A 55,649-nucleotide genomic window follows, 5' to 3' on the forward strand; every position below is an offset into this window, starting at 1 on the left:
GGGGCCTGGGCCTGCTGCGGTCGGCCCCGGCCGTGGGCGCATTGCTGATGTCACTGTGGCTGGCGCGGTTCTCAGTAGACCGCAAGGTGGGCCGCGTGATGTTCACCGCCGTCGGCGTGTTCGGGGTGGCAACCATCGCCTTCGGCCTGTCGACTTCGTTCTGGTTTTCACTGGCGGTGCTGGTGGTACTGGGCGCGGCAGACATGATCAGCATGGTGATCCGTGCATCGTTCGTGCAGTTGGAAACGCCAGATGAAATGCGCGGGCGAGTGAGTGCGGTCAATGGCCTGTTTATCGGTGCGTCCAATCAATTGGGCGAATTCGAATCCGGGATTACCGCCCACTGGTTTGGCACCGTGCCTGCGGTGGTGATGGGCGGGGTTGGCACCCTGGTGGTGACCGGGGTGTGGATCAAGCTGTTCCCGACCCTGGCCAACCGGGATCGCATGCATGTGCCGGTGGAAGAAACCAAGCCATAGGCTTCACCGCCATACCCTGTGGGAGCCGGGCTTGCCCGCGATAGCGGTGTATCAGGCAACTTTCTGGTGGCTGATACACCGCTATCGCAGGCAAGCCAGCTCCCACACTGGAACTTCATTGGTCTGACGGTTTGGGCTATAGCACCTTATCCAAGGTAATCGGAAACTCCCGAACCCGCTTGCCGGTGGCATGGTAAACCGCATTCGCCACCGCCGCCGCTACCCCGACAATGCCGATTTCCCCCACGCCCTTGGACCCGAGCGCATTGACGATCTCGTCGTGCTCTTCGACAAACAGCACGTCAATCTCGCCAATATCGGCGTTCACCGGGATGTGGTACTCGGCCAGGCTGTGGTTCATGTAACGCCCCAGCTCATGGTCGACCTGGGTCTCTTCATGCAGGGCCATGCCAATGCCCCACACCACGCCGCCAAGGATCTGGCTGCGGGCCATCTTGGGGTTGACCACGCGCCCCGCGGCAATGGCGCTGACCACACGGCTGACCTTGATGGTGCCCAGGTCTTCATCAACCCGCACCTCGACAAACACCGCCGAATGGGTCGCGCAGGCATAGCCCTGGCGCTTCTTGTCCGGCTCGCTGTCAACCTGTGCTTGCAGCACCTCCTCACCGCTGTCCTTGACCAGTTGCGCCAACGAAACACTCACATCACCGGCATGCAGTTGGCCCTCTTCAAACCGCACGGCTTCGGCGTCCTTGAACACCGGGTAGGTCTGCCGGGCGACCTGGAGCAACTTGGCATTCAGCGCTTCACAGGCTTGCTGCACCGCCGTACCCACCGAGGACACGGTAAACGAGCCGCCCTGCAACGGCGCGGTGGGCAACGACGAATCGCCCAGCACAAAACGCACGTCGGCCATCGCCACGCCGCTGGCCTGGGAGGCGATCTGGGTCATCACCGTGTAGGTGCCAGTGCCAATGTCGGTGGTGGCGCTGCTGACGGTGAGCTTGCCCTGCGCGTCGAGGCGCGCCTTGGCGCTGGCTTTCATCTGCATGGCCTCCCACACGCCGCCGGCCATGCCCCAGCCGATCAGTTGGCGGCCGTCACGCATGCTGCGCGGTTCCGGGTTGCGCTGGTGCCAGCCGAAGCGTTCAGCGCCCTCGCTGTAGCACTCGCGCAGGGCCTTGCTCGACCAGGGTTTGTCTTCGTTCTGGTTACGTTCGGCGTAGTTGATCAGGCGCAATTGCACCGGGTCGATGGCCAGGGCACACGCCAGTTCGTCCATGGCGCACTCCAGGCCGAGCACGCCTAGTGCGGCGCCGGGGGCACGCATGTCCAGCGGGGTAAACACATCCAACGGCGCCAACTTGTACGTCAGTTGCACGTTGTCGCAGTGGTAGAGCATGCCGCTCCACTCCACCACGTGCTCGCTGAAATCCTCAAAGCGCGACGTCTGGCCAATCGCGGTATGCCCCAACGCCAGCAAGCGCCCATTGGCGGCGGCGCCCATCTGCAAACGCTGCAAGGTGCGCGGACGATAGCCGAAGGTGAACATCTGCTGGCGCGTCAGGGTGACCCGCACTGAACGCTTGAGCGCCATGGCCGCCATCACCGCGAGCGGCAACTGGTATTGCGGGCGCAGGCCCGAACCGAAGGCACCGCCGACGAAAGCAGCGAAGATGCGCACCTGGCGCTTGTCCAGGCCGAAGACTTTTTGCACATAGGCCTGGCAGTTCTGCGGGCCCTGGGTCTTGTCGTGGATATGCAGAGTGCCGTCGGACTGATACAGCACGGTGCTGGCGTGGGGTTCCATCGGGTTGTGATGCTCGATGGGCGTGCTGTAGTGCAGGTCCAGACTGATTGCGGCACCGGCCCATTCAGCCTCGAAGTTGCCTCGCGGTTTAGGTGGGGTCTGGGGCGACGGGTGCGCCGTCGCTTGCTGGGTGAGCAGGTCGGTTTCGAAGGTTTCGGGCACGTAGTCGATCTGCACCAGCGAGCCGGCATGCCGCGCCAGTTCGAGGTTATCGGCAATCACCAGGGCCAGGGGCTGGCCGCTGTAGAGCACGCGGTCGTTATACAACGGGCGAAAAGGCGAGCCATCGGCCGCATCGGCATCGGCGAACGCCTCGTCATAGCTGGCGATTTTCGGCCGGTTGAGGTGATGGATCACGTCCACTACACCGGGCAAGGCCAACGCCTTGGACGCATCGATGCGCACCACCCGGCCTTTGGCGATAGTGCTCGACACCACGCTGCCATGCAGCAGGCCGTCCTCGGGAAATTCACCGGCATAGCGCGCTTGGCCGGTGACCTTGAGCAGACCGTCGACGCGGTCCAGGGGTTTGCCGATGGCGCTCATGGCTGTTCTCCTGCGACGGCGGCGTCGCTCAGGGCACGAATGATTGCTCGCCGCGCCAGCTTGACCTTGAAGCCGTTGTGTTCCAACGGTTCGGCGTCTTGCAGCAGGGCGTCGGCGGCGGCGCTGAAGGTTTCGCGGCTGACCGTGCGGCCAATCAGCAAGGCTTCCACTGCGCGGTCACGCCAGGGTTTATGCGCCACACCGCCCAAGGCCAGGCGGGCGTCGATGATTTCATCGCCGTCCAGTTCCAAGGCGGCGGCCACCGAAACCAAGGCAAAGGCATAGGAGGCACGGTCACGGATTTTCAGGTAATGGCTGTGGCGGGCCAGGTGATCGGCGGGCAGCTCAATGGCCGTGATCAGCTCATCGTCGGCCAATTGGTTGTCACGTTGCGGCGCATCGCCTGGCAATCGATGGAAGTCGGCGAACTCGATCACCCGCGCACCGCCACGTCCCTCTACATGCACCCGCGCCGCAAGCGCCGCCAGGGCCACGCACATGTCCGATGGATGGGTGGCCACGCACTGTTCACTGGCGCCGAGGATCGCATGGATACGGTTCAAACCGTTGCGCGCCGGGCAGCCGCTGCCGGGCTGGCGCTTGTTGCACGGTACCGCGGCGTCGTAGAAGTAATAGCAACGGGTGCGCTGCAACAGGTTGCCGCCGGTACTGGCCATGTTGCGTAACTGCGGGGACGCCCCGGCGAGGATGGCCTGGGACAGCAACGGGTAACGCTGCTCAATGAGTGGGTGCCAGGCCAGGTCGGCGTTGCTCACCAGCGCACCGATACGCAGGCCACCCTCGGCGGTCTCTTGAATGTCATGCAGCGGCAAGCCGGTGATGTCGATCAGGTGCTCGGGATGGCTGATGTTTTCCTTCATCAGGTCCAGCAGGTTGGTACCACCGGCGATAAAGCGCGAGGCGGCGCTGCTCATCTGAACGGCCTGCTGCACATCGGTCGGCCTGCTGTAGTGGAAGGGATTCATGACTCACCTCCCTGGCGCCGGCAGGCCGGCAGCGCGTCTTCGATGGCATCGCGGATGTTGTTGTAGGCGCCGCAGCGGCACAGGTTGCCGCTCATCAATTCCTGGATCTGCGCACGGTCGTGGGCGCGGCCTTCATTGGCCAGGCCCACGGCAGAACAGATCTGGCCGGGGGTGCAATAGCCGCACTGGAAAGCGTCGTGCTGGATAAAGGCCTGTTGCATGGGATGCAGTTGGTCGCCGTCGGCCAGGCCTTCGATGGTGGTCAATTCGGCGCCGTCGCACATCACGGCCAGGGTAAGGCAGGCATTCACGCGTTTGCCGTCACGCAACACGGTGCAGGCGCCGCACTGGCCGTGGTCGCAGCCTTTTTTGCTGCCCACCAGGTCCAACTGTTCACGCAGCAAGTCCAGCAAGGTGGTCCAGGGCAACACGTTCAGTTGGCGATCCTGGCCGTTGAGTGTCAGGCGTATCGGGTGGGCGACGAACGGCTGGGCCGCCGCGCCATTGGGGGTCGCGCTCATAAACACCTCACGGGTTGGTGTACGTCCGCGGCGCTCAGAAAAATCGCCGTCTTAGGGGTACGACTTCCCGGGGTTTTGAGCGTTCAAGATGATTGATCAGCGGATATTGAGCTGGGCTTTCAGGGTGTTTTGCGGCGGGTTGATCGAGGTATTGGTGAATTCGAACCAGCCCTGGGCCTGGACGTTCAGGTCGAACACATAGATGTAGCCCATCAGGGTGCCCACGCCGTTGCACGCCTCACTGATGTTGCCGACCTGGCACACCGCTGTGCGTTGCCCATTCAACTCCGCGCCGTTGAAGCGGCCCATGGGGCTGTTGCCCAGGCCCACTTCCATCACCGAGACCTGGGTGGGCCCGCGGTGCTCGCACATCTGGGTGGTGTTGACCCGCTCCGGGATCGCTTCGCTGCAGTTGGCCGATTCCACCTTGAACACCCGCACCTCGCTCAAGGCCGGTGCAGCCGCGCCCCATGCCGGTGCCGCGCCCAGCCACAGGCTGATACTGGCGATCAGAGCTAGACTCCACGGGTTGGCTTTTTTCATGCTGTCGGTGACCGGCTGTTGAACGTCGGCGCAGTATGCCTCAAGCCCATGCGCCACACAGCCTCGGCTGCTGGTATGATGCGCCGCTTTTTCCGATCCTCTCTGAAACCACAAGCGTTTGGCGCAGTTTGTGCTTTGACTTAGAGGTCAACAAATCACGACGCACACTAGCGTCACAGGGAGCCGGCATGCTGGAAAAGCTGTTTCAACTCAAAGCCCACAACACCAATGTGCGCACCGAGATTCTCGCGGGGATCACCACCTTCCTGGCCATGGCCTACATCCTGTTCGTGAACCCGAGCATCCTCGGCGAGACCGGCATGGACAAGGGCGCGGTGTTTGTCGCCACCTGCCTGGCGGCCGCCATCGGTTCGACCGTGATGGGCCTGATCGCCAACTACCCGATTGCCCTGGCACCGGGCATGGGTCTCAACGCCTTCTTCACCTACACCGTGGTCCTGCACATGGGCCACACCTGGCAGGTGGCGCTGGGCGCGGTATTCATTTCGGCGGTGCTGTTTTTCCTGCTGTCGATCTTCCGCATTCGTGAATGGATCATCAACGCCATCCCGCTGCCGCTGCGCTCGGCGATTGCCGCCGGCATCGGCCTGTTCCTGGCGCTGATCGCCCTGCATAACGCCGGTATCGTGGTGAGCAACCCGGCCACCATGGTTGGCCTGGGCGACCTGAAACAACCGGCGCCGATCCTGGCCACCTTGGGTTTCGTGCTGATCGTCGCGCTGGAAGCCCTGGCCGTACGCGGCGCGGTGCTGATCGGCATCCTGGCGGTGACCGTCGCCTCCATCGTCCTGGGCTTCACGCCGTTCATCGGTGTGACCTCGGTACCGCCGTCCCTGGCGCCGACCTTCCTGCAGCTGGATATCAAGGGCGCGCTGGACATCGGCCTGGTCAGCGTGATCTTCGCCTTCCTGTTCGTTGACCTGTTCGACAACTCCGGCACCCTGATCGGCGTCGCCAAGCGCGCCGGCCTGATGGGCAAGGACGGCCATATGCCGAAAATGGGCCGTGCACTGATCGCCGACAGTACCGCTGCCATGGCCGGTTCCCTGCTGGGCACCTCGACCACCACCAGCTACATCGAATCGGCTGCAGGCGTGAGCGCCGGTGGCCGTACCGGCTTGACCGCCATCGTGGTAGCGATCCTGTTTTTGCTGGCGCTGTTCTTCTCGCCATTGGCCGCCAGCGTGCCGGCCTATGCCACCGCGCCAGCCTTGCTGTTTGTGGCGGTGCTGATGAGCCAAGGCCTGGCCGAAATCGACTGGGACGACATTACGGTGGCAGCGCCGGTGGTGATCACCGCCCTGGCGATGCCCTTCACTTACTCCATCGCCAACGGCATCGCCTTCGGTTTCATCGCCTGGACCGCCATCAAGCTGCTTTCGGGCCGCTACCGTGAGCTGAACCCGGCACTGGTGATCCTGTCGATCCTGTTCGTGATCAAGCTGGGCTGGTTCAACGCATGACTTTTGACGCCGCAAGCTACACCGCTCAACTGCAAGACAAGGTCACGCGCCTGCGTGACCTGCTGGCACCGTTCGACGCGCCTGAGCCGCAGGTCTTCGACTCGCCGCTGCAGCACTTCCGCCTGCGTGCGGAGTTCCGCCTGTGGCGCGAAGGCGGCGAGCGCCACTACGCGATGTTCTCCCAGGAGGACAAGCGCACGCCGATCCTCATCGAAGACTTCCCCATCGCCAGCCAGCGCATCAACCAGTTGATGCCGCAACTCAAGGCCGCCTGGCAAGCCAGCGCTGCCCTGAGCCACAAGCTGTTCCAGGTGGAGTTCCTCACCACCCTGGCCGGCGACGCGATGATCACCCTGTGCTATCACCGCCCGCTGGACGAACATTGGCACACCGCCGCGAACAAATTGGCCGCTGAGCTGAATGTGAGCATCATCGGCCGCTCCAAGGGCAAGCGCGATGTGATCGGCCACGACTACGTGGTGGAGAAACTCGACATCGGTGGGCGCACCTTCAGCTATCGCCAACCCGAAGGCGCGTTCACCCAGCCCAACGGCACGGTGAACCAGAAGATGCTCAACTGGGCCTACGAAGCGCTGGGCGATCGCCCGGACGATTTGTTGGAGCTGTACTGCGGCAACGGCAACTTCACCCTGCCGCTGGCGACCCGCGTGCGCAAGGTGCTGGCCACCGAGATCAGCAAGACCTCAGTGAATGCGGCCCTGAGCAACCTGGATGAAAATGGCGTGGATAACGTCAACCTGGTGCGCCTCTCTGCCGAAGAACTCACCCAAGCCCTGAACGAAGTGCGCCCGTTCCGCCGCCTGCACGGCATCGACCTGAAAAGCTACGAGTTCGGTAGCGTCTTCGTCGACCCGCCCCGCGCTGGCATGGACCCGGACACCTGCGAGCTGACCCGGCGCTTCGACAACATCCTGTACATCTCCTGCAACCCGGAGACGCTGGCGGCGAATATCGCGCAACTGCACGACACGCACCGGATCACCCAGTGTGCAATGTTTGACCAGTTCCCGTGGACGCACCATATGGAGTCGGGCGTGTTGCTGACCCGCCGATAAACCTGTGGGTTGTAGGAGCGAGCTTGCTCGCGAAAAACGTCAACGATAACGCGTGCTTCCTGGATGAACGCGGTGCCTGTGGGGTTTTCGCGAGCAAGCTCGCTCCTACTGTTTATTCAAGTGTCTGTTGTCTCTGGGGGCTGCGGTACTTCCTTGCGTGGCCGGCCCCCCTTCTTGCCATTGGCCCGGGCCGCTGCGGTCTTGGCCGCGCTGCTTTTGCGACCATTGCGCGATGCCACCAGGCTGGTTGCCAGGTCCATCAGCGGCTGGCTTGTAGCGATCAACCCAGTGATCGAAACATCCAGGTCCTGCGCTTCACAGCTAATCGCCTTGCCTCCGAAAGTCACTTCCAACTGCTGGAAATCCTTCTCTGAAAACCCTTCGAACTCCGGCAGGCCAGCCACCGGCAACACAACGCGGCTGCCATCGCTGAAGCCAATGGAGAGGCAATCGTTTTCATAACGTACGTTACTGGCGTTGGCGTACAGGCGTTTCAACCTGCGTCCTCGGGCGATTGCCTTGTCAACGTCGGCTTCAGTGAGAGGTACATAAGGTGTGACTTTGGCTTTTATGATTTTCATAAATTAATCCCCACGCAATCTGGCGCTCTTACCAGATTCAAAATAGTCCGTTGCGCTATGACATCGTGCCTGGCGCCGGCGATGACATAGACGCCGTGTCGAATGACCAATCCTGGAACCAACTCACCAGCGTCCCAATTCCAGGAATGATTCTCCAGGCAAACCGTCTGCAGTTTTTCCCACCAAATCCTGCGTGCCCGCGCCAAGTAGTGCCGCTGCATGATCGCCCCGCGTATCTCCTTCAGAAGTGCTGTGGGTGGCCGCCTCCGTTCAGGCTCTACATCCCACAACTCAACTTCCCCATCCAGGAAACTGAAACGAAACCGCGCATCCCATCCCTTGCCCCTGACATGCACATGGGGCGGGCAATGCTCATCCCTGATAAACACCGAAATGACATAGCCTTTGTAAGCACCTACTCTCATCGTAACCCATCCGTTAGGTTATTTTCCGTCAGGTAACAATTTCCCTCTGCACACCCGACAACCGGCTCCTATTCCCGAAGCTGATTCACAGATTAGTAACCACAAAAAAACCGGCGAATGCCGGGTTGTAACCAGTGATGCCAACGACTGGAACGACCCGGCCAATGCTCGAAAGTCCTCCTCGTTCAGCAACCTCCCGCAATACTTCAACCGAATGCACATCAGCCAGTGATCCAGCAATTGCATTGATTAAACGTTCGATCACCGAACAGATCCGCAGCCATCCATTGACCAAATTAACCAACCAGTACATTTTGACTCCACAACCAATAAGAACTGTGGAGAAGCCTCTATGCCGCCCATCGTGCTGGTGCTTAACGGCCCCAATCTCAACCTGCTCGGCACCCGCGAGCCTGCCACTTATGGCCATGAAACCCTGGCCGACATTGCCGCCCTGTGTGGTCGCAGCGCCGACAAGCTCGGGCTGAAGATCGAGTTTCGCCAGACCAACCACGAGGGCGAATTGCTCGACTGGATCCACGGCGCCCGCAACCGCTGCGCGGGTATTGTGATCAACCCGGCGGCCTGGACTCACACTTCGGTCGCGATCCGCGATGCCCTGGTGGCCAGTGAAGTGCCGGTGATCGAAGTGCATTTATCCAACGTGCATGCCCGTGAAGCCTTTCGTCATCACTCGTTTGTGTCACCGATCGCCCAGGCCGTGCTGGCCGGGTTTGGCAGCCATGGCTACCACCTGGCACTGGAACATTTCAGCCTGACGCTGAAGGGACGCACCTGATGAAACCACGCATTCTCGCCGGCCTGATCGGCGCCGGTATCCAGGCCTCACGCACCCCGGCACTGCATGAGCAGGAAGGCGACGCCCAGGGCTTGCGCTACCTGTATCGCCTGATCGACCTGGAGCCGCTGCACCTGGACCTCAACGCCCTGCCGGAATTACTACGGGCCGCCGAGCTGATGCACTTCACCGGGCTGAACATTACCTACCCGTGCAAGCAGGCGATCCTGCCTTTGCTCGATGAGCTCTCCGATGAAGCCAGGGGCATTGGTGCGGTCAACACCGTAGTGTTCAAGGGCGGCAAACGCATCGGTCATAACACCGACTGCCTGGGGTTCGCCGAAGGTTTTCGGCGCAACTTGCACAACGTACCGCGCCAACGCGTGGTGCAGATGGGCGCCGGTGGTGCGGGCGCGGCAGTGGCCCATGCACTGTTGGCAGAAGGCGTGAAGCACTTGAGCATCTTCGATGTCGACCGCACTCGCGCCCAGAACCTTGTGGATAGCCTTGCCCAGCAGTTCGGCGTCGGTCGCGCTCAGGTCGGCAGCCACTTGGAAAGCGCCATGGCCGAGGCCGATGGCCTGGTGAACACCACGCCGATGGGCATGGCCAAGCTGCCCGGCACGCCTGTGCCTGCGGCGTTGTTGCGGGCTGAATTGTGGGTGGCGGAAATTGTGTACTTCCCGCTGGAAACCCAACTGCTGCGCGACGCGCGCGCCTTGGGTTGCCGTACCCTGGATGGCGGCAATATGGCGGTGTTTCAGGCGGTGAAGGCGTTTGAGTTGTTCAGCGGCGAAGTGGCGGATGCAGACAGAATGCTGGCACACTTCCAGAGCATGAATATCTAGGGATGCAACCCCATCATGATCGTTCCCACGCTCTGCGTGGAAACGCCTCACGTGACGCTCCGCGTCACGACTTTGACAGCAGACGCAGAGCGTCCATGTCGGCATTCCCACGCAGTGCGTGGGAACGATCAGTTCTCAGGCTTGCAGGTAGCGCAACACCGACTCGCAAATCATTTCCCGATGGCGCTGCTTGATCGCCTCATCCGACAGCTCGATCTGGAAAATCTCGCTGAAGGTGTGCCGGTTGGACACCCGGTAGAAACTGAACGAGTTGATCAGCAAGTGCACATCCAGCGGCTCCAGCCCTTCGCGAAACAGCCCCAGCTCAGCCCCGCGGCGCAAGGTCTCCCCCAGCCCTTCCAGGATTTTGCTGTTCATCGCCTTGATGGTCTCGGTGCGCTTGACGTACTCGGCGTTGTGGATATTTTCGATGCTGACGATGCGCACGAAATCCACGTTCTGGTCGTGGTGATCGAAGGTGAACTCCACCAACCGGCGAATCGCCTCACGCGGCTCCAGGGCCGTGAGGTTCATGCGGGTTTCGGTGTTGCGGATATCGCCGTAGAGCTTCTCCAATACCTCGACGTATAACTGCTCCTTGCTGCCGAAGTAGTAATAGATCATGCGCTTGGAAGTGTGGATGCGCTCGGCGATGGCGTCTACGCGAGCGCCGGCCAGGCCCTGTTGAACAAACTCGACAATGGCTTCCTGGAGAATATTCTCCCGGGTCTTTTCCGGATTGTTCTTGCGACTCTTGCGCGGTGCGTCAGCTACCGCGGGGAGATCGGGACTCGAGGTCATGGTGCGCTCACGGCCATTGTTGTGCAGGCGCTGATTATGGGCCGCGGCGCTCCCCGAAGGAAGCACCTGCCTTGCGGTTATAGCCGAGCCTGGCGTACCGCCCCACTGCGCGACTTGGCCATCGCCGCCAGACGCACCGCCACGTTGGCAGCGCCGTAGCCGGCATAGCCATTCTTGCGCTGGATGATCTCGAAGAAAAACCGCCCCTCGAACGCCTCGGTGTACACATGAAACAACTCACCGCCCTGGGCGTCGCGATCGTACAGCACGTTGTAATACGCCAACTCACTGAGGAACTCATCGTCGAAATCGAAGCGTGCCGCCAGGTCGTCGTAATAGTTGAGCGGGATATCCAGCAACGGCACACCGGCCTCTTTGGCCCGGCGTACCTCGGCGAAAATATCCGCGCAATCGAAGGCAATGTGGTGCACGCCCGAACCGCGATAGCTGGAGAGCGCGTGGGAAATCGCCGTGTTGCGGTTTTCGGAGATATTCAGCGGCAGGCGAATCGAACTGCAACGGCTGCGCAATGCGCGGCTTTTCACCAGGCCGTAGGGGTCGGGCAGGACCACTTCGTCATCGGCTTCGAAATCCAGCAGGCTTTTGTAGAACAGCACCCAACTGTCGAGGCTGTCGGCCGGCAGCGCCATGGCCATATGGTCGATGCGCAGCAAGCCGCCACTGGCGGGTGCAGCCGTTTGCAGGTTGAAATCGGTGTCGTACAGCCCGCCTTCGCTGGGGTCGACCAGGTAAATCAGGCTGCCATCCGGTGCACGCACGGCGGCCAATTCCAGCTCGTTGGGGCCGACCAGGCCGCGATAAGGCTGGCCCTTGTAGGCCACCGCCCGCTCCAGGGCCTTGGCACTGTCCTTGACCCGAATTGCCGTGGCGCACAGCGACGGGCCGTGGGCCTCGAAAAAGTTGTGGGCGAAGGAATAGGGTTCGCAGTTGAGGATCAGGTTGATGTCACCCTGGCGCAACAGGCTCACATTCTTGGAGCGATGCTGGCCGGCCCTGGCGAAACCCAGGCGTTCCAACCAGTGGGTCAGTTTGGCGCCGAGGCTTTCGTCCACGGCAAATTCAAGAAACTCGATACCGTCGTATTCGCTGGCCGCCGGAGTTTCAAACAGGATATCCACGGGCGCAGCGGGGGCTTCTTCAGCCAGGCGCTGGCGGGTTTTTTCTTCCAGGTACAACAGTGACCGCAAGCCATCCGCCGCATTCGCGCGGGTCGGCGCAGCACGAAAACCGTCATTGAAAATTTCCAGGGACAACGGCCCGGTGTAGCCACTCTGGATGATCGGCGCGAGAAAGCCCGCCAGGTCAAATTCGCCCTGGCCTGGGAAGCAGCGGAAATGCCGGCTCCACTCCAGCACATCCATGGCCAGGATCGGCGCGTCGGCCATTTGCACAAAGAAAATCTTGTCGCCGGGGATCTGCGCGATGCCACTCGGGTCGCCCTTGAGCGACAAGGTGTGGAAGCTGTCGAGCAACACACCGAGGCTTGGGTGATCGACCTGGCGCACCAGGTTCCACACCTGCTGCCAGGTGTTCACATGCTTGCCCCAGGCCAACGCTTCATAGCCGATGCGCAGGCCGCGCTTGCCCGCGTGTTCGGCCAGCAGGCTCAGGTCATCGAGCAGAATGCGTTCGTCACCCACGCTGTCGGCCGAGGCATTGCTGCACACCAATACCAGATCGGTGCCCAGTTCCTGCATCAAATCGAATTTGCGTTCGGCACGCTCCAGGTTGCGTGCCAGGCGATCACGGCGGCAGCCTTCGAAGTCGCGAAACGGCTGGAACAGGGTGATGGCGATGCCGAGGTCGGCGCACATCTGCCGGACTTCCCGAGGGCTGCCGTCGTAATACAACAAGTCGTTCTCAAAGATCTCCACCCCATCAAACCCGGCGGCGGCAATGGCTTCGAGTTTTTCCGGCAGGGTGCCGCTCAAGGACACAGTGGCAATAGAACGTTGCATGGAAGACTCCCGGCAATTGTTGTTTGTGGCAAATTATTCGCCCCCAGCCTACAGGCAGCAATTAAAATGTACGAACCGGTTAGTTTTTGGTGCGATTATCGAACACTAAGCCTCTTTGGCGAATTGACGACTTTTTAACCACTGCGCACCATCGACCGGGCAATTCGTTCACGTAACAAAGACCCAGAACACATCATAAGAATTTCAAAAAACGGGTACAAACCTCATGCCTCTGCAAAATTCAGCCCTGGCCGCGCGCCCGGGCAACCCGCACGCCGGCATCGGCGACAAGATCCGCGGTGCCCTGGCCGTGGGTAAAACGCGCTGGGGCATGCTGGCCCTGGTGTTCTTCGCCACCACCTTGAACTACATCGACCGCGCCGCCCTGGGCGTGATGCAACCGATCCTCGCCAAGGAAATGAGCTGGACGGCGATGGACTACGCCAACATCAACTTCTGGTTCCAGGTCGGCTACGCCATCGGCTTTGTGCTGCAAGGCCGCTTGATCGACCGGGTCGGCGTCAAGCGCGTGTTCTTCTGCGCCGTGCTGCTGTGGAGCCTGGCCACCGGCGCCCATGGCCTGGCCACCTCGGCGGTGGGCTTTATGGTCTGCCGGTTTGTCCTCGGGCTGACCGAAGCCGCCAACTACCCGGCCTGCGTCAAGACCACACGCTTGTGGTTCCCGGCGGGTGAACGGGCAGTGGCCACCGGCATCTTCAACGCCGGCACCAACGTCGGCGCGATGATGACGCCCATGCTGCTGCCGTTGATCCTGCACGTGTGGGGCTGGCAGGCAGCGTTCCTGTGCATGTCGGCACTCGGCGGTATCTGGCTGGTGCTCTGGGGCTTGAAGTACTACAACCCGGAAGACCACCCCACCGTTAAACAATCCGAACTGGACTACGTGCAACAGGAAGTCGAGCCGGAACAACCCCGCGTGCCGTTCAGCCGCATCCTGCGCATGCGCGGCACCTGGGCCTTCGCCCTTGCCTACTCGCTCACTGCGCCGGTGTTCTGGTTCTACCTGTATTGGCTGCCGCCGTTCTTGAACCAGCAATACAACCTGGGCATCAACGTGACCCAGATGGGCATTCCGCTGATCATCATTTACCTCACCGCCGACTTTGGCAGCGTGGGCGGTGGGATCCTGTCGTCATTCCTGATCGGCCGTGGGATGAACTCGATCAAGGCGCGGCTGTTGTCGATGTTGCTGTTCGCCTGCTGCATCGTCGGCGTGATCATGGCGGCCGGCTCCAGCCAGCTGTGGGTCGCGGTGTTCGCCATCTCCCTGGCCATCGGCGCGCATCAGGCCTGGACCGCCAACATCTGGAGCCTGGTGATGGACTACACGCCCAAGCACATGATGAGCACGGTGTTCGGTTTCGGCGGCATGTGCGCGGCCATCGGCGGCATGTTCATGACCCAGATCGTCGGCCATATCCTCACGGTGACCAACAACAACTACACGGTGTTGTTCACCCTGATCCCGGCGATGTACTTCATCGCACTGGTGTGGATGTACTTCATGGCGCCGCGCAAGATCCCCACGGTAGACGTTTAACTAACGCCGCCGCTGCTGCCAGGCAGCGGCCAACCCGCTCATGCAGATCACCCCGATACCCACCACCGTGGTCATATCGGGGGTATGGCTGAACACCAGCCAGCCCAACAACCCCGCAAACACGATCTGGCAATAGCCAAACGGCGCCAGCAAGGCCGGCGCCGCGAAGCGGAACGCCTGGGTGAGCATCAGGTGCGCGGTCATCCCGCAGGTGCCCAGCGCCAGCATCATCACCGCGTGCCACAACGTCGGCACTTGCCAGAAGAACGGCACCATCGCACTCATCACCAAGGTGTTGCACAGGCCGGCGAAGAAGTTGCTGGTAGTCGGGCTGTCGTATTGGCTGAGGATGCGCGTGAGCAACTGGTAGAAGCAGAAGAACAGCGCCGAGCACAGCGGCAGCAGTACCGCCGGGGTAAACAGCTCGCCGCCGGGGTGGATAATGATCACCACGCCGATAAACCCGCAGATCACCGCCAGCCACTGGCCACGGGTCACGTGCTCACCGAGCAACGGCACCGACAGCGCCGTCACCAGGATCGGCGCAAGGAAGTTCACCGCTGTAGCTTCGGCCAACGGGATGTAATGCAGCGCTGTGGTGAAGAACAGGCTGGTGCCCAACAGGCATAACGCCCGCACCACCTGCATGCCCGGCCGCTTGCTGCGCAACACGCGCAAGCCCGATTGCGGCAGGAAGATCCCGGCCATCAGCAAGGTGTGCACCATGTACCGCGCCCACACCACCATCACGATCGGGTAAAACCCGGCCAGGTATTTGGACAAGGCGTCGTGGCTGGAGAACAGGAACGTCGCCAGCACAATCAGCAGGATGCCTTTGAACGGATGGTTGACGCCGGAGAGCGGGGTACTGACAGTCATTGAATTCTCTTGTGTGGCGAGCGGGACGCTGAGCGCTGAACCAAGTCGCGCTCAACCCGGTAATCTAGCAGCCGGGCCGGAGTCTGCCCCAAGAGCATAACCAAACACCGGGCGAACAGCGCACTAAATCGATGGATCCGAGTCCAACGCTGCACGCTCGCCCCGGCGTTGCACACTTTTTAACCAAGGCCTTGCCGCTATGAAAAAAATCCTCTTTGCCCTGTCTGCCCTCGCCCTGCTCGCCGCCTGCGATAAAACCCCGAAAGAAGCCCCCAAGCCCGCGCCCGCCTCCGTGCAAGCGACCCTGGTGCCCGAAACCCCGCCCACCGATAAATGGGTCGGCAAGTGGGTCGGCGTCGAAGGCTTGCACCTGACCATCGCCAAGGACGACAGCATTGGCCGCGGCCACTACCTTCTCACCATGCAATATGGCCTGGACGCCGATGACGCCGGCACCTTCAAAGGTGAGGCCGCTGAAGACGGCATCGCCTTCACCCGCCCCGACGGCCCGCAGTTGTTGCGCGCTGGCGATGGCGCTGCCACCGGCTTGAAGTGGCTGGCAGATAAAAAAGACTGCCTGATCGTCGCCACTGGCGAAGGCTATTGCCGTTAATACCGACCATAATCAATCACGGTTAGCACACAGAGGATTGCTCCCATGCTATGGAAAAAAGGCCGACGCAGCGACAACGTGGTAGATGCCCGTAACGACAGTGGCGGCGGCGGTGGCGGTATGCGCTTCGGCGGCGGCAAGGGCCTGAGCCTCACGGCCATCGTGCTGATCGTCGGCATTGGCTGGCTGACCGGCCAGGACCCGATGCAGATTCTTGGCCAATTGACCGGCCAGATGGAACAGGCGCCGTCGGTCAGCACCCAGCCGCGTCAAGCGCCGCCAGCCAACGATGAGCAAGCCGACTTTGTGCGCGCCGTGCTGGGCGATACCGAAGACACCTGGGGCCAGGTGTTCCAGGAAAATGGGCTGGCCTATAAGAACCCGAAACTGATCCTGTTCCGTGGCCGGGTGAACTCAGCCTGTGGTGGCGCCACCTCGGCCAGCGGCCCGTTTTACTGCCCGGCTGACCAGCAGGTGTACCTGGACCTGGATTTTTTCCGGGAAATGTCGCAACGCTTCCAGGCCGCCGGTGATTTCGCCCAGGCCTACGTGATCGCCCACGAAATCGGGCACCACGTACAAACGTTGCTGGGCATCTCGTCCAAGATCCAGGCAGCGCGCCAACAGGGTCGGCAGATGGAAGGCGACGGTGGCCTGCTGGTTCGCCAGGAACTGCAAGCCGATTGCTTTGCCGGCGTGTGGGCCAACCATGCGCAAAAACGCCTGAACTGGCTGGAACCCGGTGATATCGAAGAGGCCCTGAACGCAGCCAATGCCATCGGCGATGACCGCTTGCAGCAACAGGGCCAGGGGCGCGTGGTACCAGACTCGTTCACCCACGGCACCTCGGCCCAGCGCGTGCGCTGGTTCAAGACCGGCTTCGCCCAGGGCCAGATCACTCAATGCGATACCTTCGCGGCCAAGAGTCTCTAAATGATCAAACGATTGGGGTTGCTGCTGGGTGTGCTCGTGTCCTGTTGCACCTTCGCGGCTGAACACGGCGTCAAGGTGGTCAGCCCCGATCGCTTTCATCTGGAGGCCGGAGACCTCAGCCTGGGCCTGAGCCAGGATTGGGGCCAGCCGCTGCCCAAGGTCACGCGCGCATTGATCATCGTGCATGGCCGCCTGCGCAATGCGCAGACCTACCTGCAAAGCGGCATCGACGCCGCCGAGCATGCCGAGGTGGGCGGCAGTACGCTGGTGATCGCGCCGCAGTTTCTCAATCAAGCCGACGTGAAGCGCAACCACCTGGGCGACGAGGTAGTGCGTTGGAAGGGTAACGACTGGATGGCCGGCGAAGCGTCCACCGGCCCAGGGCAGATCAGCTCTTATGGCGCTCTGGACCAGATCATCAAGCACTTGGGCAACCGCAAACTGTTCCCGGCACTGAAAGAAATCGTGGTCGCCGGGCATTCCGGTGGCGGCCAAGTGGTGCAGCGCTTCGCCCTCACCGGCCACGACCACCCGTTGCTGAACACCGAGGGCATCCGCCTGCGGTATGTGGTGGCCAACCCGTCGTCCTATGCTTACTTCAGCCCGCAACGCCCGGTGACGTTCGACATTGCCAATTGCCCAGGCTTCAACGACTGGAAGTACGGCATGCAAAACCTGCCGAATTACGTGGGTGACCGAGGTGCCCAGCAACTGGAACAAGACTACGTCTCACGCGACATCACTTACCTGTTGGGCCAGCAGGACACCGACCCCAACCACCCGGCATTGGATAAAAGCTGCGAAGCCGAAACCCAGGGTGCGTATCGACTGCTTCGTGGCCACAACTACTTTGACTACCTCAAGCAGCGGAATCCGCAGTTGGGCCACCGGCAGGTAGAAGTGCCGGGGGTGGGGCATGACGGGGATAAGATGTTTACCTCGCCAGAGGGGGAAAAGGTACTGTTCGCCCAGTAGCACCTGAAGGAACCCCATCAAAATGTGGGAGCTGGCTTGCCTGCGATGACGGACTGTCAGTTGATAAAGTGTCAGCTGACCCAACGCTATCGCAGGCAAGCCAGCTCCCACATTTGCTCTCTGTCGCCCGGCTTAGATCATTCGGCGCAGCGCCGCACAATCCTCGGCATGCCAATCCGCCAATTCCGGCCAAGGGTTCTCCGGCAAGTTCACCAACACCGTCCTGGTGCCCGCTGCCCGGCCACAATCCAGGTCAAAGCGATAATCCCCGACCATCACCATTTCGCGGGGTGCTACGTCCCAAGCCGCCGCCAGTTTCAGCAACCCACCGGGATCCGGCTTGTGCGGCGCATCATCGCGCCCCAGCACGTCCTCAATGGCAAAGCAGTCCGCCAGGCCTATCGCCTCCAGGGTGATATGGGCCAGCTCCCGCGCATTACGGGTCAGGATCCCCAAGCGATAACCGCGCCCGGCCAATTCGCGTACCAGCTCAACGGCACCTTCGGCCGCAATGGAACCCAGCGCCAGCTCGCGCTCATGCTCCAGCAACCAGGCATGTTTGGCCTCCGCGACATCTGCCGGCAATGCCGCGAGGTGCGTGAGAATGTCGTCTTCAGGCGGGATCTGCAGCGCCACGCGGATAGCCGCAAAATCATGCACCGCCACCGTGAGGGTGCCGTCCATGTCGAACACCCAGTGCTTCACGTCGCAGAGGCTCATGCCCAATCCTTGCGATGGCGAATCAAACCTTCCTGGGTCACCGACGCCACCAGTTGCCCGGCGCGGTTGTACACGCTGCCCCGGGAGAAACCCCGGGAGTTGCCAGCCCACGGGCTGTCCATGGCGTACAGCAACCAGTCATCGGCACGCAGGTCGGCGTGGAACCACAGCGCGTGATCGAGGCTGGCGACCTGCATGTCTTTCTGCCACACGGTCTTGCCATGGGGCAGCAACGAGGTGGTCAACAGGCCGAAGTCCGAGGCGTAGGCCAACAGGTATTTATGCAACGCCGGCGTGTCCGCCAAGGCACCGTCGGCACGAAACCACACGTACTTGACCGGGTCGGACGGCTGCGGGTTGAACGGGTCTTTTTCGGTGACCGGGCGCACTTCGATGGGCTTTGGGCACAGCAGCTTGTCGCGCATGTGCTCGGGGATCAGGTGCGCACGTTGCTGGGTCAGCTCCAGCTCCGACGGCAGGTTTTCCGGGCCCACTACCACCGGCATGGTGGTCTGGTGCTCGAAGCCTTGTTCGTCGTACTGGAACGAGGTCGTGCAGGTGAAGATCGGATTACCCTTTTGAATCGCGGTGACACGACGCGTGCTGAAACTGCCACCGTCGCGCACGCGGTCCACCGAATACACCACCGGCAACGCGGCATCGCCAGGGCGCAGGAAATAACCGTGCAGGGAATGCACATGCCGCGCTTCTTCTACGGTCTGGCTGGCCGCCGACAGCGACTGGCCGAGCACTTGGCCGCCGAACAGTTGGCGAAAGCCCAGGTCCTGGCTGCGGCCGCGAAAGAGGTTTTCCTCGATCGGCTCCAGGGTCAGCAAGTCCACCAGATCTTCCAATACTTGGCTCATTGAAACTCTCCTCAAAGCAAAACGGTATCCACCTGTAGGAGCGAGCTTGCTCGCGAAGGTCGTTAACGATGACGCAGCGCTTCTGGTTTACCGCAGCGCTCTTGCGTTCTTCGCGAGCAAGCTCGCTCCTACGGGTTTCTGTTGAGCATGACCGCCTGCTTATCCGTGCAGCGTGTCCAACCATTGGGCGCGGGTGATGCGGTACAAAACATGCGGTCGCAGCGGGTCACCGGCTGCGACTTTCGGGTGTTCAAAATCTGCCTGCGGATCGTAATGCATACCGATGGCCTGCATGACTTTTTGTGAGGGCAGGTTGCTCTCGGTGGTGAAGGCCAGGATTTCGTCCAGTTGCAAGCGGTCAAAACCACAGCGCAACGCTGTCCAGGCGGCCTCACTGGCATAACCCAGCCCCCAATGTTCGCGGGCCAGGCGCCAGCCGATTTCCACCGCCGGGGTAAAGCCGGCTTCAAAGCTGACATTCGCAAGCCCGGTCAGGCCGATAAATTCGCCCGTGTCCTTGCGCTGCAATGCCCAAAAACCAAAGCCATATTCAGCAAAATGCCCGCGAATCCGGCCGATCAACGCGGCGCTTTCCAAGTGGCTCAATTGAGCCGGAAAGTAGCGCATCACCTGCGGGTCGGCGCACATGCGCGCAAAGTCCGGCAGGTCGCTGTCGCGCCATTGGCGAAGCACCAAGCGTGCACTTTCCAATTCCAGTATCGGCTCCATGGGGCCCCCCTGCCTTGCCATGTGCGTGAGTGTACAGCGCTGTTAAGATCCGTCGCAGGTTCCCGTCAGAAAATGCCATGTCCTTGCCATTGATCTACCACGAAGACTACAGCCCTGAGTTCCCGGCGGACCACCGGTTCCCCATGGACAAGTTTCGCCTGTTGCGTGACCACTTGGTGGACAGCGGCCTGACCGAAGACAGCCAATTGCTGCGCCCGCCGCTGTGCCCGGCAGACATTTTGGCCCTGGCCCATGAACCGGGGTATATCGAACGCTACATGAGCGGCGAACTGTCCCGCGAAGACCAACGCCGCCTCGGCCTGCCGTGGAGCGAAGCCCTGGCCCGGCGCACGGTGCGCGCGGTGGGCGGCTCGATCCTGGCCGCCGAACAAGCCCTGGAACATGGCCTGGCCTGCCATTTGGCGGGCGGCACCCACCATGCCCATTACGATTATCCGGCGGGTTTCTGCATTTTTAATGACCTGGCGGTGATCAGCCATTACCTGTTGGCCAACGGCCGGGTCAATCGCGTGCTGATCTTCGATTGCGACGTACACCAGGGTGACGGCACCGCACGCATCCTGCACGACACGCCGGACGCCATCACCGTGTCGCTGCACTGCGAAAAGAACTTCCCGGCACGCAAGGCCCAGAGCGACTGGGACATCCCGCTGCCCATGGGCATGGGCGATGCCGACTACCTCAAGGTGGTGGATGACGCGCTCAACTACCTGCTGCCGCTCTACCAGCCGGATCTGGTGCTGTACGACGCCGGCGTGGATGTGCACAAGGACGACGCCCTTGGTTACCTCAAGCTGACAGACAAAGGCGTCGCCGCCCGTGATGAAAGCGTGATGCGCCACTGCCTGGGCCGCGACATACCGGTGATGGGCGTGATCGGCGGCGGTTACAGCAAGGACCGCCCCGCCCTCGCCCGCCGCCACGGCATCCTGCACCACAGCGCGCAGCGGGTGTGGACGTCATCAGGCTGTCATTGAAGTGTGAGCGTTACCCACAATGCCTGTGGAACGGCCTGTGGATAACTTGAGCGTAAGCGGCTACAAGCGTTTGACCGCATGGCCTGTAGGAAAGTGTACGTTTTTTGATCAGGCAGCGGCGTCGTGGTCGGGTAGAATGCTCGGCCTATTCACATCACCGTAGCCCTGCCCATGCCTCAGACTTCTGCCCACCACGTCTCCATTATCGGCGGCGGCCCCGCCGGGCTGATGGCCGCCGAAGTCTTGAGCCAGGCTGGCGTGCGCGTGGACCTGTACGACGGCATGCCGTCGGTGGGGCGCAAGTTCCTGCTGGCAGGCGTGGGCGGCATGAACATCACCCACTCCGAGGCGTACCCGGCGTTCCTGTCGCGCTACGCCGAACGCGCCCCGCACATGGCGCCGCTGCTGCGCAGCTTTGGCGCCGAGGCGTTGTGCGAATGGATCCATGGCCTGGGTATCCAGACCTTTGTCGGCACCTCCGGTCGCGTATTTCCTACCGATATGAAAGCCGCGCCACTTTTGCGCGCTTGGCTCAAGCGTCTGCGGGAGCAAGGTGTGGTTATCCACACCCGGCATCGTTGGACGGGTTGGAATGACGAGGGCGATTTACTTATCCACAGCCCGGACGGCGAAAAAGTTGTCCACAGCGACGCCGTGCTGCTGGCCCTGGGCGGCGGCAGCTGGTCGCGATTGGGCTCCGACGGCGCATGGCTCAACCTGTTTGAAGGCAGAGGCCTGCCCTATGTGAGGCTACAACCGAGCAACTGCGGGTTTGAAGTGTCGGCATGGAGCGAGTTGATGGTCAGCAAATTCGCTGGCGCGCCGTTGAAAAACGTCGCCATTGGCCTGGGGGATGACAAGCCTCGGCTGGGCGAATGCGTGATCACTGCCACCGGTATCGAAGGCAGCTTGATTTACGCCTTATCGGCGCCGATTCGCGAAGCGATCAACCGCGACGCTGCGGCCACGGTGCATATCGATTTGCTGCCCAGCAAGCCGTTGGACAAGGTGCAGGCCGCATTGGCCAAGCCCCGTGGCTCGCGGTCGATGAGCAAGCATTTGCACAGTCAGCTGGGGTTGGATGGCTTGAAAGCGGCGTTGTTGCGCGAGCTGACGCCTGCTGAACACTTCACCGACCCGGCGCAATTGGCGGTGGATATCAAGGCGTTGCCGCTGACGTTGGTGAAAACGCGGCCGATGGATGAGGCGATCAGCACGGCGGGCGGTGTGCCGTTTGAAGCGCTGGATGAGCGGTTGATGCTCAAGCCATTGCCTGGGGTGTTTTGTGCGGGGGAAATGCTCGATTGGGAAGCGCCGACCGGTGGGTATTTGCTGACCGGGTGTTTTGCCAGTGGCCGGGCGGCTGGGATGGGGATGTTGGAATGGCTCCAACGCTGATCGTTCCCACGCTCTGCGTGGGGATGCCGCCAGGGACGCTCTGCGTCCCGCTTTAGGTTCGTGACGCAGAGCGTCACAGGATGCGTTCCCACGCGGAGCGTGGGAACGATCAAATGCTCAAGCCATTGCCTGGGGTGTTTTGTGCAGTGGAAAGGCTCGATTGGGAAGCGCCGACCGGTGGGTATTTGCTGACCGGGTGTTTTGCCAGTGGCCGGGCGGCTGGGCTGGGGATGTTGGAATGGCTCCAACGCTGATCGTTCCCACGCTCTGCGTGGGGATGCCGCCAGGGACGCTCTGCGTCCCGCTTTAGGTTCGTGACGCAGAGCGTCACAGGATGCGTTCCCACGCGCGTGGGAACGATCAATCACTTCTTCTTACGCGGCCCAGTATTAAACACCGGCACCTTGCGCACCGGCTTGATCGACGGCTCAGCCGGGGCTACTTCCCCACTGTCCACCCACTTGCCCAGGTTGCGCTTGCCGCCACCGCCGGACGCCTTCGGCTTCTTCGGCTTTTTCGGTTTCTTCACCACCTGCCCGCTGGCATCGGTGTCCGGCACGCGGTGCTCCGGCTCGAAATCCGGTTCCATTTTGCGGGTGAGAGTCTGGCGGGTCAGCATCTCGATGGCCGAGAGCATGTTCACCTCATCGGCACACACCAGGGAAATCGCCTCACCGGTGTTGCCCGCACGCCCGGTACGGCCGATACGGTGGATGTAGTCCTCGGCCACGATCGGCAGGTCGAAGTTGACCACCAGCGGCAGGTCTTCGATATCCAGGCCACGGGCCGCCACATCGGTGGCCACCAGGATCTGCACTTCGCTGGCCTTGAAGCGGTCCAGTGCGCGTTGGCGGGTGGCTTGTGGTTTGTCGCCATGGATGCCGTCGGCGTTGATCCCCAGGCCCTGCAACTTGTCCACCAGCGCATCCACGCCGTTGCGGGTCTTGGCGAACACCAGCACTTGCTTCCAACGGCCCTTGCGCATCAGGTGCACAAACAGCTCCGGCTTGCGCTTCTTGTCCACCGGCACCACCCACTGCTTGACGGTGTTGGCGGCAACGTTGCGCGGGCTGACTTCGATGCTCAGCGGGTCGTTGAGCATCTGCCCGGCGAGCAGGCGAATGTCATCGGAGAAGGTCGCGGAAAACAGCAGGGTCTGGCGCTTTTTCGGCAGCATGCGATAAATGTTGGCAAGCTCTTCGGAGAAGCCCAGGTCGAGCATGCGGTCGGCTTCATCCAGCACCAGAGTTTGCAGCTGGTTGAGCTTCAGCGCGTTCTGGCGGAACAGGTCGATCAGGCGGCCAGGGGTGGCGACCAGAATGTCGACGCCTTTGCGCAGCTTCATCATCTGCGGGTTGATGCTCACGCCGCCGTACACCGCGTAAGTGGTCAGCGGCAGGTGTTGGGCGTACTCGGCAACGCTGGCATGAACCTGCTCGGCCAGTTCACGGGTGGGGCACAGGATCAGCGCACGCGCCGAGTTGGCGGCGACTTTCGGCCCTTCCATGGTCAGCAGTTGCAGCAGCGGCAAGGCGAAACCTGCGGTCTTGCCGGTGCCGGTCTGGGCCGCGGCCATCAGGTCGCGACCGGCCAGCACTGCCGGAATGGCTTGCGCCTGCACCGGCGTCGGGGTCTGGTAGCCAAGCGTCTCAAGGGCGCGCAGCAAGGGTTCGATCAGGCCAAGGGTGGCGAAAGTCATGTAGTTACCGTAGGAAAAATTCAGCGCAAGGGCGTAATGCGCGGCAGTTTACCTTATTTCGGGTTTGGGCTTGCGCCATTGGGGGAGGCTGATCAGCAACACCGCGCTGATGATCACCAGCATTGCCAGGGCTTCTTCCAGGCCGATGCTCTCACCCACGAACACAATCCCCAGCAACACGGCGACGGCCGGGTTCACGTAGGCGTAGCTGGTCGCCGCCGCCGGGCGTACGTGCTTGAGCAGGTACATATAAGCGTTGAAGGCGATGATCGAGCCGAACACCGTGAGGTACGCCAGGGCCAGCCAGCCCTCCAACGGCGGCATGGCCTGCAGGTGCTCGCCAGACAATGCGCTGACGATCAGCAGCGCCACGCCAGCCACGAGCATTTCCGCGGCGCTGGCCATGGCGCCTTGGGGCAGCGGCAAATGGCGGCTCCACACCGAGCCGAAGGCCCAGGACGCCGCCGCCATCAACAGCAACACCGCGCCCAGTGGGCTCGACTGCAAGGTACTGCCCATGTTGAGCATGGCGATGCCGATGATCCCCAGCAGCACGCCTGCCCATTCCAACCGCGTATTACGCGCGCCCCAGAAAAAACCACACAGCAAGGTAAACAGCGGCACCGTCGCCACCGCCAGCGCCGCCACGCCGGACGACACGCCCATATGTTCCGCCACGCTGACGCCACCATTGCCCACGGTGAGCAACAAAATGCCGATCATCCCGGCCGCCTTCCACTGCGGCCAGGTCGGCGCCGGCACCCCGCGCCATCTGAGGAAGCCATACATCAAGACCCCCGCCGTGCAAAACCGAATCCCCGCCAGCAACAGCGGCGGCCAGTACTCCACGCCGATACGAATCACCAGATAGGTGGAACCCCAGATCACATACAACGCAAAAAAGGCGGCGATCAACGGTAAGGGAAAGCGACGTGGGCCAGGCATTGGGCGGCTCTATGGCAGGAAATGGGAGACTTATTCTAGAAACGAAGGTGGATAAACTTAAGTTACAAAACCTGTTTAAAACGCCAATACACTTCTCAAACCATGGTTATCAAGGCTATAAACCGTGCTTTCGAAAGCCACGCGCAACCGGAGCCTTATCATGGACAAATACGACCGCATGCTCCTCAGCGCCCTGCTTGAAGATGGCCGTGCTTCCTACGCGCAACTGGCGCGCACCGTGAACCTTTCCGCCCCCGCCGTGGCCGAACGCGTGGCCAAGCTTGAGGCCAGCGGCGTGATCACCGGCTACCAGGCCAAGGTGGATTTATCCAAAGTGGGCTTGCCGATTCAATGCGTGATTGAGTTGCGGCTGACCAACCATGGCAGCCAAAAGGTGTACGACGCCCTGGCGGAGATACCCGAACTCACCGAATGCCACCGGGTCACGGGCGACCCATGCGTGATCATGCAAGCGGCGGTGGGCTCGATGCCCGAGTTGGAGAGCCTGATTAACCGCGTAGCGAAGTTTGGCTTCAGCAAGACCTCGATTATTCTGTCCAGCGCGATAGAGCGGCGGGTGCCGTTGGGGCAGTTGGACACCAATGGCAAAAATGCTGGCTGAGCGATCGTTCCCACGCTCCGCGTGGGAACGATCAGCCCGGCTGTTCTGCCCGAGCGACGCGGTTAACTGTAGGAGCTTGATCTGCGCTCGATCAAATCAACTATCTGCTTGATGGTCGTGATGTGATCCCAATCCTCCTGCGTCGCTTGCAGCTTGAACTGCCACTTGATCTGCATGACAAAGCAGGTCAGGTCGTCATCAATGATGTCGAAGTCATGGATGAAATCGGTTTGCTCCGTCACTTCGCTTCGGTCGATAAAACCGATGATATCGACGAATAGCTGGATAACTTTTTCGCTGATGTCGGCTCTTGCCAGGCTACCTTCCATTTCTCGCCTCATAGGCACACTTACCAATACTGACCAGGTCAAAGACTGCAAGCCCGGCAGCGACGAAGGGCATGCCTCTCCCGATGATGCCAAATACCCGGACCGTGCCAAACGTTGCCTTTGCCATTCTGGCCATGGTGGGGTGCTTGATCAACGTACGAGGGAAAAAGCGCATTCCGATCAGGCTAGCCAGGTTCGTGGTTTTGCTGGAGCCGACGTGAACCCAAGCACCCACCGCAATTTTGCTTATGGGTATGCCCGCCGCGCCAGTGATCACTGTGGCTGCCGTGAGGCCGTAGTGTTGCTGTGTACATTTCCAGAGTTCATCAAACGTCGTATCGGGCGCAACGGGGTCAGCGTGAATCGGCTTGAGTAACTGGTAATGAGGGCCATGACTCCAACCTGGCGAACTCGGCAACACCATGACTGCCGGGCAGCTTGTCATCGTGTTGCCCACATGAAACGCCATGCTTGAACTGGAACCCAGATCAATGCCATTTGATTCAAGTTCCAACTTGCTTCGCATGATCGCTGTATGAAGGTCGCTTTCCTGCATGTTCTTTGTCCCTGTGCGTGAATGACACACAGAATGGTAGGTCGCAGTAAAACGCGATGGATGAGTAAAGAAGAAAACCAGAAAGGTCCTAACTCATAGCCGGATTTGACCTACCGACCATTCAGCGCTCAGGTGCCTTGTTTGCGTCGGATTCGGTAGCCAGTCTCGCCCTGTCATCGAATACTTGGTGACCGGACGTGCAAGTCCGACGCCCAGGCCCACGCATCGGGCGGAGTGATGAGATGCGTTGGGTGGAGATGGCGAAGGGGGTGGTGGGCCAGGCGTTGGAGTGCCCACAGCCTCGATAAACGACGCATAACCCAAGTGGGAGCCGGGCTTGCCCGCGATAGCGGAGGGTCAGGCAATAAATGGCTGGCTGATACACCGCTATCGCAGGCAAGCCAGCTCCCACATGGGAACTCCAGTGTTCTTGAGGCAGTAGCCGGATCAGAACCCGCGCTGTTTGCTGATCGTTCCCACGCTCTGCGTGGGAATGCCGCCCTGGACGCTCTGCGTCCACTCTTAAAGTCATGACGCGGAGCGTCTCCAGATGCATGCCCACGCGGAGCGTGGGGACGATCAAACGACGCATAACCCCTGTGGGAGCCGGGCTTGCCCGCGATAGCGGAGGGTCAGGCAATAAATGGCTGGCTGATACACCGCTATCGCAGGCAAGCCAGCTCCCACATGGGAACTCCAGTGTTCTTGAGGCAGTAGCCGGATCAGAACCCGCGCTGTTTGCTGATCGTTCCCACGCTCTGCGTGGGAATGCCGCCCTGGGCGCTCTGCGTCCACTCTTAAAGTCGTGACGCGGAGCGTCACCAGATGCATGCCCACGCGGAGCGTGGGGACGATCAAACGACGCATAACCCAAGTGGGAGCCGGGCTTGCCCGCGATAGCGGAGGGTCAGGCAATAAATGGCTGGCTGATACGCCACTATCGCAGGCAAGCCAGCGCCCACATGGGAACTCCAGTGTTCTTGAGGCAGTAGCCGGATCAGAACCCGCGCTGTTTGCTGATCGTGCTGATCGTTCCCACGCTCTGCGTGGGAATGCCGCCCTGGACGCTCTGCGTCCACTCTTAAAGTCGTGACGCGGAGCGTCTCCAGATGCATGCCCACGCGGAGCGTGGGGACGATCAGCGCCAGACCTTAAAACCCGCGATGTTTCTTCAGGTGCTCATTGATCTTCGCGGCCGGCACTTTTTGCAAGGTACACAGTAAGTCATGGGACAGCTCCCGCAAGCCATGAGTCTGGCGCAGTTCCTGGGCCAGGTGCGCTGTGAGGTTGGCGGCCATTTCCGCATCCGCCAGCGCCCGGTGAGCCTGGCCGGTGTGGGGCAGTTTGGCGTAGGTGTTGAGGGTGCCGAGCTTGTGGTTGGGCGCCGCCGGCATCAGGCGGCGGGCCAGCAGCAAGGAGCAGGCGAATTTCTGCAGGCGGGTGCGGCGGATCAGGCCCAGCTCAAAGTCCCAGAACTTCTGGTCGAACGCGGCGTTGTGCGCCATCAAGGGCGTGGTGCCGACGAACTCATTGACTTCGTTCATCACCCGTTCAGCCGGTGGCGCGCTGCGCAGCATGGCGTTGCTGATGCCGGTGAGCTGTTCGATAAACGCCGGTACGCGCACACCGGCGTTCATCAAGCTCTGGTAGCGGTCCACGATCTGCCCACGCTCGAGGATGACCACGCCAATCTCCGTGGCCCGGCAGTGGCTGCTGGGGGTGATGCCAGTGGTTTCAAAGTCGATAACCGCTATACGTTCCAAACCTGTTCCAACTCCGTTCTACGATCTATTTGAGCAACAACGCGCCTTCGATCGGCACGTAGTGGCTGGCGGCGCGTATCAATGAGTTGGCCGTCAGCCCCGGCACGCCGTAGGCCACGGCCCGCACGCCATGCTTGTGGATGATGCGTTCGAGCAACATGTCGAAATCACCGTCACCGGAGGCCAGCACGACTTCGTCGACATGGTCGGCGGCGTCCATGATGTCCAGCGTGATGCCCACGTCCCAGTCGCCCTTGGCGGAGCCGTCGCTGCGCTGGATATACGGCTTGAGTTTTACCGTGAAGCCCAGGTTGCGCAGGATCTGCTGGAACTGTTGCTGCTTGCTGTCGCCGCGGTCGATGGCATAGGCGTACGCCTCGACAATCTGCCCGCGCGCGCTGATGTCAGCCCACAGGGCGGCGTAGTTGAAGTGGCAACCATAGGCCTGGCGCACGGTGTAGTAGAGGTTTTGCACATCGGCGAACACTGCAATTTTTTTCACCGCACTTCCTCATGGACAGCCAGGCGCCAGCGCCCGGAAAGGGCGCCAGTATGCCAGCCAAGGGAGCGTTTCCGGAAAAAAATCAGACCGGAGCGCCGCAGCGCCCCGGGCCTGGTGTGTCAGACGAAGGAATCGTCGTCGCCAAAGGAAGAGGAATCGTCGGAATAATCGCTGTCGGCGAAGCTATCGGCGTTATTGCTGCCCCAGCTGTCATTGCCGGCAAACTTCTGGTCATCGTTGCCCCAGTTACCTGAATCACTGGCCGGTGCCGGTTGTTCGATGATCTCTTCCACCACCTGCGGTTGCTGGTTGTGATGGAACAGGCTGCTGATCCCTTCGGCCAGCAACACCCCACCGGCCACGCCGGCGGCGGTCTTCATGGCACCACCGAGGAAGCCACTGCCGGCTGGCGCGGCTGCCGGTGCTTGCGCCGGTTGATAGCTCTGCTGGGGCGCTGGCTGGTTGAACGATGGCCGCGCCGGTTCACGCCATCCGCCACCTGAGTTGCTCGGCGCAGGCTGTGGCTCACGGGAGCCGCCGCCAAAGATGCTCGACAGGAACCCACCACCGCTGGTCGGCGCAGGTTGCGTGGCCTTGGCCCGTTGCAGCTCGTCCTGCAATTGCTGAATCTGCTGGGCCTGTTGCTTGTTCTGCGCGTCAAGACTCTGCAGCGCATGTTCCTGTACCAGAATCGACTGGGTCATGTAGTAGCCGACGGCAGGTTGGCGAGCCATATGCTCCTTGATCCGCGCTTCGGCCTGGGCGTCGCGGGGGGCTGAGTCCGTTTCGGCTTGCTGCAACCGTGAAAACAGTCCATCGATCAGGGTTTGCTCTTCGCTGTTCATGGCGACCTCGTTAGATTGCCGATAAAAAATTCCGGTCCCGCCTGTGATCAGGCCGGGGGCTTTCCAGTTATGGGGATGTTACGAGTTGTTTCAATGGTCTTTACTCAAGGTTTACGTTTGCGCCCCTTGGACCTTGATCGGTTAAAGTGTGGCCCTCTGCTTCCAGGCCTGTGATGACCCTGATGAATCCGTTAGACGTTTTGCGCGACTCCTTCCGCTTTACCCAGCGCAACCTGGGCGCCATCGTCCAGCTGTGCCTGCCATTGGTGATCCTCGAAGCCTTGCTGCAACAGGTGCTGGACCACACGCTGGGCCCGGATGCGTTTCCCGGCTACAGCGTGGTCGTAGGTTTGTTGGTGTACCCGCTGTACACCGGCGCCCTGATCCTGTTTCTCGACGCCCGCACCCGGGGCGAGTCGCCGCGCACCAAGGACGTGTGGGCCATGGCCTTGAGCCTGTGGCCGCGTTTTGCCCTGCTGACAGCCATGAGCACCTTGCTGATTCTGTTGGGGCTATCGCTGTATTTCCTGCCGGGCTTGTGGCTGATGGTGGTGTTGGCGTTTGCCGAATACCTGCTGGTGCTGCGCGGCATGCCGGCGTTAGCGGCGATGAAGGAGAGCTTTCGCCTGACCCGTGGGCATTTCTGGCGCATCCTGGTGTGCCTGCTGTGCGTAATGACGCCGTTGTGGCTGCTCAAGGGCGCCAGCGTGGCGGCGTACCCTGAGCCCGCGCCGTTGCTGGGGTTGCTGATGGACAGCGCCCACAGCTTCCTGCAACTGTTCACCAGCGTGGTGCTGTTCCGTTTATTCATGCTGATCGGTGGCGACGCCGACGTGCGGTGATATGCTCCGTGGCTCTTCTGACACGCATATAAGCCGAGCCGATGACCCGTTTATTGCGCATAACCCTGTTGAGCCTGTTGATCATCGCCGGCCTGCTGGCCGCGCTGATCTACAGCCTGACCTGGCGCCCTGCCGACAAAGAGACCCTGCCCGTGAGCTGCGTGGCACCCCGCGCCCCGACACTGCTGCCGGGGCAGGCGCTCAAGGTCATGACCTGGAATGTGCAATACCTGGCCGGCAAGAACTACGTGTTCTGGTACGACACCCCGGACGGCAGCGGCCCCGACGATCGCCCCACCGTCGAAGACATGGCCTTTAGCCTCGACGAAGTGGCGCGGGTGATTCGCGACGAACAACCCGACATCCTGCTGTTGCAGGAAGTCGACGAAGGTGCCAAGCCTTCCCATTATCAGGACCAGCTTGCGCTGTTGCAGGAGCGTCTGGTCGACCTCTACCCGTGCAGCGCCCAGGCCTTCGACTGGAAAGCCGACTTTGTGCCCAGCCTGCATATCTTCGGCAGCGTCGGGCGCAAGCTCGCTACGCTCAGCCGCTACCAGATCGAACACGCCGAACGCCTGCAATTGCCAACCGCCGACGCCAACTTCGTCAGCCGTCAGTTCCAACCCAAGCCGGCCCTGCTGCTGACGTATCTGCCCTTGAGCGACGGAGGTCAACTGGCGGTGCTCAACACCCGCCTGGACGCCGGTGCGCCAGGGCGCAGTGCCGTGCGGGAGCAAGTGACGAGTACGGTAAAACTGCTGGATAAACTCGAAGGTCGCGGCACACCCTGGTTGATTGGCGGGGATTTCAACCTGCTGCCACTGGGCCAGTTCCTGCGCCTGGACGCAGAAAAGCGTGGCCAGTATTCGCCGGACAGTGAGTTGCATCTGCTGTGGGACAAGTACCCGATGATCCCCAGCAACAGCCAATCCAGTGGCATCGACCGCGAGAAATGGCTGACGCACTTCCCCAACGACCCAGGCCTTGATGGCCCGGATCGCACGCTGGATTACCTGTTCCACAGCTCGCGGATCAAACGCGTGGAAGCGAAGGTGCGCCAGGAAGATACGTTGCGTATTTCCAATCACCTGCCGGTGATCGCCCGATTCCTGTTGCCTGCCGCGCAATAACCCCTAGGGTTTCAGGAGCGGCTTAAGCCACTCAAGGCTGGCAACCGTGGTGCCGGATGGGCGGTATTCACAGCCGATCCATCCTCGGTAGCCACGCTGCTCCAGCGCCGCGAACAAGCCAGCAAAGTCCATGGTCCCAGTGCCCGGCTCATGACGCCCCGGGTTGTCGGCGATTTGTACATGGACGGTCCTGTCGTAAAACTGCGCCAGCACGCCGGCTGGGTCGCCGGTCAACAACTGGGCATGGTAAAGGTCCAGAATCAGCCCGACACTCGTAAAGGTTTCCAGCACCTGCTGGGCCTTGCTGAAGTCAGACAGGTAATAGCCAGGCATCGCCTGCGGGCTGATGACTTCAATCAACGTTCGCAAACCCTGATCTTCAAGGTACTTGATCGCGTATTCCAGATTATTGGTGTAGGCAAGCGCGCTCTCATCCTGAGGCGTGGTCACGCCCGACATGATGTGCACATCCGAGCAGTTCAGCGCCTTCGCATAGCGGGCCGCCTCGCGCAGCCCCTCGCGAAATTCCTGTTCCTTGCCCTGCAAGGCAGCGATGCCTTTGGTCACGCCCGCTGGCGCCGCGAACTGAATCAACGGCAGGTTGTATTGGGCCAGATGGTCAGCGAGCAGGCTGGCGTCGAATTCATAGGGTGACGGGAACTCCACTGCCCTGAAACCGGCAGCGGCGGCGGCTTCGATGCGTTGCAGAAAAGGCAACTCGTTGAATTGGAAACCGAGGTGAGCATTGAACTTGAGCATTGGGTACATATCCATCCTGGGAAAAAACGAAATCATCAGCCTTGGGTGTCGTTGGCGGCCGAATCCCTGATTCCAAGCCTTCAGGTAATGAGCCCAGCCTGCGTAAAGACTGGGATTGACTTGAACACTCAGGGCTTTCTGGGCTTGATCCTGGCCGTCGCTTCGGCCACCAACGGGTCATCCGGCCAATAATGCTTGGGGTATCGCCCCTTGAGATCCTTCTTCACCTCGGCATAGGTACTGCGCCAGAAGTTCGCCAGGTCCTGCGTGACCTGCACCGGCCGACGCGCCGGGGACAGCAAGTGCAACTTCACGGCCAGGCGCCCGCCGGCAATGCGCGGGGTGTCTGCCAACCCGAACAATTCCTGCAAGCGCACCGCCAGGATCGGCGGCTGCTCGCTGTAGTCCAGGCGTACCGATGAGCCCGACGGCACTTTCACATGCTGCGGCGCCAGCTCTTCCAGGCGTTGGGGCAAGGGCCAGGGCAGCAGGTTGTGCAGGTAGCTGGAGATATCCAGGTTGGCGAAATGGCTGAGGCGCGAGACCTTGCCCAGGTAAGGCATCAGCCAGTGTTCGAGGCTGGCGAGCAGGGCCTTGTCGCTGAGATCGGGCCACTCGCTGGTGTTGCCGGCATCCAGTTGGCGCAGCAGCATCACACGGGCTTGCCACTGACGCAGTTCCGGGGTCCAGGGCAGCAGTTCCAGTCCTTTGCGGCGCACCAGGTTGACCAGCGCCTGGCTGCGGGCGGATTCGTCGAGGCCGGTCAGGGGTTCGCGGCTGAGCACCAGTTCACCGACTTTGCGTTGGCGCTCGGCACGCAAGACGCCTTCGCGCTCGTCCCAGTCGAGTTGGTCGACGTTGCGCACTTGCTCGGTCAGCACCGTGTCGAACAGTGCCGGATCAAAATCCGCCGCCAGGTAGATGCGTTCTTCGCGCTGGCCCTGGCGGCTGCCCAGGTCGGCGATCACCAACCAGGGTTGTTTCATCAGGCTGTCGGCTTCGGCAAACAGCGCTGCGCGGCCATTGGCCAGGCGGTATTCAGCGCCACCGGGGCGACGTTGCTGGGCGACGCGGTCCGGGTAGGCCAGTGCCAGCAAGGCGCCGAGCCAGCGCGGGTGGTCGGGGTTGTCCACCGGCTGGGTCGCCTTGCCGCGCAAGTAGCCACGGTATTGCCGGGCCAGTTGCTTGGCGCGCTGCACGCCACCCTGGGTACCTCGCGCACGCTCCTCGCCGGACATCAGCGCCAGGCGGCTGTGCAAATCGGCACCGCCGCCGCGCAAGATGTCGCGTTCGCCCAACAAGGCTGCCACGTCGCAGGCGGTGGCGGCGAGCCCCAGGTCTTGGCCACGCAATAACAGGTGGGCAATACGCGGGTGGGCGGGCAACTCGGCCATCTTCTGGCCATGGGCGGTGAGGTTTTCGTCGTTCAATGCACCGAGGCGTTGCAACAGATCCTGGGCCTGGGCATACGCGGCTGTGGGTGGCGCATCCAGCCACACCAACTGGCTGGGCGTCACGCCCCAACGGGCCAGTTGCAAGGCCAGCCCCGCCAGGTCGGCGGCGAGGATTTCCGCGCTGCCATAAGCGGCCAGACCGTCGTGCTGGTCTTCGGACCACAACCGATAACACACCCCCGGTTCCAACCGTCCTGCCCGACCGGCGCGCTGGGTGGCGCTGGCGCGGGAGATGCGCTGGGTGTCGAGGCGGGTCATGCCGCTGCCGGGGTCGAAACGCGGCACCCGAGCCAACCCGGCGTCGATCACCACGCGTACGCCGTTGATGGTCAGGCTGGTCTCGGCGATGTTGGTAGCCAACACCACTTTGCGCTTGCCGGCCGGCGCCGGGTCGATGGCGGCGCGCTGGGCATTGAGGTCCAGCTCACCGTGCAACGGGCACAGCAGCACATCAGGGCGATCACCCAGGGCATCGGCCAGTTGCTGGTTGACCCGGCGAATCTCCGCCTGCCCCGGCAGAAATACCAGCACACTGCCGGCCTCGTCATGCAGGGCTTCGAGGATGGTTTGCACCACGCGCGGCTCGATAAACTCCCCGGCCTGGTAAGGGCGCCCCCAGCGCATCTGCACCGGGAACATGCGCCCCTCACTGCGCAGGATCGGCGCGTCATCCAGCAGACCGGCCAGGCGCTCGCCTTCGAGGGTGGCGGACATCAGCAGGATTTTCAGCGGCTGCTCGTCGCGAAACAGCTCGCGGCCGTTAAGGCTCAGGGCCAGCGCCAGGTCGGCGTCGAGGCTGCGCTCGTGGAATTCGTCGAAGATCAACAAGCCCACGCCGTCCAGCGCCGGATCGTCCTGCAGGCGGCGGGTGAGGATGCCTTCGGTGACGACCTCGATGCGCGTGTTAGGGCCGACTTTGCTGTCCAGGCGGATGCGGTAGCCCACGGTCTCACCGACCTTTTCACCCAGTTCACTGGCCAGCCGCTCGGCAGCAGCACGGGCAGCCAGGCGCCGGGGTTCGAGCATCAGGATGGTTTGCCCGGCGAGCCAGGGCTCATGCAACAAAGCCAAGGGCACGCGGGTGGTTTTACCGGCGCCGGGGGGCGCTTCCAGCACGGCTTCATGGCGATGAGCCAAGGCGTCACGCAAGGCGGGTAAAACATCATCGATCGGCAACGAATTCATACTGGCTCCAAAGCAGAGCGGCGAGTATAACGGCGAACTGCCGGATGCCGATGCGGGTCTCAAAAACAGCCACTCTTGGGACTGGGAATGCAGTCAAAGGTGGGAGCTGGCTTGCCTGCGATAGCGGTATGACAGTTGCCACTGTATTCCCCGAGCCGACGCTATCGCAGGCAAGCCAGCTCCCACATGGATTCATCGGCGCCTGGCCGATCTGGCTTATAGTCACCCTTAAATATGTTCAGGAGACTTTTTCATGCGTATCGCTTCCCGTGTCATCGGCGGTGTCCTCGCCGTCACCCTGCTGAGCCAACTCACCGCCTGTGGGTCGATTTTCTACCCCGACCGCCGTGGCCAGATCGACGGCAAGATCGACCCAACCATCGCGGTACTCGATGCCCTCGGCCTGCTGTTTTATGTGATCCCCGGCCTGATCGCCTTCGGTGTCGACTTCGCCACGGGCGCCATTTACTTCGAACCGGGCAAGACCGCCCAGGTCGCCCCCGAGAAACTGCACGAAGCCATCGGCGCCGACGGCACGGTCGATAACGCCAAGCTGCAAAGCATCATCCAGAAGGAAACCGGCCGCACCTTGCCGCTGGATGACCCGCGCCTGATCCAGTTCAAGGGCAGCGTGCAGCAACTGGCGGCCCTGGGCCTGCAGCCTGCCGCGTAAGGACAGCTCATGACCAGCAGCCCCGAACACGCAAGGCTCTTGCGCCTGGCCACCCGCGCCTCGGTGGGCGTGGCCTGTGTGTTGATTGTGACCAAGGCCATCGCCTGGTGGCTCAGCGGCTCGGTGAGCATGCTCGCCGGGCTGACCGACTCACTGCTCGACGGCGTCACTTCGCTGTTGAATTTGCTGGCAGTGCATTACGCCCTGCGCCCGGCCGATGACGATCACCGTTATGGGCATGGCAAGGCGGAGTCGCTGGCGGGGATGGCGCAGGCCTTGTTTATCGCCGGCAGTGCGGTGCTGATTGCGCTCCAGGCCTATGAACGGCTCAAGCACCCAGAGCCGGTTGGCGCACCGTGGTTGAGTATCGGCGTGATTATCTTGTCCCTGGCGCTGACCGTGGCCCTGCTGGTGCTGCAACACCGCGTGGTGCGCGAGACCGGCTCCAATGCGGTGCGCGCCGACTCGCTGCATTACCGCTCGGACTTGCTGCTCAATGGCAGCATCCTGATTGCGCTGGTGTTGGCAGGTTTTGGCTTTCATCAGGTCGACGCCTGGTTTGGCCTGGGGATCGCCGCCTACATTCTGTGGAGCGCGATCCAGATCGCCCGGGAAAGCTTTGCGGTGCTGATGGATGAAGAGTTACCGCCAGACGTCAGCCAGCACATGCTGGAACTGGCCCGGGGCGTACCCGGCGTGCTGGGTGCCCACGACTTGCGTACGCGGGTTTCCGGCAACCACTGGTTTGTGCAGTTGCACCTGGAGTTGCCGGGCGAGTTAACGCTGTCGGTGGCCCACGGCATCAGCGACCAGGCCGCCGATGCCATCCACCGGGAATATCCGAAGGCCGAAGTGCTGGTGCATGCGGATCCGGTGGATCAGCTACAAGCTTCAAGTGACAAGCTTGAAGCTTGAAGCTTGAAGCTTGCCGCTGCTACTGCTGCACCTGATACCCACGACTGCCCAGGCAGTTGCCCTGGGCCTGGCGGTAGGCTTGTACTACCGCAGGGTCCGGGGCGTAGGTAACGGTGCGCGGGTCGAAGCCACTTTGTTGCACCGCCCAGCTATAACAGTCGTAGCCGTCCTGCTGCACCTGGGCCGGGGACTGGCCATTGGCAGGATATGCCTCTACGTCATAGCCGTTGCCTTGCGGCGCTGGCTGGGGTGACGGCACCTGCGCCGGCGGCTGCACCACCACGTATTGCTGGGTGCTTTGCTCATAGGCGTAATAGGCGCCTGCGGCGAGGAACAACAGCGAGCCGCCTACCCACACTTCACGTGCGTAGTCCGGCAGGTAGTGCACGCGAATGCCATAGGGCGGCGTCACCACTACGTAGCGTGGGCCTTGGGGGCGATACCAGTAGCCGCCGGAGAAAAAGTAGTCCTGGCCACGGTAAGGCACGCGGTAATTGCGATCGGGGAAACGGTCGATGACATATCCAGGGCGATGCTGCGGGCCAGGGCCCCAGCCATTGCCATGCCCGTCGGGGCGGCCTGGCCAGCGGTTATCACCGGGGCGATCGTTACTCGGACGCGAACCGGGGCCGCCGGCCTCCCAATGCCGGTTATCGTCGGGGCGTCTGGGAATATCACGGTAATAACCCTGGCGCGGCTCCTGGGTCTGGCGCACGGTATCGGGCCGGCCCTGGATCGGCAGGTTATTGGAGGGTTGCGGTTGCGGTGCCGGTCGCCCCGGCTCATGACCTTGAGGCCGACCTTGCCATTGGCCGCCCTCGTGCTGGCCGCCACGATCACCCTGCGGGTTTTGTGGGCGTGGCTGATTGTGCTCAGGCCGTTGCCCCTGGCCCGGTGAGTTATCGCGTTCCTCGGCTATCGCCTGGGAGCCGACGCTGACCACCAGCAAACCAACACCTGCCATACGCCAGATGCGCTTCATGCTTTTCCTCACTGCGGATTGGGGCTTGATCATGAGACTGGAAAAGCCTCGCCCGGTTCTGAGACAGGTTATCAGTCACGAGAACTATTTTCTGAAGGCAAAACGCGCACAAAGAAAAAGGGGTGACCCGTCGGCCACCCCTTGAGAATTTCGTCCGTGCTCAACGCTTTTGACGTTGGCTCACCTCACGCCGTCTTGTGGACAGTGTGCAGCCTGGAGGCCGGCTCAACCCTGCTGGGGCGGCGGCCGCAACGGGCCTGATTGGGCGCGCTGCTGTGGACTGTTGTCCAGGCGGTGATTCTGTTGGTAATCATAGGCGTGCCGGGCGGGCAGAGGATTGCGAAGATTGCGTCAATAAACAGTGCTTGCGCAATTTTTAACCCTTCATGGATAATTCACCGCAATAGTTACGACAAAGGCCAACCCAATGAGCAAGCTTGACCGATACGACCTAAGTATTCTGGCGGAATTGCAGCGCGACGCGAGGATCTCCAACCAGGAGCTGGCCGAACGCATCGGCCTGTCGCCTTCGCCCTGCTCACGCCGGGTCAAGCAGTTGGAAGACGACGGCTACATCGCCCGCCAGGTCGCCCTGCTCGACCGCAAGATGCTCGGCCTGAGCCTTACGGCCTACGTGCTGATCGGCATGGACCGTCACACGCCGGAACGCTTCGAGAATTTCGAAGCCGCCATCCGCACCCTGCCGCAAGTGCTGGAGTGCAGTTTGGTGACCGGGATGGATGCGGACTACCAGTTGAAGGTGGTAGTGCCGGACATGGATCACTATCAGAAATTGCTTCTGGGGCATCTGACCCGGATTGAAGGGGTGACCAGCGTGCGGTCCAGCTTTGTGCTCAACCAGGTATTGAACAGCACCGAACTGCCCCTGACCCACCTGCGGACCTGAGAACAACGATGCTCAACTGTAGGAGCGAGCTTGCTCGCGAAAAACGTTAACGATAACCCGTGCCTCCTGAATGAACGCGGCGTCTGTGAGTTTTTCGCGAGCAAGCTCGCTCCTACAATGGCATCAGGCCCCCACAGTTTGACCGCGCAGGACTCAGGTCAATGTTGCGTCTGTGACGCTGCCGTATACTGCTCGCTTGTCTTGTCGGAAGAGCCCCATGAACAACATCGACCCCGCCCTGTTTGAAGAATGGATGATGACCGGCCTGGTCACTATCCTCATCATTTTCATGGGTTTCATCGTCTGGGACCTGGCGAAGAAATCCAAGGCCGGGCGCTTTGGTTCGTTCATCCTGTTTTTCGTGCTGGGCCTGGGCGTGGCGGCGTTCATCATCAAGAGCGTGGTGATCGGCCTGATTGAATCCGGCGCCTTATAAGCGCGCCGGCACTGCCTTCCACTGGCCTTGATCCAGGCCATCGATCGACCACTCACCAATACGCACGCGCACCAGGCGCAGCGTCGGCAAGCCCACTGCTGCGGTCATGCGCCGTACCTGACGGTTGCGCCCTTCACGAATCACCAACTCCAGCCAATACGTCGGCACGCTTTTGCGAAAGCGTACCGGCGGGTTGCGCGGCCATAATGCCGGCTCGTCCAGTTGCCGCGCCTCGGCCGGCAAGGTCATGCCGTCGTTGAGTTCCACGCCTTCACGCAGGCGTTGCAGCTGCTCTTCAGTCGGCTCGCCTTCCACCTGCACCCAGTAAGTTTTCGCCAGCTTGTGCTTGGGGTCAGCGATGCGCGCCTGGAGCTGACCGTCGTTGGTCAACAGCAGCAGGCCCTCGCTGTCACGGTCCAGGCGCCCTGCCGGGTAAATGCCGGGGATATCAATAAAATCCTTGAGGGTCGCGCGCCCGCCTTCATCGCTGAACTGGGTCAGCACATCGAAGGGTTTATTGAACAGGATCAACTTGGGCTCGGCCGGTGGCGCCTTGGCAACGCGGCGAGCGGCAGAGTGTGGTGGTTTCACGCCAGGGCGGCGCGAATCGGGACGGCTGGGACGGGACATGGCAAAGGAACATCTAACGGTCAGGACCGACAATGCTAGTGGCCTGACCGCTAAATGACCATCCCAACCGCTTAGCGGAACGGCGGCTCGTCGAAGCTGCGCAGTTTGCGCGAGTGCAGGGAGTTGAGTTCGGTGCGCAACAGGTCGACCGCCTCGATGCCGATCTTCAAGTGCTGGCTGACCGCGCGCTCATAGAACGCGTTGGCCGAACCCGGCAGCTTGATCTCGCTGTGCAAGGGTTTGTCCGATACGCACAACAAGGTGCCGTAAGGCACGCGCAAACGGTAACCCTGGGCGGCGATGGTGCCACTTTCCATGTCCACGGCCACGGCGCGGGACAGGTTGATCAGCGGCCGCTCCTGGGCCCAGCGCAGTTCCCAGTTCCGGTCGTCATAGGTCAGCACGGTACCGGTGCGCAGGCGTTTTTTCAGCTCTTCGCCTTTTTCGCCAGTGACCTTGGCCGCCGCCTGCTGAAGCGCCAACTGCACTTCGGCCAGGGCCGGAATAGGGATGTTCGGCGGTACCACGCGGTCGAGAATCCCGTCGCGGCGCATATAGGCGTGGGCCAGTACGTAGTCGCCGATGGTCTGGGATTGGCGCAGGCCGCCGCAGTGGCCGATCATCAGCCAGCAATGCGGGCGTAGTACGGCCAAGTGGTCGGTGATGTTCTTGGCGTTGGACGGGCCTACGCCGATGTTCACCAAGGTCACGCCGTGGCCGTCAGTGGCCTGCAGGTGATACGCCGGCATCTGGTAGCGGTGCCAGACCACGCCGGCGGCAATGGCCGAGGCTTCGCCGTGGTCCATGCTCTTGTCGATCACCACGTTGCCGGGCAGCACCATACGGATAAACCGCGGGTCGCTGCGCAGTTGCTCCAGGCCATGCAGGATGAACTGGTCCACGTAGCGGTGGTAGTTGGTCAGCAGGATCCACGGCTGCACATGGCGCCAGTCGCTGCCGGTGTAATGCACAAGGCGACGCAGGGAAAAGTCCACGCGGGCGGCATCGAACAGGGCCAGGGGCAGTGGGTCGGTGTTTTCCCAGTCGTACAGGCCATCGGCAATGCCGTCGGTGGCGGCGGACAGGTCGGTACTGGGGAATACACGAGCCAGGGTCGCGGCGGTGACGCCGGAGCCGGCCAGTTCATCACCCTGCTCCACCACATAGGGGTACGGGATGTTCTGCTGGCTGACGCCCACTTCCACGGTCACGGTGAAGTCGTGCATCAGCGGCACCAGTTGCTCCAGCAGGTACTTACGGAACGCGGCCGGGTGGGTCACGGTGACGCTATAGGTGCCGGGCAGCTGCACCTTGGCATACGCACGGGTGGTCTGTGGGACTTCGCCGTGGCAGTGGTAGGTCAGGCGCAGTTCCGGGTAGCGAAACAGTGCGCGTTGAGCGGCGTCGGGTTCGACGCGGTCCTTGAGGTATTGCTTGAGCGCTTGGTTGAGCGCGCCAGTCGCACGCTCATGCAGCGCCGCCAGCCGGTCCACGGCTTCTTCGGCGGTTTTAACGACAACAAAAGCTTCGGTCACGGTAAGCATCCTGTGTTCTGACTTGCAGGCCTTTATCTTGCCTGTATCCAGGCCTCACCGAAACACCGGAAGTGGAATGCTTTGATAGGTGGGAGCTGGCTTGCCTGCGATAGCGGTCTATCAGCCACATAATTGCTGGCTGGACCACCGCTATCGCAGGCAAGCCAGCTCCCACATTTGACTGTGTTTATTCAGAGGGATTGTGGGGTTGAGCGGGCGACAATAGCTTGCACATCCACCCCACGCGGCAAGGTGCCATATACCCGCCCCGACGACTCACCCAACCGACTGGCGATAAACCCGTCGCTCACCGCCGCATTACCCGCCTCCAACAGCAACTTGGCCTGCAACGCCAGGGCAATGTCCTCGGTCAGTTGCCGTGCCCGATACTGGATATCCTGGGTGTCCATGAACGCCGCCTTCAACTGCTCGATATGCCGCGCCAGCTGTTTGTCGCCATGGCCATCCCCCAGCTCCACAAACAACACCTCCAGCACACCCGGCTCTTTGGACAACGCACGCAGCACGTCCAGGCATTGCACATTGCCAGAGCCTTCCCACGTGGAGTTAACCGGTGCCTCACGGTAAAGACGCGGCAGGATGCTGTCTTCCACGTACCCGGCGCCGCCCATGCATTCGGCGGCTTCGTTGATCATCGCCGGCGCTCGCTTGCAGATCCAATACTTGCCCACCGCCGTGACCAGCCGGGCGAACTTGGCTTCATGTTCATCATCAAGCTGATCCAGGGCGCGCCCCATGCGCAGGCTCAAGGCCAGGGCCGCTTCGCTTTCCAGGGCCAGGTCGGCCAGCACGTTCTGCATCAGCGGCTGCTCGCTGAGCACGCGGCCACCCACTTGGCGATGGGCGCAGTGATGGCTGGCCTGGGTCAGCGCCTGGCGCATCAAGGCGCTGGAGCCGACCATGCAATCGAAGCGCGTCATGGCAACCATTTCGATAATGGTTGGAACGCCGCGGCCTTCTTCACCGACCATCCAGGCCAGGGCGCCGCGAAACTCCACTTCGCTGGACGCGTTGGAGCAGTTGCCGAGTTTGTTCTTCAAGCGCTGGATGTAGAACTCGTTGCGCGTGTCGTCCGGTCGGTGCCGGGGCAGCAGGAAACAGGTCAGGCCCTTGTCGGTCTGGGCCAGGGTCAGGAAGCCATCGCACATCGGTGCCGAGCAGAACCACTTATGCCCCACCAGTTCGTAGGCTTGGCCGGGGCCACCCGCGCCTACGGGGTAAGCGCGAGTGGTGTTGGCGCGTACGTCGGTGCCGCCCTGCTTCTCGGTCATGGCCATCCCGATAGTGGCGCCGGCCTTGTGGGCGATGCCGACATTGCGTGGGTCGTAGTGGGTATTGAGTACTTTAGGGAGCCAGAGGTCCGCCAGCTCTGGTTGCAGGCGCAGGGCCGGGACGCAGGCGAAGGTCATGGTCAGCGGGCAGCCGCTGCCGGCTTCGGCCTGGCTATGCAGGTAGGTCATCGCCGCACGCGCCACATGGGCGCCAGGCTGCGGGTGGGCCCACGGCAACGACGGCAGGCCATGCTCGACGGCGGTGCGCATCAACTCGTGATAAGCCGGGTGAAACTCCACCAGGTCGATACGATGACCATAACGATCATGGCTGCTGAACACCGGTTTGTTCTGGTTGGCCAGGAACCCGGCTGCCATCAACGGCCCGCCGGCCAGCGCACCGTAGGCATCAATGCGCGCTTGGGCCCAACCGGCGCCGAAGCGGCGTGACCATTCCTGCAAAGGCAAGTCGATGCGATACAGGTTAGTGCCGTCCAGGGACGGTGGCTGGTTGGTGACGTCGTGGGTTTCGGCAAACTGATGCAGGTTCATGACGGGCCTCCTGGAAAAAGGCCGCATCGATCTCAGGCTGCCTGTAGGAGCGAGCTTGCTCGCGAAGAACCTGAGAGCAACGCGCTAACCCAGGCGGGGCGCGTTATCGTTGACGTTCTTCGCGAGCAAGCTCGCTTCTACAAAAAACACGGATCGATTGAAGCCGGTTTTTTCAGTTAAGCATCGCCACCGCGCTTAAAAAAGTGGCATACGTGCCGAATGCTCGGCGCTTTCACCCTCATCCGCACACAGCACGCTGCGCTCAAGCGCCGCCTGCAAGGCGTCGAAACGCACCGGTTTGGCCAGTCGGTCCGTCATGCCAATACCATGGCAGCGCTCACGCTCCGGCCCATTGGGCGAAGCGCTCAGGGCGATCACCGGCAATTCACCGCAGCCGGGCAATGCGCGAATCTGGCAGCACAACGAAAAGCCACCCTCTGGCACATCCAGCAGCACGGCGTCGAAACTGTGCCCCTGCAATGCAGCGAGCGCCGCCGGGCCGCTGTCCACGGTTTTGACCCGGTAACCGAGCTTGAGCAACATGCCACGCACCGCCAACTGGCCCACGCTGTTGTCGTCCACCAACAGCACCGTGCATTCCTGAGGCGCACGCTGTGCAGGCAAAGCCTGCGCGGCCGGCGTCACCTGCTGCGGCACGGCGCTGACGTCCATTTCCAACTGGAAGCGGCTGCCTTTACGGGGCTCCGAATGATGGGTCAGGCGCCCGCCCAGCAGTTCGATCAACTGCCGGCAAATCGCCAGGCCAATGCCCAGGCCGCCGTATTCACGCGTCATCGAGCCGTCCAACTGAAAGAAACGCTGATACAACGTGGCCTCATCGAGAAAGGCAAAGCCGATACCGGTGTCGGTGACGATAAAGCTCAAGTGCAAGGCGCCATCCCCTTGCGGCACGCCCACCACACGCAAACGCACCGCGCCGACGTGGGTGAATTTGAACGCATTGTCGAGCAGGCAATCCAGGCACTGACGCAACTTTTGGGCATCGCCGATGAGCCGGTCTGGCAGCTCATCCGCGACGTCAATGGAGAACGCCAGCCCCTTGGCCTGGGCGCTGCCGGTGAACTGCTGGCGCAAGGTATCGAGCTCGCCGCGCAGGCTGAACACTTGCGGCTGGGCCACCAGGCGACCGGCCTGCAACTCGGTGAGGGTGAGGATGCCGTTGACCATGCGCATCATGTCCCGCGCCGAGCCGGCGGCGGTTTGCTGGTACTGCGTCAGGTCATCGTCCAAAGGCACGGTTTGCATCAGTTCCAAAGAGCCGATCACACCGTTCATCGGCGTGCGCAATTCGTGGGTCAGGGTGGCGAGAAATTCGTCTTTGAGGCGATTGCTGCGGGCCAGTTGCTGGTTGAGCGCTTCCAGCTTCTGGCTGGCATCGAGGAGAATCTGCGCCTGCTGTTCGCGCATGCCGTTGATACGGTCAGCCAGGGCCAGGGACAACAGCGCCACTTCAATGGCTGAGCCGAGCTGGCTGGCGTACATGGTCAGGAACACGTTAGGCAGATAACCCAGCACCATCAGGGTATTGATCACCCCGCCGAGCAGGAAGGCCGACCAGGCGATGATGAAATAACGCGCCATGCGCTGCCCGCAATACCAGGCCTTGATGGCCGCCACGAAGATGGTCACGGTAAACACCAGCGCCAGCGCAGTGGCCAGGCGCAGGGCCACGGCGTAACTGGTCAACAGCGCCAGTGCCATCACCAACCCGCCACAGGCCGCCAGCGCCAGCAGGATGCGGTTGAGCCAGCGACTGTGCTGCGCAGTGTGCAGGAAACTGCGCGCGAACAGGCTGCCGAACAAAGCCGCCGAGCCGATCAGGAAGGGAACCGCCGCATTCGCCCACCAGGGGTTGTTCGGCCAGAAGTACTCCACCGCAACGCCATTGACCGACAGCTGATACAAGCCGAACGAAGCGATATAGAAGATGTAATAGAGGTAGCTGGTGTCGCGTACGCTCAGGTAGATAAACAGGTTGTAGATCAGCATGCCCAGCAACACACCGTAGATGGCGCCGAGCACGTACAAACGCAACGGTTGCTCTTCCATATAGGCAGTGCCCGCCCACAACGTCAGCGGTGCCTGGATCGAGCCTTGGCTTTGCAAGCGCAGGTAGACGGTTTGTTGCTGGTCGGGCAAGAAGCTGAGCTTGAACAGGTAGTTGCTCTGGCTCACCTCACGGCTGGAAAACGGCAATGCGCTGCCGGTGCGGGCGGTGAGGCGGTAGTGGCCGGTGCCGTCGTTCTGGTAGAGGTCCAGGCGATTGAGCGGCGGGTAGGCCAGTTCCAGAAACCAGGTGCGTGGTGCGCGGGGATCTTTGGCGGTGTAGTGCAGGTTGACCTTCAGCCAGAACACCGAGCGTGAATAGCCGGCATTGAGCGTGTCTTTGTCGTGGGTCTTGAATTGGGCGGCATAGGCGGGGGAACTGACATCGGCGATGGTGAGGGCATCGGTTGGGTCTTCGAGCACTTGCATGACCCGGCCCAACGGGAGGCTGCGCGTGTCCTGGTTGAACTCGACAGCGCCGGCGAGCATCGGTAGCCCGCACAATATAAACATCAGCAAATAGCGCATAGAGCCCCAGCGTAGCCTGGTCCGGTTGTGTCAAAAGCCCCCCATTCCTTTTGAGAAGACGTACACCGGCGATACAGTAAGTTATTGGGATGCACTTTAGCATAGCCAGTAAAAGCCATTAGCCACTGCCGGAACTTTTTTTAGAACAGCTCTAGCGCAATGCTTTCAGACCGCTGCTTTGCAGCGTTCGGCCACGCAAAGCGACGCTGCAACAGCAAACTTCTGCCATCGCCAGGCAGCCACGCAAAAAGCGTTTGGTGGTAAGCTCGCGCACCATGAATATCTACAGTTCTCGCCCCGTTGTCCTCTGTCTCTCCGGCCACGACCCCAGTGGTGGCGCCGGCCTGCAGGCAGATATCGAAGCCCTGCTCGCCCAGGGTTGCCACGCGGCCCCGGCCGTCACCGCGCTGACCGTGCAGAACACCGTCAATGTCAGTGATTTCCGCGTGCTTGACCGTGAGTGGGTACTGGCCCAGACCAATGCCGTGCTCGGCGACTCTGAAGTCGCGGCGGTCAAGCTGGGCATGCTCGGCTCCACTGCGATGGTCGACACCGTGGTCGAACTGCTGCAGGCGCACCCGCATTTGCCGGTGGTCTGCGACCCGGTGCTGCGCGCCGGCGGCGGCGGTAGCCTGGGCAAGGACGAGGTCGGTTATGCGATGCGCGAGCGGCTGCTGCCCCTGTCATTGATCGCCACCCCCAACCTGCCAGAAGCGCGCATCCTCGCGGAACTGCCCGACGGCAGCGCCGACGACTGCGCCGAGAAGCTGCTGCCGTACATCAAGCACCTGCTCATCACCGGCGGCCATGGCGATGAGCACGAAGTGCACAATCGCCTGTACAGCCGCGACGGCACGCGCCAGACCTTTACCTGCCAGCGCTTGCCCGGCAGTTATCACGGCTCGGGTTGCACCTTGGCCAGTGCGCTGGCCGGGCGCATTGCCCAGGGTGAAGGCCTGGCCAGCGCCGTGCAATCGGCCCTCAACTACACGTGGCGTACCCTGCGTGATGCCGAACAACTCGGCCAGGGCCAGTTCGTGCCGCGCCGATTGCCGCTGGATTTCTGCTCGTAACTTATCGCTCGTCAGCAAGGGGTTTGCCCGATGAAACTACGCGGCCTTTACGCCATTACCGACAGCCAGCTGTTGGCCGGCAAATTCCTCGCCTACGTCGAGGCGGCGCTGGACGGTGGCGTCACCCTGTTGCAGTACCGCGACAAAAGCAGCGACGAGGCACGGCGCCTGCGTGAAGCCGAAAAGCTGTACGAACTGTGCTCACGCTACAAGACCCAATTGATCATCAACGACGATGCCGAACTGGCCGCGCGCCTGGGCGTCGGCGTGCACCTGGGCCAGACCGACGGCCCGCTGACCTCGGCCCGGGCATTGCTCGGCGCCAAGGCGATCATCGGCGCCACCTGTCACAGCCAGATCGAACTGGCCGAACAGGCCGCCAAAGAAGGCGCCAGCTACGTCGCCTTCGGCCGCTTCTTCAATTCCACGACCAAACCCGGCGCACCCGCCGCCACCGTTGACATGCTGGCCCAGGCCCGCAAGCGCCTGCACCTGCCGATCTGCGTGATCGGCGGCGTCACCCTGGAAAACGCCGAACCGCTGGTGGCCCACGGGGCCGACCTGCTCGCCGTGGTCCATGGCCTGTTCGGTGCCGACAGCACCCAGGAAGTCACTCGCCGCGCCCGTGCGTTCAACCATCTTCTTAAATCTTCAGTTTAGAGAGCCCGATCATGTCCCGTTCCGAAACCCTGTTTGCCAACGCCCAGAAACACATCCCCGGCGGTGTGAACTCCCCCGTGCGTGCGTTCAAGAGCGTGGGCGGCACGCCGTTGTTCTTCAAGCATGCCGAAGGCGCCTACGTCACCGATGAAGACGACAAGCGCTATGTCGACTATGTCGGCTCCTGGGGCCCGATGATCCTCGGCCACAGCCATCCGGACGTGCTGGACGCAGTGCGCCAGCAACTGCAGCACGGCTTGTCCTACGGCGCCCCGACCGCGATGGAAACCGAGATGGCCGACCTGGTCTGCTCGATCGTGCCGTCGATGGAAATGGTGCGCATGGTCAGCTCCGGCACAGAAGCCACCATGAGCGCGATCCGCCTGGCCCGTGGTTACACCGGCCGCGACAACATCATCAAGTTCGAAGGTTGCTACCACGGGCACTCCGACAGCCTGCTGGTAAAAGCCGGCTCCGGCGCGCTGACCCAAGGCGTACCCAATTCCGCTGGCGTACCTGCGGCGTTCGCCAAGCACACCCTGACCTTGCCGTTCAACGACCTCGCGGCCGTCGAGCAGATGCTCAGCGAAGTCGGCCAGGACGTTGCCTGCATCATCGTCGAGCCAGTCGCCGGCAACATGAACTGCGTTCCACCGGCCCCGGGTTTTCTTGAGGGCCTGCGCGAGCAGTGCGACAAGCATGGCGTGGTGCTGATTTTTGACGAAGTGATGACCGGTTTCCGGGTCGCCCTCGGTGGCGCCCAGGCTTACTACGGCGTCACGCCAGACCTGAGCACCTTCGGCAAGATCATCGGCGGCGGCATGCCGGTAGGCTGCTTCGGCGGCAAGCGCGAGATCATGCAACACATCGCCCCGCTCGGCCCGGTCTACCAGGCAGGCACCTTGTCGGGTAACCCGCTGGCAATGGCCGCCGGCCTGACCACCCTGCGCCTGATCAGCCGCCCGGGCTTCCACGCCGAGCTGACCGACTACACCACACGCCTGCTCGACGGCCTGCAACAGCGCGCCGATGCCGCCGGCATCCCGTTTGTGACCACCCAGGCCGGTGGCATGTTCGGCCTGTACTTCAGCGGCGCCGACGATATCGTCACCTTCGATGACGTGATGGGCAGCGATGCCGAGCTGTTCAAGCGCTTCTTCCACCTGATGCTCGAAGGCGGCGTGTACCTGGCACCGAGCGCCTTTGAAGCTGGCTTCACTTCGATCGCCCATGGCGAAGCCGAACTGAAATTGACCCTGGATGCTGCCGAGCGCGCGTTCGCGGCCCTGAAATAAGTGACGGCAACCTCTGACGTTGCCCCTGGCAGCGTCAGATTTGCTACTTTGCTTACAGAGAATTCCTGGTTTTTTCGAGAATTGCCCTGCAATCCGGCAGATAACTTGCCCAAGCAGCAGAAAAACGAGTAAAGACTTTGTAAGCAGAGGCCTGCTTATTTCATAATGCGCGCTTATTGGACTCCCTTGAGGGTCCGCGCGCCCCGTCAGAGGTAAGTCGATTCCCATGAAACGCACCGGCCGCACCCTGGTTCTGGGCTGCCTGTTGCTCCTTCAACCGCTACTGGCACATGCCCAGGCCGGCGGCAACTCGTTGTTAATCCCAGCGATGGGTCGTTGCACCCTCAATACCCAGCCAGAGAGCCAGGCCGAAGCCCTGAGCGCGTGCCAGAAACAGGCCGAGGAAGGGGATGCGCAAGCGCAATACGAGTTGGGCGAGTACTACCACGACAGCAAGAACCCGGCCGTTGACCTCAACAAAGCGTTGAGCTACTTCGAGAAAGCCTCGTTGCAGGGCCACGCCCAGGCGCAATACCAGTTGGGCAACATGTTCTTCAAAGGCGAAGGCGTGCCGGCCAACAACGTCCAGGCGTACATCGTGCTGAAAATGGCCGCGGTCAACGGCGCCGAAGACGCACTGGACACTGCCGACGAAGTCGCCGAGCACATGCAGCGCGATGAACTGGAAGTGGCCACCCAGGTGCTGGGGCAGATTTTCCGCAACTACCTGCAAGAACTGCAGAGTGCTGATGGGCGTTCGCCGTTCTCACCCCTTCCCTGATTTTTTGTAGACCTTACATCGCTATCGCAGGCAAGCCAGCTCCCACAGTTGACCGCATTCCAGCATTGAAACGCGGTCGAATGTGGGAGCTGGCTTGCCTGCGATACGCACCCCTCGGTCTAAAGCCCTACTTCTCAGGCATCGGCATCGGAAACGGCATCACATTGCTCATGCCCCGAGCCTCACTGATCTTCGGCGTCCCCAGGCGCTCGACTTCATCGATGCGCACAATCGAATGCATCGGCACAAAGCTGCGCACCACACCTTCGAACTGGGCCTTGAGCTTTTCTTCGCCCGGATCGACCACCAACTGGGTGCGCTCGCCAAAGACGAACTCTTCCACCTCCAGGAAGCCCCACAGATCACTTTGATAGATCTGCTTGGCGTACATTTCGAACACCTGGCCCTGGTTGAGGAAAATCACCTTATAGATTGGAGCTTCACGTTTGGTCATGGTGGGCGAACAACACATGGGGATATAAAAGAGGGCGCGAACTATAGCATGGCACCCGATGCACAGCGCTAGGAACCAATGGGCATGCCCCCTATAATGCGCGGTTCTTTACCACCAGTTGACGATTCCCATGGCCAAGAAGCTTTACATCGAAACCCACGGTTGCCAGATGAACGAGTACGACAGCTCGCGCATGGTCGACTTGCTGGGCGAACACCAGGCCCTGGAAGTCACTGCCCGCGCCGAAGATGCCGACGTGATCCTGCTCAATACCTGCTCGATCCGCGAGCGGGCCCAGGACCGTGTGTATTCGCAGCTGGGCCGCTGGCGCGAATTGAAACTGGCCAACCCGGACATGGTGATCGCCGTCGGCGGTTGCGTGGCCAGCCAGGAAGGCGCCGCGATCCGCGACCGCGCGCCCTATGTCGATGTGGTGTTTGGCCCGCAAACCCTGCACCGTCTGCCAGAGATGATCGACGCCGCACGCATCACCAAGCTGCCGCAAGTGGACGTATCGTTCCCCGAAATCGAGAAATTCGACCATTTGCCCGAGCCGCGCATCGATGGGCCGAGCGCCTATGTGTCAGTGATGGAAGGTTGCAGCAAGTACTGCACTTTCTGTGTAGTGCCCTACACCCGCGGTGAAGAAGTCAGCCGGCCGTTTGACGATGTGCTGTCGGAAATCATCCACCTGGCTGAAAACGGCGTGCGCGAAGTCACCCTGCTGGGCCAGAACGTCAACGGCTACCGTGGCCAGACCGATGACGGCCGCCTGGCCGACCTGGCGGAATTGATCCGCGTGGTCGCCGCCGTCGATGGCATCGAGCGCATCCGCTACACCACCTCGCACCCGCTGGAGTTCTCCGACAGCCTGATCCAGGCCCACGCCGAAGTACCAGAGCTGGTCAAGCACCTGCACTTGCCGGTGCAATCGGGTTCGGACCGCATTCTCTCGGCGATGAAGCGCAACCACACCGCACTGGAATACAAATCCAAACTGCGCAAGCTGCGCGCCGCCGTGCCAGGCATTTGCATCAGCTCGGACTTTATCGTCGGCTTCCCGGGCGAAACCGAGAAAGATTTCCAGCAGACCATGAAGCTGATTGAAGACGTGGGTTTCGACTTCTCCTACTCGTTCGTCTACAGCCAGCGCCCAGGCACCCCGGCTGCCGACCTGCTGGATGAAACCCCGGAGGCGTTGAAAAAAGAGCGTTTGAACGCGCTGCAACATCGCCTCAATCAGCAGGGCTTCGAAATCAGCCGACAAATGGTCGGTTCGATCCAGCGCATTCTGGTGACCGATTATTCGAAGAAAGACCCGGGTGAATTGCAGGGTCGTACCGAGAACAACCGAATCGTCAACTTCCGCTGCGACAATCCCACGCTGATCGGCCAGTTTGCCGATGTGCACATTGATGCGGCGCAGCCACACTCGTTGCGTGGCTCGTTGATCAACTGATCTCGCTGACCGGATGAAGATCAAAATGTGGAAGCTGGCTTGCCTGCGATAGCGATGTATCAGTGCCTTATGTGCCAACTGACCCACCGCTATCGCAGGCAAGCCAGCTCCCACAGGGGTTCTTCAGGGTTATCGAGAGTGGGGCCAGGCTATTTAAGTGCTTTCGCACACCAGCGCCTGGCGTTATTCTCTCTCTCACCTCATCAGCCAAAGGGCGGCTAAAAGCAACCTTGAACGCACCCATAGCAGAACCCCATCGTTTTATCCTCGAGCCGTTTGAGGCTCGCCGTTTCGCCAACCTGTGCGGACAGTTCGACGAGCACCTGCGCCTGATCGAACAACGCCTGAGCATCGAGATCCGCAACCGCGGCAATCAGTTCGAGCTTATTGGTGAACCCCAACACACCACGTCTGCAGAAAACCTGCTGCGCCTTCTCTACCGCGAAACCAAGGGTAGCGAGCTGTCGCCGGAGACCGTGCACCTGTACCTGCAGGAGTCGGCTGTGGAAGACCTGGCCAATAACCCGGTGGCCGAAGCCAGCGTGGCCTTGCGTACCAAAAAAGGCATGATTCGCCCACGCGGCTTGAATCAGCAGAAGTACGTCAAGGAAATCCTCGGCAACGACATCAACTTCGGCATCGGCCCGGCCGGTACCGGCAAGACCTACCTCGCGGTGGCCTGCGCCGTCGACGCCCTGGAACGCGAGCAAGTGCGGCGTATCCTGCTGGTGCGCCCAGCGGTCGAGGCCGGCGAAAAGCTCGGTTTCCTGCCCGGCGATCTGGCCCAGAAGATCGACCCGTACCTGCGCCCGCTCTACGATGCGCTGTACGAGATGCTCGGTTTTGAATACGTGGCCAAGCTGATCGAGCGCCAGGTGATCGAGATCGCCCCGCTGGCCTACATGCGTGGCCGTACGCTCAACAACAGCTTCATCATTCTCGACGAAAGCCAGAACACCACCGTCGAGCAAATGAAGATGTTCCTCACCCGTATCGGTTTCGGCTCCACTGCCGTGATCACGGGCGACATCACCCAGGTCGACCTGCCCAAGGGCACCAAGTCGGGCCTGGGCCAGGTGATCGAGGTGCTCAAGGACGTGCCGGGTATCAGCTTCACGCACTTCATGCCCAAGGACGTGGTGCGCCACCCGCTGGTGCAGCGCATTGTCGAAGCCTATGAGCGTTTCGAACACCGCGACGACGCGCCCGCCAAGGACGCTCGCCACGATGCTTGAGCTAGACCTGCAACTGGCCACCGACGCGCCCGCCCCCAGCGAAGCCCAGTTCCGCCAATGGTGTGAACTGGCTTTGCGCCAGCGCACCGCTGACTCGGAGCTGACCATTCGTCTGGTGGACGAGGCCGAAGGCCGTGAGCTGAACCACACCTGGCGCCAGAAAGACTACGCGACCAACGTGCTGTCCTTCCCCGCCGACGTGCCCGACGAATTGCTGGATATCCCGCTGTTGGGCGACCTGGTGATCTGCGTCGCGGTGGTCGAGCGAGAAGCGGCGGAACAAGGCAAGGAACTTGAGGCCCATTGGGCCCATCTAGTCATCCACGGCTGCTTGCATCTCTTGGGTTACGACCATATAGACGATGACGAAGCCGAGGAAATGGAAGCACTGGAACGAACGTTGCTTGCAGAACTGGGTCACCGCGACCCATATGCAGACGACGAAAGCTGATCAACACTCAACTGTCATATCAAAGGATTTAGAGTAATCGCTATGAGCGAAGACCGATCGAGCAACGGGCAGAAGTCATGGCTGGGTAAACTGACCCAGGCTTTTGCCCACGAGCCGAAAAACCGCCAGGAGCTCTTGGAGCTGCTGCGCGATGCACACCAGAACAAGTTGCTGGACAGCGAAGCGCTGGCCATCGTCGAGGGCGCCATCCAGGTGGCTGACCTGCAAGTACGTGACATCATGGTCCCGCGCTCGCAGATGATCAGCATCAAGGCGACCCAGACCCCACGGGAATTCCTCCCGGCCGTGATCGACTCGGCGCATTCGCGCTACCCGGTGATCGGTGAAAGCCATGACGACGTCATGGGTGTCCTGCTGGCCAAGGACCTGCTGCCGTTGATCCTCAAGGAGAATGGCGACAGCTTCAACATCAAGGACCTGCTGCGCCCGGCCACCTTCGTGCCCGAGTCCAAGCGCCTGAATGTGCTGCTGCGCGAGTTCCGCGCCAACCACAATCACATGGCCATTGTGATTGACGAATACGGCGGCGTGGCCGGCCTGGTCACCATCGAGGACGTGCTGGAGCAGATCGTCGGCGACATCGAAGACGAGCACGACGTCGAAGAAGACAGCTACATCAAGCCGCTGCCCAGCGGTGACTTCCTGATCAAGGCACTGACGCCCATCGAAAACTTCAACGAGTTCTTCGACAGCGAGTTTTCGGACGATGAGTTCGACACCGTCGGCGGCCTGGTGATGAGTGCGTTCGGGCACCTGCCCAAGCGTAATGAAACCACCGAGATCGGCGCCTATCGCTTCCGCATCCTCAATGCTGATAGCCGTCGTATCCATCTGATCCGTTTGACACCCATCGCCCGCTAAGGACTGACATGCGCCGTCTCACCTCACCCGGCTGGCCCGGTAACTTGCTGGCCGTGGTGGCCGGCGCCATCACAACCCTGGCGCTGGCGCCGTTCGATATCTGGCCGTTGGCGCTGGTAGCGGTCGGCCTGTTCTATATCGGCCTGCGGGAGCTGACACCCCGCCAGGCCCTGGGCCGTGGCTGGTGTTTCGGCTTCGGCCTGTTTGGTGCCGGCACCAGTTGGATCTACTACAGCATCCACCACTTCGGCGGCGCTTCGGTGCTGCTGGCGGGGTTCCTGATGCTGCTGTTCACCGCCGCCATCGCCTGGTTCTTTGCCCTGCCCGCCTGGCTATGGGCGCGCTGGTTGCGCCGTAACGAAGCACCACTGGCGGATGCATTGACGTTCGCCGCGTTGTGGGTCGGCCAGGAAGCCTTTCGTGGCTGGTTCCTTACCGGTTTCCCGTGGTTGTACTCCGGTTACAGTCAACTCGATGGGCCGTTGACCGGCCTCGCGCCATTGGGTGGGATGTGGCTGATTTCCTTCGCCCTCGCGCTCACTGCCGCATTGCTGTGCAACCTGCCGCGCCTGCTGGCCAGCAAGCGCAATGCCTTTATCGGCGCGGGCCTGTTATTGCTGGTTGCGCCCTGGGCGATTGGCCTGGCACTCAAGCATCACGCCTGGACATCGCCGTCTGGTGCGCCCCTGAGCGTGGCTGCGATTCAGGGCAACGTCGAGCAAAGCATGAAGTGGGACCCCGACCAGCTCAATGCACAGTTGGCGCTGTACCGCGACATGAGCCTGAGTTCCAAGCGCGTCGACCTGCTGGTCTGGCCGGAAACTGCCGTGCCGGTGCTCAAGGAGTCCGTGGAGGGCTACCTGGGCATGATGGGCAAGTTTGCCGCCGACCGGGACAGCGCGTTGATCACTGGGGTACCGATTCGCCAGGAAGTGCACCACCAGAAGCGCTACTTCAACGGCATCACCGTGGTCGGCGAAGGCGACGGCACCTACCTCAAGCAAAAACTGGTGCCGTTTGGCGAGTACGTGCCGCTGCAGGACATGCTGCGCGGGCTGATTGCCTTCTTCGACCTGCCCATGTCGGACTTCGCCCGCGGCCCTTCTGACCAGGCCATGCTGCAGGCCAAGGGTTATCAGATTGCGCCGTTCATTTGCTATGAAGTGGTGTACCCCGAATTTGCCGCCGGCCTGTCGGCCCAGAGCGACCTGCTGCTGACCATCAGCAACGACACCTGGTTCGGCCGCTCCATCGGCCCGCTGCAGCACCTGCAAATGGCGCAAATGCGTGCGTTGGAGGCTGGCCGCTGGATGATCCGCGCCACCAACAACGGCGTGACCGGGCTGATCAACCCGTTTGGGCAGATCACCGCGCAGATCCCGCAGTTCGAGCGTGGCATTCTCTATGGGGAAGTGGTGCCGATGCATAACCTCACGCCGTACCTGCAATGGCGTTCGTGGCCGTTGATCATTGTGTGTGTGCTGCTCTTTGGCTGGGCGCTGTTGGCGGCTCGGATGGCCAAAACGGTCTGACCTGTGGGAGCTGGCTTGCCTGCGATGGCGGTGTATCAGTGCCCTGAGTGCTCACTGACCCACCGCCATCGCAGGCAAGCCAGCTCCTACATTTGATCTCCTGTGTTGCACCTATCGGTAGAACAACCGATACCCCACCTGCCCCACCGCTTCATTGATCAACTG

The 55,649-nt window shown here is 61.6% G+C and carries 56 protein-coding genes and 1 pseudogene (2 of these 57 running past the window's edge); 28 read left to right on the forward strand and 29 right to left on the reverse strand.

Annotated features, from left to right (window positions below; translation table 11 throughout):
* On the forward strand, positions 1-479 hold the 3' end of the coding sequence (locus HBO10_RS20650) for an MFS transporter (RefSeq protein ID WP_034126944.1). The gene continues 760 nt to the left of window position 1, outside the view; only the last 479 of its 1,239 coding nucleotides appear in the window; the start codon falls outside the window, past its left edge; its stop codon occupies positions 477-479.
* 136 nt (positions 480-615) lie between these two features.
* On the opposite strand, the gene HBO10_RS20655 is transcribed toward HBO10_RS20650, so the two are convergent.
* The 4 genes from HBO10_RS20655 to HBO10_RS20670 all read right to left on the reverse strand — a co-directional run bounded on the left by HBO10_RS20655 (position 616) and on the right by HBO10_RS20670 (position 4,849).
* Positions 616-2,799, reverse strand: coding sequence for a xanthine dehydrogenase family protein molybdopterin-binding subunit (locus tag HBO10_RS20655; RefSeq protein WP_034126943.1), 2,184 nt, complete (start codon positions 2,797-2,799; stop codon positions 616-618).
* A complete protein-coding gene (locus HBO10_RS20660) occupies positions 2,796-3,785 on the reverse strand; it encodes a xanthine dehydrogenase family protein subunit M (RefSeq protein ID WP_020301733.1) in 990 nt (329 codons plus the stop codon). Before HBO10_RS20660 ends, HBO10_RS20655 begins: the two co-directional genes overlap by 4 nt.
* Entirely contained in the window at positions 3,782-4,306 is a 525-nt protein-coding gene (locus HBO10_RS20665; protein ID WP_034126942.1) for a (2Fe-2S)-binding protein, read from the reverse strand. The genes HBO10_RS20660 and HBO10_RS20665 overlap by 4 nt, the downstream gene beginning before the upstream one ends.
* Positions 4,307-4,402: 96 nt before the next feature.
* Positions 4,403-4,849 carry a DUF4879 domain-containing protein gene (locus tag HBO10_RS20670; protein WP_034127050.1) on the reverse strand — a complete coding sequence of 149 codons (447 nt, stop codon included), beginning with the start codon at positions 4,847-4,849 and terminating at the stop codon, positions 4,403-4,405.
* 188 nt (positions 4,850-5,037) lie between these two features.
* On the opposite strand from HBO10_RS20670, the gene HBO10_RS20675 reads away from it, so the two are divergent.
* Positions 5,038-6,333 carry an NCS2 family permease gene (locus tag HBO10_RS20675; RefSeq protein WP_003194342.1) on the forward strand — a complete coding sequence of 432 codons (1,296 nt, stop codon included), beginning with the start codon at positions 5,038-5,040 and terminating at the stop codon, positions 6,331-6,333.
* On the forward strand, positions 6,330-7,409 hold the full coding sequence (gene trmA / locus HBO10_RS20680; RefSeq protein WP_034126940.1) for a tRNA (uridine(54)-C5)-methyltransferase TrmA: 1,080 nt from the start codon (positions 6,330-6,332) through the stop codon (positions 7,407-7,409). The genes HBO10_RS20675 and trmA overlap by 4 nt, the downstream gene beginning before the upstream one ends.
* Positions 7,410-7,525: 116 nt before the next feature.
* On the opposite strand, the gene HBO10_RS20685 is transcribed toward trmA, so the two are convergent.
* The 3 genes from HBO10_RS20685 to HBO10_RS20695 all read right to left on the reverse strand — a co-directional run bounded on the left by HBO10_RS20685 (position 7,526) and on the right by HBO10_RS20695 (position 8,728).
* The gene (locus HBO10_RS20685) at positions 7,526-7,990 is read right to left on the reverse strand and encodes a DUF2442 domain-containing protein (RefSeq protein ID WP_034126939.1); all 465 of its coding nucleotides are present in this window, start codon (positions 7,988-7,990) and stop codon (positions 7,526-7,528) included.
* The gene (locus tag HBO10_RS20690) at positions 7,987-8,415 is read right to left on the reverse strand and encodes a DUF4160 domain-containing protein (protein ID WP_034126938.1); all 429 of its coding nucleotides are present in this window, start codon (positions 8,413-8,415) and stop codon (positions 7,987-7,989) included. Before HBO10_RS20690 ends, HBO10_RS20685 begins: the two co-directional genes overlap by 4 nt.
* 85 nt (positions 8,416-8,500) lie before the next feature.
* Positions 8,501-8,728: a hypothetical protein gene (locus HBO10_RS20695; protein WP_125919839.1), complete on the reverse strand. Its 228-nt coding sequence runs from the start codon at positions 8,726-8,728 to the stop codon at positions 8,501-8,503.
* 39 nt (positions 8,729-8,767) lie between these two features.
* Here HBO10_RS20695 and aroQ point away from each other — a divergent pair, with 39 nt between their 5' ends.
* Both aroQ and HBO10_RS20705 read left to right on the forward strand, forming a co-directional pair.
* On the forward strand, positions 8,768-9,214 hold the full coding sequence (aroQ, locus tag HBO10_RS20700) for a type II 3-dehydroquinate dehydratase (RefSeq protein ID WP_019818037.1): 447 nt from the start codon (positions 8,768-8,770) through the stop codon (positions 9,212-9,214).
* A complete protein-coding gene (locus HBO10_RS20705; protein ID WP_161793229.1) occupies positions 9,211-10,062 on the forward strand; it encodes a shikimate dehydrogenase in 852 nt (283 codons plus the stop codon). Before aroQ ends, HBO10_RS20705 begins: the two co-directional genes overlap by 4 nt.
* A 135-nt stretch (positions 10,063-10,197) precedes the next feature.
* Here the strand turns inward: HBO10_RS20705 and HBO10_RS20710 are convergent, their stop codons facing one another.
* Together HBO10_RS20710 and quiC are read right to left on the reverse strand one after the other, a co-directional pair.
* Entirely contained in the window at positions 10,198-10,863 is a 666-nt protein-coding gene (locus tag HBO10_RS20710; protein WP_014720036.1) for a TetR/AcrR family transcriptional regulator, read from the reverse strand.
* A 77-nt stretch (positions 10,864-10,940) separates the two neighbouring features.
* Positions 10,941-12,842, reverse strand: a complete 1,902-nt coding sequence (quiC, locus tag HBO10_RS20715; protein WP_034126936.1) for a 3-dehydroshikimate dehydratase QuiC — start codon at positions 12,840-12,842, stop codon at positions 10,941-10,943.
* Between the two features lie 226 nt (positions 12,843-13,068).
* Between quiC and HBO10_RS20720 the strand changes: the two genes are divergently transcribed.
* Entirely contained in the window at positions 13,069-14,403 is a 1,335-nt protein-coding gene (locus HBO10_RS20720; protein ID WP_014720038.1) for an MFS transporter, read from the forward strand.
* Here HBO10_RS20720 and HBO10_RS20725 read toward each other — a convergent pair whose 3' ends face one another.
* Complete coding sequence (locus tag HBO10_RS20725) at positions 14,404-15,282, reverse strand: DMT family transporter (protein WP_003194370.1); 879 nt, start codon at positions 15,280-15,282, stop codon at positions 14,404-14,406.
* A gap of 199 nt (positions 15,283-15,481) precedes the next feature.
* Between HBO10_RS20725 and HBO10_RS20730 the strand changes: the two genes are divergently transcribed.
* Genes HBO10_RS20730 through HBO10_RS20740 form a run of 3 tightly spaced genes read left to right on the forward strand, consistent with a single transcriptional unit; the run spans position 15,482 to position 17,803 of the window.
* Complete coding sequence (locus HBO10_RS20730; protein WP_034126935.1) at positions 15,482-15,895, forward strand: lipoprotein; 414 nt, start codon at positions 15,482-15,484, stop codon at positions 15,893-15,895.
* A 45-nt stretch (positions 15,896-15,940) separates the two neighbouring features.
* On the forward strand, positions 15,941-16,828 hold the full coding sequence (locus HBO10_RS20735; RefSeq protein WP_014720040.1) for a neutral zinc metallopeptidase: 888 nt from the start codon (positions 15,941-15,943) through the stop codon (positions 16,826-16,828).
* Positions 16,829-17,803, forward strand: coding sequence for a hypothetical protein (locus tag HBO10_RS20740; protein WP_034126934.1), 975 nt, complete (start codon positions 16,829-16,831; stop codon positions 17,801-17,803).
* Between the two features lie 132 nt (positions 17,804-17,935).
* On the opposite strand, the gene HBO10_RS20745 is transcribed toward HBO10_RS20740, so the two are convergent.
* The 3 genes from HBO10_RS20745 to HBO10_RS20755 all read right to left on the reverse strand — a co-directional run bounded on the left by HBO10_RS20745 (position 17,936) and on the right by HBO10_RS20755 (position 20,118).
* Complete coding sequence (locus HBO10_RS20745; RefSeq protein ID WP_034126933.1) at positions 17,936-18,523, reverse strand: HAD family hydrolase; 588 nt, start codon at positions 18,521-18,523, stop codon at positions 17,936-17,938.
* A complete protein-coding gene (tesB, locus tag HBO10_RS20750; RefSeq protein WP_014720043.1) occupies positions 18,520-19,389 on the reverse strand; it encodes an acyl-CoA thioesterase II in 870 nt (289 codons plus the stop codon). The genes HBO10_RS20745 and tesB overlap by 4 nt, the downstream gene beginning before the upstream one ends.
* Positions 19,390-19,548: 159 nt before the next feature.
* A complete protein-coding gene (locus HBO10_RS20755; protein ID WP_014720044.1) occupies positions 19,549-20,118 on the reverse strand; it encodes a GNAT family N-acetyltransferase in 570 nt (189 codons plus the stop codon).
* 77 nt (positions 20,119-20,195) lie between these two features.
* On the opposite strand from HBO10_RS20755, the gene HBO10_RS20760 reads away from it, so the two are divergent.
* The 3 genes and pseudogenes from HBO10_RS20760 to HBO10_RS20770 all read left to right on the forward strand — a co-directional run.
* Positions 20,196-21,116, forward strand: a complete 921-nt coding sequence (locus tag HBO10_RS20760) for a histone deacetylase (RefSeq protein WP_034126932.1) — start codon at positions 20,196-20,198, stop codon at positions 21,114-21,116.
* Positions 21,117-21,287: 171 nt separating this feature from the next.
* Positions 21,288-22,514 (forward strand): TIGR03862 family flavoprotein, encoded by a 1,227-nt coding sequence (locus HBO10_RS20765; RefSeq protein WP_169922100.1) that lies wholly within the window; start codon positions 21,288-21,290, stop codon positions 22,512-22,514.
* 113 nt (positions 22,515-22,627) lie between these two features.
* Positions 22,628-22,768 (forward strand): annotated as a pseudogene (locus HBO10_RS20770) (NAD(P)/FAD-dependent oxidoreductase); the annotation flags it as partial.
* Positions 22,769-22,878: 110 nt separating this feature from the next.
* On the opposite strand, the gene HBO10_RS20775 reads toward HBO10_RS20770, so the two are convergent.
* Positions 22,879-24,213: a DEAD/DEAH box helicase gene (locus HBO10_RS20775; protein ID WP_034126931.1), complete on the reverse strand. Its 1,335-nt coding sequence runs from the start codon at positions 24,211-24,213 to the stop codon at positions 22,879-22,881.
* A gap of 48 nt (positions 24,214-24,261) precedes the next feature.
* On the reverse strand, positions 24,262-25,158 hold the full coding sequence (yedA, locus tag HBO10_RS20780) for a drug/metabolite exporter YedA (protein WP_034126930.1): 897 nt from the start codon (positions 25,156-25,158) through the stop codon (positions 24,262-24,264).
* A 160-nt stretch (positions 25,159-25,318) separates the two neighbouring features.
* On the opposite strand from yedA, the gene HBO10_RS20785 reads away from it, so the two are divergent.
* On the forward strand, positions 25,319-25,780 hold the full coding sequence (locus HBO10_RS20785) for an Lrp/AsnC family transcriptional regulator (RefSeq protein WP_034126929.1): 462 nt from the start codon (positions 25,319-25,321) through the stop codon (positions 25,778-25,780).
* Positions 25,781-25,842: 62 nt separating this feature from the next.
* Here HBO10_RS20785 and HBO10_RS20790 read toward each other — a convergent pair whose 3' ends face one another.
* From HBO10_RS20790 to HBO10_RS20810, 5 genes are all read right to left on the reverse strand, one after another.
* Complete coding sequence (locus HBO10_RS20790; protein WP_034126928.1) at positions 25,843-26,109, reverse strand: hypothetical protein; 267 nt, start codon at positions 26,107-26,109, stop codon at positions 25,843-25,845.
* A complete protein-coding gene (locus tag HBO10_RS20795) occupies positions 26,099-26,665 on the reverse strand; it encodes a hypothetical protein (RefSeq protein ID WP_034126927.1) in 567 nt (188 codons plus the stop codon). The genes HBO10_RS20790 and HBO10_RS20795 overlap by 11 nt, the downstream gene beginning before the upstream one ends.
* Before the next feature lie 1,151 nt (positions 26,666-27,816).
* Positions 27,817-28,428, reverse strand: a complete 612-nt coding sequence (locus HBO10_RS20800) for a 3'-5' exonuclease (RefSeq protein ID WP_032895195.1) — start codon at positions 28,426-28,428, stop codon at positions 27,817-27,819.
* Positions 28,429-28,453: 25 nt separating this feature from the next.
* Entirely contained in the window at positions 28,454-28,930 is a 477-nt protein-coding gene (locus tag HBO10_RS20805) for an NYN domain-containing protein (RefSeq protein ID WP_003194396.1), read from the reverse strand.
* 119 nt (positions 28,931-29,049) lie between these two features.
* A complete protein-coding gene (locus tag HBO10_RS20810) occupies positions 29,050-29,775 on the reverse strand; it encodes a DUF2076 domain-containing protein (protein WP_034126926.1) in 726 nt (241 codons plus the stop codon).
* A gap of 182 nt (positions 29,776-29,957) precedes the next feature.
* Here HBO10_RS20810 and HBO10_RS20815 point away from each other — a divergent pair, with 182 nt between their 5' ends.
* A complete protein-coding gene (locus HBO10_RS20815) occupies positions 29,958-30,617 on the forward strand; it encodes a YciC family protein (protein WP_032904195.1) in 660 nt (219 codons plus the stop codon).
* Positions 30,618-30,658: 41 nt separating this feature from the next.
* On the forward strand, positions 30,659-31,747 hold the full coding sequence (locus tag HBO10_RS20820) for an endonuclease/exonuclease/phosphatase family protein (protein WP_034126925.1): 1,089 nt from the start codon (positions 30,659-30,661) through the stop codon (positions 31,745-31,747).
* Positions 31,748-31,750: 3 nt separating this feature from the next.
* On the opposite strand, the gene HBO10_RS20825 is transcribed toward HBO10_RS20820, so the two are convergent.
* A complete protein-coding gene (locus HBO10_RS20825; RefSeq protein WP_034126924.1) occupies positions 31,751-32,506 on the reverse strand; it encodes a TIM barrel protein in 756 nt (251 codons plus the stop codon).
* A 128-nt stretch (positions 32,507-32,634) separates the two neighbouring features.
* Positions 32,635-35,145 (reverse strand): ATP-dependent helicase HrpB, encoded by a 2,511-nt coding sequence (gene hrpB / locus HBO10_RS20830; RefSeq protein ID WP_034126923.1) that lies wholly within the window; start codon positions 35,143-35,145, stop codon positions 32,635-32,637.
* A gap of 253 nt (positions 35,146-35,398) precedes the next feature.
* On the opposite strand from hrpB, the gene HBO10_RS20835 reads away from it, so the two are divergent.
* Both HBO10_RS20835 and HBO10_RS20840 read left to right on the forward strand, forming a co-directional pair.
* Complete coding sequence (locus HBO10_RS20835) at positions 35,399-35,818, forward strand: hypothetical protein (protein ID WP_003194410.1); 420 nt, start codon at positions 35,399-35,401, stop codon at positions 35,816-35,818.
* Between the two features lie 9 nt (positions 35,819-35,827).
* The gene (locus HBO10_RS20840) at positions 35,828-36,733 is read left to right on the forward strand and encodes a cation diffusion facilitator family transporter (protein WP_034126922.1); all 906 of its coding nucleotides are present in this window, start codon (positions 35,828-35,830) and stop codon (positions 36,731-36,733) included.
* Between the two features lie 19 nt (positions 36,734-36,752).
* Here HBO10_RS20840 and HBO10_RS20845 read toward each other — a convergent pair whose 3' ends face one another.
* Positions 36,753-37,715: a DUF6515 family protein gene (locus HBO10_RS20845; protein WP_169922101.1), complete on the reverse strand. Its 963-nt coding sequence runs from the start codon at positions 37,713-37,715 to the stop codon at positions 36,753-36,755.
* 427 nt (positions 37,716-38,142) lie between these two features.
* On the opposite strand from HBO10_RS20845, the gene HBO10_RS20850 reads away from it, so the two are divergent.
* Both HBO10_RS20850 and HBO10_RS20855 read left to right on the forward strand, forming a co-directional pair.
* Positions 38,143-38,622 (forward strand): Lrp/AsnC family transcriptional regulator, encoded by a 480-nt coding sequence (locus HBO10_RS20850; RefSeq protein ID WP_003194418.1) that lies wholly within the window; start codon positions 38,143-38,145, stop codon positions 38,620-38,622.
* Between the two features lie 226 nt (positions 38,623-38,848).
* Complete coding sequence (locus tag HBO10_RS20855) at positions 38,849-39,058, forward strand: DUF2788 domain-containing protein (protein WP_025999909.1); 210 nt, start codon at positions 38,849-38,851, stop codon at positions 39,056-39,058.
* Here the strand turns inward: HBO10_RS20855 and HBO10_RS20860 are convergent.
* From HBO10_RS20860 to HBO10_RS20875, 4 genes are all read right to left on the reverse strand, one after another.
* Positions 39,053-39,688: a pseudouridine synthase gene (locus HBO10_RS20860; RefSeq protein WP_034126920.1), complete on the reverse strand. Its 636-nt coding sequence runs from the start codon at positions 39,686-39,688 to the stop codon at positions 39,053-39,055. The genes HBO10_RS20855 and HBO10_RS20860 overlap by 6 nt on opposite strands.
* Before the next feature lie 71 nt (positions 39,689-39,759).
* Positions 39,760-41,232: an AMP nucleosidase gene (gene amn, locus HBO10_RS20865; RefSeq protein WP_153475217.1), complete on the reverse strand. Its 1,473-nt coding sequence runs from the start codon at positions 41,230-41,232 to the stop codon at positions 39,760-39,762.
* Positions 41,233-41,414: 182 nt separating this feature from the next.
* The gene (locus HBO10_RS20870) at positions 41,415-43,067 is read right to left on the reverse strand and encodes an acyl-CoA dehydrogenase family protein (protein ID WP_034126919.1); all 1,653 of its coding nucleotides are present in this window, start codon (positions 43,065-43,067) and stop codon (positions 41,415-41,417) included.
* Between the two features lie 195 nt (positions 43,068-43,262).
* A complete protein-coding gene (locus tag HBO10_RS20875) occupies positions 43,263-45,662 on the reverse strand; it encodes a hybrid sensor histidine kinase/response regulator (protein ID WP_034126918.1) in 2,400 nt (799 codons plus the stop codon).
* A gap of 275 nt (positions 45,663-45,937) precedes the next feature.
* Between HBO10_RS20875 and HBO10_RS20880 the strand changes: the two genes are divergently transcribed.
* The 4 genes from HBO10_RS20880 (at position 45,938) to HBO10_RS20895 (ending at position 49,471) form a co-directional block, all read left to right on the forward strand.
* Positions 45,938-46,735 carry a hydroxymethylpyrimidine/phosphomethylpyrimidine kinase gene (locus HBO10_RS20880; protein WP_034126917.1) on the forward strand — a complete coding sequence of 266 codons (798 nt, stop codon included), beginning with the start codon at positions 45,938-45,940 and terminating at the stop codon, positions 46,733-46,735.
* A gap of 30 nt (positions 46,736-46,765) precedes the next feature.
* Positions 46,766-47,395, forward strand: a complete 630-nt coding sequence (thiE, locus tag HBO10_RS20885) for a thiamine phosphate synthase (RefSeq protein WP_034126916.1) — start codon at positions 46,766-46,768, stop codon at positions 47,393-47,395.
* A gap of 11 nt (positions 47,396-47,406) precedes the next feature.
* Positions 47,407-48,690 carry a glutamate-1-semialdehyde 2,1-aminomutase gene (hemL, locus tag HBO10_RS20890; protein WP_034126915.1) on the forward strand — a complete coding sequence of 428 codons (1,284 nt, stop codon included), beginning with the start codon at positions 47,407-47,409 and terminating at the stop codon, positions 48,688-48,690.
* Between the two features lie 226 nt (positions 48,691-48,916).
* Positions 48,917-49,471 (forward strand): tetratricopeptide repeat protein, encoded by a 555-nt coding sequence (locus HBO10_RS20895; RefSeq protein ID WP_034126914.1) that lies wholly within the window; start codon positions 48,917-48,919, stop codon positions 49,469-49,471.
* Positions 49,472-49,598: 127 nt separating this feature from the next.
* On the opposite strand, the gene HBO10_RS20900 is transcribed toward HBO10_RS20895, so the two are convergent.
* The gene (locus tag HBO10_RS20900) at positions 49,599-49,925 is read right to left on the reverse strand and encodes a DUF1820 family protein (RefSeq protein ID WP_003215457.1); all 327 of its coding nucleotides are present in this window, start codon (positions 49,923-49,925) and stop codon (positions 49,599-49,601) included.
* Positions 49,926-50,055: 130 nt separating this feature from the next.
* On the opposite strand from HBO10_RS20900, the gene miaB reads away from it, so the two are divergent.
* From miaB to lnt, 5 genes are all read left to right on the forward strand, one after another.
* The gene (gene miaB / locus HBO10_RS20905; RefSeq protein ID WP_014720071.1) at positions 50,056-51,384 is read left to right on the forward strand and encodes a tRNA (N6-isopentenyl adenosine(37)-C2)-methylthiotransferase MiaB; all 1,329 of its coding nucleotides are present in this window, start codon (positions 50,056-50,058) and stop codon (positions 51,382-51,384) included.
* 230 nt (positions 51,385-51,614) lie between these two features.
* Positions 51,615-52,619 (forward strand): PhoH family protein, encoded by a 1,005-nt coding sequence (locus HBO10_RS20910; RefSeq protein WP_169922102.1) that lies wholly within the window; start codon positions 51,615-51,617, stop codon positions 52,617-52,619.
* Positions 52,612-53,070: an rRNA maturation RNase YbeY gene (gene ybeY, locus HBO10_RS20915; protein WP_003194442.1), complete on the forward strand. Its 459-nt coding sequence runs from the start codon at positions 52,612-52,614 to the stop codon at positions 53,068-53,070. Before HBO10_RS20910 ends, ybeY begins: the two co-directional genes overlap by 8 nt.
* 42 nt (positions 53,071-53,112) lie before the next feature.
* Positions 53,113-53,952: an HlyC/CorC family transporter gene (locus HBO10_RS20920; RefSeq protein WP_003194444.1), complete on the forward strand. Its 840-nt coding sequence runs from the start codon at positions 53,113-53,115 to the stop codon at positions 53,950-53,952.
* 8 nt (positions 53,953-53,960) lie between these two features.
* Entirely contained in the window at positions 53,961-55,484 is a 1,524-nt protein-coding gene (lnt, locus tag HBO10_RS20925) for an apolipoprotein N-acyltransferase (protein ID WP_034126913.1), read from the forward strand.
* Between the two features lie 111 nt (positions 55,485-55,595).
* Here the strand turns inward: lnt and HBO10_RS20930 are convergent, their stop codons facing one another.
* A protein-coding gene (locus tag HBO10_RS20930; protein WP_034126912.1) for a YdcF family protein crosses the window boundary here: on the reverse strand, positions 55,596-55,649 show its 3' portion. 708 nt of this gene lie beyond the right edge of the window; only the last 54 of its 762 coding nucleotides appear in the window; its start codon lies off the right edge, out of view; it ends in the stop codon at positions 55,596-55,598.

The organism is Pseudomonas sp. WS 5503, from assembly GCF_012985385.1.
GTDB classification, from domain to species: Bacteria; Pseudomonadota; Gammaproteobacteria; order Pseudomonadales; family Pseudomonadaceae; genus Aquipseudomonas; species Aquipseudomonas paracarnis.

Excerpts from the sequence above, each read along its gene's own strand:
- HBO10_RS20655 (WP_034126943.1), bottom strand. The coding sequence starts at position 2,799 with ATGAGCGCCATCGGCAAACCCCTGGACCGCGTCGACGGTCTGCTCAAG.
- HBO10_RS20660 (WP_020301733.1), bottom strand. The coding sequence starts at position 3,785 with ATGAATCCCTTCCACTACAGCAGGCCGACCGATGTGCAGCAGGCCGTT.
- HBO10_RS20665 (WP_034126942.1), bottom strand. The coding sequence starts at position 4,306 with ATGAGCGCGACCCCCAATGGCGCGGCGGCCCAGCCGTTCGTCGCCCAC.
- HBO10_RS20670 (WP_034127050.1), bottom strand. The coding sequence starts at position 4,849 with ATGAAAAAAGCCAACCCGTGGAGTCTAGCTCTGATCGCCAGTATCAGC.
- HBO10_RS20675 (WP_003194342.1), top strand. The coding sequence starts at position 5,038 with ATGCTGGAAAAGCTGTTTCAACTCAAAGCCCACAACACCAATGTGCGC.
- trmA (WP_034126940.1), top strand. The coding sequence starts at position 6,330 with ATGACTTTTGACGCCGCAAGCTACACCGCTCAACTGCAAGACAAGGTC.
- HBO10_RS20685 (WP_034126939.1), bottom strand. The coding sequence starts at position 7,990 with ATGAAAATCATAAAAGCCAAAGTCACACCTTATGTACCTCTCACTGAA.
- HBO10_RS20690 (WP_034126938.1), bottom strand. The coding sequence starts at position 8,415 with ATGAGAGTAGGTGCTTACAAAGGCTATGTCATTTCGGTGTTTATCAGG.
- HBO10_RS20695 (WP_125919839.1), bottom strand. The coding sequence starts at position 8,728 with ATGTACTGGTTGGTTAATTTGGTCAATGGATGGCTGCGGATCTGTTCG.
- aroQ (WP_019818037.1), top strand. The coding sequence starts at position 8,768 with ATGCCGCCCATCGTGCTGGTGCTTAACGGCCCCAATCTCAACCTGCTC.
- HBO10_RS20710 (WP_014720036.1), bottom strand. The coding sequence starts at position 10,863 with ATGACCTCGAGTCCCGATCTCCCCGCGGTAGCTGACGCACCGCGCAAG.
- quiC (WP_034126936.1), bottom strand. The coding sequence starts at position 12,842 with ATGCAACGTTCTATTGCCACTGTGTCCTTGAGCGGCACCCTGCCGGAA.
- HBO10_RS20720 (WP_014720038.1), top strand. The coding sequence starts at position 13,069 with ATGCCTCTGCAAAATTCAGCCCTGGCCGCGCGCCCGGGCAACCCGCAC.
- HBO10_RS20725 (WP_003194370.1), bottom strand. The coding sequence starts at position 15,282 with ATGACTGTCAGTACCCCGCTCTCCGGCGTCAACCATCCGTTCAAAGGC.
- HBO10_RS20730 (WP_034126935.1), top strand. The coding sequence starts at position 15,482 with ATGAAAAAAATCCTCTTTGCCCTGTCTGCCCTCGCCCTGCTCGCCGCC.
- HBO10_RS20735 (WP_014720040.1), top strand. The coding sequence starts at position 15,941 with ATGCTATGGAAAAAAGGCCGACGCAGCGACAACGTGGTAGATGCCCGT.
- HBO10_RS20740 (WP_034126934.1), top strand. The coding sequence starts at position 16,829 with ATGATCAAACGATTGGGGTTGCTGCTGGGTGTGCTCGTGTCCTGTTGC.
- HBO10_RS20745 (WP_034126933.1), bottom strand. The coding sequence starts at position 18,523 with ATGAGCCTCTGCGACGTGAAGCACTGGGTGTTCGACATGGACGGCACC.
- tesB (WP_014720043.1), bottom strand. The coding sequence starts at position 19,389 with ATGAGCCAAGTATTGGAAGATCTGGTGGACTTGCTGACCCTGGAGCCG.
- HBO10_RS20755 (WP_014720044.1), bottom strand. The coding sequence starts at position 20,118 with ATGGAGCCGATACTGGAATTGGAAAGTGCACGCTTGGTGCTTCGCCAA.
- HBO10_RS20760 (WP_034126932.1), top strand. The coding sequence starts at position 20,196 with ATGTCCTTGCCATTGATCTACCACGAAGACTACAGCCCTGAGTTCCCG.
- HBO10_RS20765 (WP_169922100.1), top strand. The coding sequence starts at position 21,288 with ATGCCTCAGACTTCTGCCCACCACGTCTCCATTATCGGCGGCGGCCCC.
- HBO10_RS20775 (WP_034126931.1), bottom strand. The coding sequence starts at position 24,213 with ATGACTTTCGCCACCCTTGGCCTGATCGAACCCTTGCTGCGCGCCCTT.
- yedA (WP_034126930.1), bottom strand. The coding sequence starts at position 25,158 with ATGCCTGGCCCACGTCGCTTTCCCTTACCGTTGATCGCCGCCTTTTTT.
- HBO10_RS20785 (WP_034126929.1), top strand. The coding sequence starts at position 25,319 with ATGGACAAATACGACCGCATGCTCCTCAGCGCCCTGCTTGAAGATGGC.
- HBO10_RS20790 (WP_034126928.1), bottom strand. The coding sequence starts at position 26,109 with ATGGAAGGTAGCCTGGCAAGAGCCGACATCAGCGAAAAAGTTATCCAG.
- HBO10_RS20795 (WP_034126927.1), bottom strand. The coding sequence starts at position 26,665 with ATGCAGGAAAGCGACCTTCATACAGCGATCATGCGAAGCAAGTTGGAA.
- HBO10_RS20810 (WP_034126926.1), bottom strand. The coding sequence starts at position 29,775 with ATGAACAGCGAAGAGCAAACCCTGATCGATGGACTGTTTTCACGGTTG.
- HBO10_RS20815 (WP_032904195.1), top strand. The coding sequence starts at position 29,958 with ATGAATCCGTTAGACGTTTTGCGCGACTCCTTCCGCTTTACCCAGCGC.
- HBO10_RS20820 (WP_034126925.1), top strand. The coding sequence starts at position 30,659 with ATGACCCGTTTATTGCGCATAACCCTGTTGAGCCTGTTGATCATCGCC.
- HBO10_RS20825 (WP_034126924.1), bottom strand. The coding sequence starts at position 32,506 with ATGCTCAAGTTCAATGCTCACCTCGGTTTCCAATTCAACGAGTTGCCT.
- hrpB (WP_034126923.1), bottom strand. The coding sequence starts at position 35,145 with ATGAATTCGTTGCCGATCGATGATGTTTTACCCGCCTTGCGTGACGCC.
- HBO10_RS20835 (WP_003194410.1), top strand. The coding sequence starts at position 35,399 with ATGCGTATCGCTTCCCGTGTCATCGGCGGTGTCCTCGCCGTCACCCTG.
- HBO10_RS20840 (WP_034126922.1), top strand. The coding sequence starts at position 35,828 with ATGACCAGCAGCCCCGAACACGCAAGGCTCTTGCGCCTGGCCACCCGC.
- HBO10_RS20845 (WP_169922101.1), bottom strand. The coding sequence starts at position 37,715 with ATGAAGCGCATCTGGCGTATGGCAGGTGTTGGTTTGCTGGTGGTCAGC.
- HBO10_RS20850 (WP_003194418.1), top strand. The coding sequence starts at position 38,143 with ATGAGCAAGCTTGACCGATACGACCTAAGTATTCTGGCGGAATTGCAG.
- HBO10_RS20860 (WP_034126920.1), bottom strand. The coding sequence starts at position 39,688 with ATGTCCCGTCCCAGCCGTCCCGATTCGCGCCGCCCTGGCGTGAAACCA.
- amn (WP_153475217.1), bottom strand. The coding sequence starts at position 41,232 with ATGCTTACCGTGACCGAAGCTTTTGTTGTCGTTAAAACCGCCGAAGAA.
- HBO10_RS20870 (WP_034126919.1), bottom strand. The coding sequence starts at position 43,067 with ATGAACCTGCATCAGTTTGCCGAAACCCACGACGTCACCAACCAGCCA.
- HBO10_RS20875 (WP_034126918.1), bottom strand. The coding sequence starts at position 45,662 with ATGCGCTATTTGCTGATGTTTATATTGTGCGGGCTACCGATGCTCGCC.
- HBO10_RS20880 (WP_034126917.1), top strand. The coding sequence starts at position 45,938 with ATGAATATCTACAGTTCTCGCCCCGTTGTCCTCTGTCTCTCCGGCCAC.
- thiE (WP_034126916.1), top strand. The coding sequence starts at position 46,766 with ATGAAACTACGCGGCCTTTACGCCATTACCGACAGCCAGCTGTTGGCC.
- hemL (WP_034126915.1), top strand. The coding sequence starts at position 47,407 with ATGTCCCGTTCCGAAACCCTGTTTGCCAACGCCCAGAAACACATCCCC.
- HBO10_RS20895 (WP_034126914.1), top strand. The coding sequence starts at position 48,917 with ATGAAACGCACCGGCCGCACCCTGGTTCTGGGCTGCCTGTTGCTCCTT.
- HBO10_RS20900 (WP_003215457.1), bottom strand. The coding sequence starts at position 49,925 with ATGACCAAACGTGAAGCTCCAATCTATAAGGTGATTTTCCTCAACCAG.
- miaB (WP_014720071.1), top strand. The coding sequence starts at position 50,056 with ATGGCCAAGAAGCTTTACATCGAAACCCACGGTTGCCAGATGAACGAG.
- ybeY (WP_003194442.1), top strand. The coding sequence starts at position 52,612 with ATGCTTGAGCTAGACCTGCAACTGGCCACCGACGCGCCCGCCCCCAGC.
- HBO10_RS20920 (WP_003194444.1), top strand. The coding sequence starts at position 53,113 with ATGAGCGAAGACCGATCGAGCAACGGGCAGAAGTCATGGCTGGGTAAA.
- lnt (WP_034126913.1), top strand. The coding sequence starts at position 53,961 with ATGCGCCGTCTCACCTCACCCGGCTGGCCCGGTAACTTGCTGGCCGTG.